At 72.2% G+C, this 56,798-nt stretch carries 55 protein-coding genes and 3 tRNA genes (2 of these 58 only partly in view); 37 read left to right on the top strand and 21 right to left on the bottom strand.

Annotated elements, in window-relative coordinates:
- The 3 genes from ABZT18_RS15155 to arfB form a co-directional block, all read left to right on the top strand.
- Positions 1-607 carry the 3' portion of a trypsin-like peptidase domain-containing protein gene (locus ABZT18_RS15155; protein WP_354997450.1) on the top strand. 248 nt of this gene lie to the left of the window's left edge, so 607 of the gene's 855 nt are visible here — the last part of the coding sequence; the start codon falls outside the window, past its left edge; it ends in the stop codon at positions 605-607.
- Positions 608-708: 101 nt separating this feature from the next.
- Positions 709-1,014 (top strand): hypothetical protein, encoded by a 306-nt coding sequence (locus tag ABZT18_RS15160; RefSeq protein ID WP_354997504.1) that lies wholly within the window; start codon positions 709-711, stop codon positions 1,012-1,014.
- Between the two features lie 34 nt (positions 1,015-1,048).
- The gene (gene arfB / locus ABZT18_RS15165) at positions 1,049-1,474 is read left to right on the top strand and encodes an alternative ribosome rescue aminoacyl-tRNA hydrolase ArfB (RefSeq protein ID WP_354997451.1); all 426 of its coding nucleotides are present in this window, start codon (positions 1,049-1,051) and stop codon (positions 1,472-1,474) included.
- A 6-nt stretch (positions 1,475-1,480) separates the two neighbouring features.
- On the opposite strand, the gene ABZT18_RS15170 is transcribed toward arfB, so the two are convergent.
- Both ABZT18_RS15170 and ABZT18_RS15175 read right to left on the bottom strand, forming a co-directional pair.
- Positions 1,481-2,347, bottom strand: a complete 867-nt coding sequence (locus ABZT18_RS15170) for a 3-methyladenine DNA glycosylase (protein ID WP_354997452.1) — start codon at positions 2,345-2,347, stop codon at positions 1,481-1,483.
- A gap of 35 nt (positions 2,348-2,382) precedes the next feature.
- Positions 2,383-3,816, bottom strand: a complete 1,434-nt coding sequence (locus tag ABZT18_RS15175) for a hypothetical protein (protein ID WP_354997453.1) — start codon at positions 3,814-3,816, stop codon at positions 2,383-2,385.
- A gap of 174 nt (positions 3,817-3,990) precedes the next feature.
- On the opposite strand from ABZT18_RS15175, the gene ABZT18_RS15180 reads away from it, so the two are divergent.
- The 4 genes from ABZT18_RS15180 (at position 3,991) to ABZT18_RS15195 (ending at position 5,405) form a co-directional block, all read left to right on the top strand.
- Entirely contained in the window at positions 3,991-4,794 is an 804-nt protein-coding gene (locus ABZT18_RS15180; protein WP_110562480.1) for a fumarylacetoacetate hydrolase family protein, read from the top strand.
- A 108-nt stretch (positions 4,795-4,902) separates the two neighbouring features.
- Positions 4,903-4,974: transfer RNA gene (locus tag ABZT18_RS15185), tRNA-Gln, on the top strand.
- Positions 4,975-5,109: 135 nt separating this feature from the next.
- Positions 5,110-5,182, top strand: a tRNA-Glu gene (locus tag ABZT18_RS15190).
- Between the two features lie 150 nt (positions 5,183-5,332).
- Positions 5,333-5,405, top strand: a tRNA-Glu gene (locus tag ABZT18_RS15195).
- Between the two features lie 233 nt (positions 5,406-5,638).
- On the opposite strand, the gene ABZT18_RS15200 is transcribed toward ABZT18_RS15195, so the two are convergent.
- Positions 5,639-6,325: an IclR family transcriptional regulator gene (locus ABZT18_RS15200; RefSeq protein WP_091393133.1), complete on the bottom strand. Its 687-nt coding sequence runs from the start codon at positions 6,323-6,325 to the stop codon at positions 5,639-5,641.
- Between the two features lie 49 nt (positions 6,326-6,374).
- Between ABZT18_RS15200 and leuC the strand changes: the two genes are divergently transcribed.
- The 4 genes from leuC (at position 6,375) to ABZT18_RS15220 (ending at position 11,382) form a co-directional block, all read left to right on the top strand.
- Positions 6,375-7,820, top strand: coding sequence for a 3-isopropylmalate dehydratase large subunit (gene leuC / locus ABZT18_RS15205; protein WP_354997454.1), 1,446 nt, complete (start codon positions 6,375-6,377; stop codon positions 7,818-7,820).
- Between the two features lie 14 nt (positions 7,821-7,834).
- On the top strand, positions 7,835-8,422 hold the full coding sequence (leuD, locus tag ABZT18_RS15210; protein WP_354997455.1) for a 3-isopropylmalate dehydratase small subunit: 588 nt from the start codon (positions 7,835-7,837) through the stop codon (positions 8,420-8,422).
- A gap of 172 nt (positions 8,423-8,594) precedes the next feature.
- Positions 8,595-9,287, top strand: coding sequence for an HU family DNA-binding protein (locus ABZT18_RS15215; protein WP_354997456.1), 693 nt, complete (start codon positions 8,595-8,597; stop codon positions 9,285-9,287).
- A gap of 139 nt (positions 9,288-9,426) precedes the next feature.
- Positions 9,427-11,382: an endonuclease/exonuclease/phosphatase family protein gene (locus tag ABZT18_RS15220; protein WP_354997457.1), complete on the top strand. Its 1,956-nt coding sequence runs from the start codon at positions 9,427-9,429 to the stop codon at positions 11,380-11,382.
- A 6-nt stretch (positions 11,383-11,388) separates the two neighbouring features.
- On the opposite strand, the gene ABZT18_RS15225 is transcribed toward ABZT18_RS15220, so the two are convergent.
- Genes ABZT18_RS15225 through cofC form a run of 5 tightly spaced genes read right to left on the bottom strand, consistent with a single transcriptional unit; the run spans position 11,389 to position 17,083 of the window.
- Positions 11,389-12,267: an NUDIX hydrolase gene (locus ABZT18_RS15225; protein WP_354997458.1), complete on the bottom strand. Its 879-nt coding sequence runs from the start codon at positions 12,265-12,267 to the stop codon at positions 11,389-11,391.
- Entirely contained in the window at positions 12,255-13,775 is a 1,521-nt protein-coding gene (locus ABZT18_RS15230) for a CYTH and CHAD domain-containing protein (protein ID WP_354997459.1), read from the bottom strand. Before ABZT18_RS15230 ends, ABZT18_RS15225 begins: the two co-directional genes overlap by 13 nt.
- A 24-nt stretch (positions 13,776-13,799) precedes the next feature.
- Positions 13,800-16,160, bottom strand: coding sequence for an RNA degradosome polyphosphate kinase (locus ABZT18_RS15235; protein WP_354997460.1), 2,361 nt, complete (start codon positions 16,158-16,160; stop codon positions 13,800-13,802).
- A 54-nt stretch (positions 16,161-16,214) separates the two neighbouring features.
- Positions 16,215-16,412: a cold-shock protein gene (locus ABZT18_RS15240; protein ID WP_354997461.1), complete on the bottom strand. Its 198-nt coding sequence runs from the start codon at positions 16,410-16,412 to the stop codon at positions 16,215-16,217.
- A 23-nt stretch (positions 16,413-16,435) separates the two neighbouring features.
- A complete protein-coding gene (cofC, locus tag ABZT18_RS15245; protein ID WP_354997462.1) occupies positions 16,436-17,083 on the bottom strand; it encodes a 2-phospho-L-lactate guanylyltransferase in 648 nt (215 codons plus the stop codon).
- A 127-nt stretch (positions 17,084-17,210) separates the two neighbouring features.
- Between cofC and ABZT18_RS15250 the strand changes: the two genes are divergently transcribed.
- The 5 genes from ABZT18_RS15250 (at position 17,211) to ABZT18_RS15270 (ending at position 22,144) form a co-directional block, all read left to right on the top strand.
- Positions 17,211-17,948: a lysophospholipid acyltransferase family protein gene (locus ABZT18_RS15250; RefSeq protein ID WP_354997463.1), complete on the top strand. Its 738-nt coding sequence runs from the start codon at positions 17,211-17,213 to the stop codon at positions 17,946-17,948.
- Positions 17,945-18,952 carry an NAD(P)H-dependent glycerol-3-phosphate dehydrogenase gene (locus ABZT18_RS15255; protein WP_354997464.1) on the top strand — a complete coding sequence of 336 codons (1,008 nt, stop codon included), beginning with the start codon at positions 17,945-17,947 and terminating at the stop codon, positions 18,950-18,952. Before ABZT18_RS15250 ends, ABZT18_RS15255 begins: the two co-directional genes overlap by 4 nt.
- 7 nt (positions 18,953-18,959) lie before the next feature.
- Entirely contained in the window at positions 18,960-20,078 is a 1,119-nt protein-coding gene (locus ABZT18_RS15260) for a cystathionine gamma-lyase (RefSeq protein ID WP_354997465.1), read from the top strand.
- 142 nt (positions 20,079-20,220) lie between these two features.
- On the top strand, positions 20,221-21,009 hold the full coding sequence (locus tag ABZT18_RS15265; RefSeq protein ID WP_354997466.1) for a putative protein N(5)-glutamine methyltransferase: 789 nt from the start codon (positions 20,221-20,223) through the stop codon (positions 21,007-21,009).
- A gap of 85 nt (positions 21,010-21,094) precedes the next feature.
- Positions 21,095-22,144, top strand: coding sequence for an ROK family protein (locus tag ABZT18_RS15270; protein WP_354997467.1), 1,050 nt, complete (start codon positions 21,095-21,097; stop codon positions 22,142-22,144).
- Positions 22,145-22,229: 85 nt separating this feature from the next.
- Here the strand turns inward: ABZT18_RS15270 and ABZT18_RS15275 are convergent, their stop codons facing one another.
- The gene (locus tag ABZT18_RS15275; RefSeq protein WP_354997468.1) at positions 22,230-22,454 is read right to left on the bottom strand and encodes a DUF397 domain-containing protein; all 225 of its coding nucleotides are present in this window, start codon (positions 22,452-22,454) and stop codon (positions 22,230-22,232) included.
- A gap of 5 nt (positions 22,455-22,459) precedes the next feature.
- Entirely contained in the window at positions 22,460-23,305 is an 846-nt protein-coding gene (locus ABZT18_RS15280) for a helix-turn-helix transcriptional regulator (RefSeq protein WP_354997469.1), read from the bottom strand.
- A gap of 276 nt (positions 23,306-23,581) precedes the next feature.
- On the opposite strand from ABZT18_RS15280, the gene ABZT18_RS15285 reads away from it, so the two are divergent.
- Both ABZT18_RS15285 and ABZT18_RS15290 read left to right on the top strand, forming a co-directional pair.
- Positions 23,582-23,800: a hypothetical protein gene (locus tag ABZT18_RS15285; protein ID WP_354997470.1), complete on the top strand. Its 219-nt coding sequence runs from the start codon at positions 23,582-23,584 to the stop codon at positions 23,798-23,800.
- 197 nt (positions 23,801-23,997) lie between these two features.
- Positions 23,998-25,098: a D-alanine--D-alanine ligase family protein gene (locus tag ABZT18_RS15290; protein ID WP_354997471.1), complete on the top strand. Its 1,101-nt coding sequence runs from the start codon at positions 23,998-24,000 to the stop codon at positions 25,096-25,098.
- 44 nt (positions 25,099-25,142) lie between these two features.
- Here the strand turns inward: ABZT18_RS15290 and ABZT18_RS15295 are convergent, their stop codons facing one another.
- Positions 25,143-25,826 (bottom strand): DUF3515 family protein, encoded by a 684-nt coding sequence (locus tag ABZT18_RS15295; protein ID WP_354997472.1) that lies wholly within the window; start codon positions 25,824-25,826, stop codon positions 25,143-25,145.
- 9 nt (positions 25,827-25,835) lie between these two features.
- Positions 25,836-26,069 carry an Lrp/AsnC ligand binding domain-containing protein gene (locus tag ABZT18_RS15300; protein ID WP_007456453.1) on the bottom strand — a complete coding sequence of 78 codons (234 nt, stop codon included), beginning with the start codon at positions 26,067-26,069 and terminating at the stop codon, positions 25,836-25,838.
- 96 nt (positions 26,070-26,165) lie between these two features.
- Here ABZT18_RS15300 and ABZT18_RS15305 point away from each other — a divergent pair, with 96 nt between their 5' ends.
- A complete protein-coding gene (locus tag ABZT18_RS15305; protein WP_354997473.1) occupies positions 26,166-27,155 on the top strand; it encodes a thiamine-phosphate kinase in 990 nt (329 codons plus the stop codon).
- Between the two features lie 29 nt (positions 27,156-27,184).
- Positions 27,185-27,646, top strand: a complete 462-nt coding sequence (locus ABZT18_RS15310; protein WP_354997474.1) for a GNAT family N-acetyltransferase — start codon at positions 27,185-27,187, stop codon at positions 27,644-27,646.
- A gap of 112 nt (positions 27,647-27,758) precedes the next feature.
- On the opposite strand, the gene rpmB is transcribed toward ABZT18_RS15310, so the two are convergent.
- Positions 27,759-27,950 (bottom strand): 50S ribosomal protein L28, encoded by a 192-nt coding sequence (rpmB, locus tag ABZT18_RS15315; protein ID WP_354997475.1) that lies wholly within the window; start codon positions 27,948-27,950, stop codon positions 27,759-27,761.
- Positions 27,951-28,239: 289 nt separating this feature from the next.
- On the opposite strand from rpmB, the gene ABZT18_RS15320 reads away from it, so the two are divergent.
- Positions 28,240-29,853 (top strand): DAK2 domain-containing protein, encoded by a 1,614-nt coding sequence (locus tag ABZT18_RS15320; RefSeq protein ID WP_354997476.1) that lies wholly within the window; start codon positions 28,240-28,242, stop codon positions 29,851-29,853.
- A complete protein-coding gene (gene recG / locus ABZT18_RS15325) occupies positions 29,850-32,048 on the top strand; it encodes an ATP-dependent DNA helicase RecG (protein ID WP_354997477.1) in 2,199 nt (732 codons plus the stop codon). The genes ABZT18_RS15320 and recG overlap by 4 nt, the downstream gene beginning before the upstream one ends.
- A 175-nt stretch (positions 32,049-32,223) precedes the next feature.
- Here recG and ABZT18_RS15330 read toward each other — a convergent pair whose 3' ends face one another.
- Positions 32,224-33,423, bottom strand: a complete 1,200-nt coding sequence (locus ABZT18_RS15330) for an LPXTG cell wall anchor domain-containing protein (protein WP_354997478.1) — start codon at positions 33,421-33,423, stop codon at positions 32,224-32,226.
- Between the two features lie 465 nt (positions 33,424-33,888).
- Here ABZT18_RS15330 and rsmD point away from each other — a divergent pair, with 465 nt between their 5' ends.
- The 9 genes from rsmD to ABZT18_RS15375 all read left to right on the top strand — a co-directional run bounded on the left by rsmD (position 33,889) and on the right by ABZT18_RS15375 (position 41,806).
- Positions 33,889-34,452, top strand: coding sequence for a 16S rRNA (guanine(966)-N(2))-methyltransferase RsmD (rsmD, locus tag ABZT18_RS15335; RefSeq protein WP_354997479.1), 564 nt, complete (start codon positions 33,889-33,891; stop codon positions 34,450-34,452).
- Entirely contained in the window at positions 34,449-34,925 is a 477-nt protein-coding gene (gene coaD / locus ABZT18_RS15340) for a pantetheine-phosphate adenylyltransferase (protein WP_354997480.1), read from the top strand. Before rsmD ends, coaD begins: the two co-directional genes overlap by 4 nt.
- A 227-nt stretch (positions 34,926-35,152) precedes the next feature.
- Entirely contained in the window at positions 35,153-35,650 is a 498-nt protein-coding gene (locus tag ABZT18_RS15345; protein ID WP_354997481.1) for a hypothetical protein, read from the top strand.
- A gap of 110 nt (positions 35,651-35,760) precedes the next feature.
- Entirely contained in the window at positions 35,761-36,324 is a 564-nt protein-coding gene (locus tag ABZT18_RS15350) for a YceD family protein (protein WP_354997482.1), read from the top strand.
- 5 nt (positions 36,325-36,329) lie between these two features.
- Positions 36,330-36,503 (top strand): 50S ribosomal protein L32, encoded by a 174-nt coding sequence (gene rpmF / locus ABZT18_RS15355; protein WP_030335284.1) that lies wholly within the window; start codon positions 36,330-36,332, stop codon positions 36,501-36,503.
- A 114-nt stretch (positions 36,504-36,617) separates the two neighbouring features.
- Positions 36,618-37,604, top strand: a complete 987-nt coding sequence (locus tag ABZT18_RS15360; protein ID WP_354997505.1) for a phosphate acyltransferase PlsX — start codon at positions 36,618-36,620, stop codon at positions 37,602-37,604.
- Positions 37,601-38,515, top strand: coding sequence for a ribonuclease III (gene rnc, locus ABZT18_RS15365; protein ID WP_354997483.1), 915 nt, complete (start codon positions 37,601-37,603; stop codon positions 38,513-38,515). Before ABZT18_RS15360 ends, rnc begins: the two co-directional genes overlap by 4 nt.
- Positions 38,508-39,365 carry a bifunctional DNA-formamidopyrimidine glycosylase/DNA-(apurinic or apyrimidinic site) lyase gene (mutM, locus tag ABZT18_RS15370; protein ID WP_354997484.1) on the top strand — a complete coding sequence of 286 codons (858 nt, stop codon included), beginning with the start codon at positions 38,508-38,510 and terminating at the stop codon, positions 39,363-39,365. Before rnc ends, mutM begins: the two co-directional genes overlap by 8 nt.
- A 221-nt stretch (positions 39,366-39,586) precedes the next feature.
- Positions 39,587-41,806, top strand: coding sequence for an MMPL family transporter (locus ABZT18_RS15375; protein WP_354997485.1), 2,220 nt, complete (start codon positions 39,587-39,589; stop codon positions 41,804-41,806).
- A gap of 217 nt (positions 41,807-42,023) precedes the next feature.
- On the opposite strand, the gene ABZT18_RS15380 is transcribed toward ABZT18_RS15375, so the two are convergent.
- Both ABZT18_RS15380 and ABZT18_RS15385 read right to left on the bottom strand, forming a co-directional pair.
- Positions 42,024-42,866, bottom strand: a complete 843-nt coding sequence (locus tag ABZT18_RS15380; RefSeq protein WP_354997486.1) for an endo alpha-1,4 polygalactosaminidase — start codon at positions 42,864-42,866, stop codon at positions 42,024-42,026.
- Positions 42,867-42,986: 120 nt separating this feature from the next.
- On the bottom strand, positions 42,987-44,153 hold the full coding sequence (locus ABZT18_RS15385) for a CAP domain-containing protein (RefSeq protein ID WP_354997487.1): 1,167 nt from the start codon (positions 44,151-44,153) through the stop codon (positions 42,987-42,989).
- A 374-nt stretch (positions 44,154-44,527) separates the two neighbouring features.
- Here ABZT18_RS15385 and ABZT18_RS15390 point away from each other — a divergent pair, with 374 nt between their 5' ends.
- The 3 genes from ABZT18_RS15390 (at position 44,528) to ABZT18_RS15400 (ending at position 49,315) form a co-directional block, all read left to right on the top strand.
- Positions 44,528-44,722 carry a hypothetical protein gene (locus tag ABZT18_RS15390; RefSeq protein ID WP_007456482.1) on the top strand — a complete coding sequence of 65 codons (195 nt, stop codon included), beginning with the start codon at positions 44,528-44,530 and terminating at the stop codon, positions 44,720-44,722.
- Between the two features lie 358 nt (positions 44,723-45,080).
- Positions 45,081-48,695, top strand: a complete 3,615-nt coding sequence (gene smc, locus ABZT18_RS15395; RefSeq protein ID WP_354997488.1) for a chromosome segregation protein SMC — start codon at positions 45,081-45,083, stop codon at positions 48,693-48,695.
- Positions 48,695-49,315, top strand: a complete 621-nt coding sequence (locus tag ABZT18_RS15400; RefSeq protein ID WP_354997489.1) for an HAD-IA family hydrolase — start codon at positions 48,695-48,697, stop codon at positions 49,313-49,315. Before smc ends, ABZT18_RS15400 begins: the two co-directional genes overlap by 1 nt.
- An 8-nt stretch (positions 49,316-49,323) precedes the next feature.
- Here ABZT18_RS15400 and ABZT18_RS15405 read toward each other — a convergent pair whose 3' ends face one another.
- The 5 genes from ABZT18_RS15405 to ABZT18_RS15425 all read right to left on the bottom strand — a co-directional run bounded on the left by ABZT18_RS15405 (position 49,324) and on the right by ABZT18_RS15425 (position 54,288).
- Positions 49,324-49,854: a DinB family protein gene (locus tag ABZT18_RS15405; RefSeq protein ID WP_354997490.1), complete on the bottom strand. Its 531-nt coding sequence runs from the start codon at positions 49,852-49,854 to the stop codon at positions 49,324-49,326.
- Positions 49,855-49,896: 42 nt separating this feature from the next.
- Positions 49,897-50,391, bottom strand: a complete 495-nt coding sequence (locus tag ABZT18_RS15410; RefSeq protein WP_354997491.1) for a universal stress protein — start codon at positions 50,389-50,391, stop codon at positions 49,897-49,899.
- Positions 50,392-50,400: 9 nt separating this feature from the next.
- The gene (locus ABZT18_RS15415; RefSeq protein WP_354997492.1) at positions 50,401-52,020 is read right to left on the bottom strand and encodes an MDR family MFS transporter; all 1,620 of its coding nucleotides are present in this window, start codon (positions 52,018-52,020) and stop codon (positions 50,401-50,403) included.
- Between the two features lie 89 nt (positions 52,021-52,109).
- The gene (locus ABZT18_RS15420) at positions 52,110-52,550 is read right to left on the bottom strand and encodes a MarR family transcriptional regulator (protein WP_354997493.1); all 441 of its coding nucleotides are present in this window, start codon (positions 52,548-52,550) and stop codon (positions 52,110-52,112) included.
- 25 nt (positions 52,551-52,575) lie between these two features.
- Positions 52,576-54,288: an alkaline phosphatase D family protein gene (locus tag ABZT18_RS15425; protein ID WP_354997494.1), complete on the bottom strand. Its 1,713-nt coding sequence runs from the start codon at positions 54,286-54,288 to the stop codon at positions 52,576-52,578.
- Between the two features lie 83 nt (positions 54,289-54,371).
- On the opposite strand from ABZT18_RS15425, the gene ftsY reads away from it, so the two are divergent.
- The 3 genes from ftsY to ABZT18_RS15440 form a co-directional block, all read left to right on the top strand.
- Complete coding sequence (gene ftsY, locus ABZT18_RS15430) at positions 54,372-55,553, top strand: signal recognition particle-docking protein FtsY (RefSeq protein WP_355251532.1); 1,182 nt, start codon at positions 54,372-54,374, stop codon at positions 55,551-55,553.
- Between the two features lie 6 nt (positions 55,554-55,559).
- A complete protein-coding gene (locus ABZT18_RS15435; protein ID WP_354997496.1) occupies positions 55,560-56,423 on the top strand; it encodes an aminoglycoside phosphotransferase family protein in 864 nt (287 codons plus the stop codon).
- A 275-nt stretch (positions 56,424-56,698) separates the two neighbouring features.
- Positions 56,699-56,798 carry the beginning of an ammonium transporter gene (locus ABZT18_RS15440; RefSeq protein WP_354997497.1) on the top strand. It continues 1,313 nt past the right edge of the window, so the window shows 100 of its 1,413 coding nt (coding positions 1-100); the start codon lies at positions 56,699-56,701; its stop codon lies beyond the right edge, outside the window.

Below are 56,798 nucleotides of genomic sequence, written 5' to 3' on the forward strand. Positions count from 1 at the left end.
CGAGCTGGTCACCGCGGCCGAGCGGACCGTACCCGGGGTGGTGTCGGTGCTGGCCGGCGGTGCGAACGGCGGGTCCGCGACCGGCTCGGGTTTCGCCGTGGACGACCAGCAGCACCTGATCACCAACGATCACATTCTGGCCAAGGGGGGTGGCGGGCCGGTGACCGTGGAGCTGCCCGACGGCCGCCGGTTCGCCGCCGAGGTGGTCGGCCGGGAGCCGCGCAGCGACCTGGCGGTGCTGAAGGTGCCGGCATCGGCCGGTCTCACCCCGTTGCCGCTGGCCAAGCCGGGCGCGACCCGGGTCGGTGAGCCGGTGCTCGCGGTGGGCTCGCCGCTCGGCCTGGCCGGGACGGTCACCGCGGGCATCGTCAGCGCGTTGGACCGCCAGGTACGGCTGGGCGACAACCGGCACAGTGCGGTGCAGACGGACGCGTCCATCAATCCCGGCAACTCGGGTGGGCCACTGGTGAACGCCCGCGGGGAGGTGGTCGGGGTGAACACCGCCATCGCCACCATCGACGGAAACGGATCGATTGGTATCGGGTTCGCCATTCCGATCGAACAGGTGCAGCAGACCGCCGACACGATCATCGGCAAGGGTGGCTGAGCTGCCCGGACAGCTTGGCGACGGTCACTGGGAACGCTGCCACTGTCAGATATCCGGCGCGACAGCATCGAGCCATGGAGATATCGCGGTCGGTATGGACAATGGCGGAGGTGGAGCGTCCTCTTCTCACGGTCCTCCTGCTGGTGGGCCTGGTCATCGGATGTGCAGTGGGGTCGGCGTACGCCCGGGCACGACGCGGGTGGACCGATTACCAGACCGTCAAGAAATCGGTGCCGGGCGTCCGTCGAGGCGCCTGGTCGCTGATCCGCGGGGCCGCCGTGAAGGCCGGGGTGATCGCGCTGCTGCTCTTCGGCGCGGTGGCGTACGCCGCGGTCGGCTCCGACGATGAGACCGCCGGGCCGGCGCCCAGCCCGTCTCCGACGCAGAGCGAGCCCCCGCACCGATGATCCCCGACGGGTCGTCGCGGGTTAGCCTCGGGGTGTGGACGACGGACTGCGGGTGACCGACCGGTGGGTCGTTCCCGCCGGGGAGCTGCGGGAGCGCTTCTCCCGCTCGTCGGGGCCGGGTGGGCAGGGCGTGAACACCGCAGACTCCCGGGTCGAGTTGAGCTACGACCTGGCCACCTCGCCGTCGGTGCCCGAGTGGCTGCGGGCGCGGGCGCTGGCCCGGCTGGCCAACCGCCTGGTCGACGGCGTGCTGACGATCGCCGCCAGTGAGCACCGGGCCCAGCTGGCCAATCGGGAGGCGGCCCGCGCTCGGATGACCACGCTGCTGCGTGAGGCCGCCGCACCCCCACCGCCGCCCCGGCGGGCGACCCGCCCGTCCCGTGGGGCCAAGGAGCGCCGGCTGGCCGAGAAGAAGCGCCAGTCCCAGCGCAAGCGGGACCGCCGCACCGACGACGACTGACCCGGCTCAGGCCGGGACGGCAGCGAGCAGCCGGTCCCGCAGCACAGCTGCCCGGTCGGCGAACGCGCGCTGCGCGACCGCGTACTCCGCCCGCCCTTCCGGAGTCTCCACCCGCACCGGCGGATAGCCGAGCGCCGCCAGGTCGTACGGGCTGGCCCGCATGTCCAGCGTGCGGATCTCCCTGGCCAGGTCGAACGTGTCGGCCACCAGCTCCGAGGTGACCAGCGGGGACAGCTTGTACGCCCACTTGTAGAGATCCATGTTGGCGTGCAGGCAGCCCGGCTGCTCGTGTGCGTGCTGCGTCTCCCGGGTCGGGGTGAGCAGGTTCAACGGCCGGGCCGGCGGGGTGAAGAACCGGAACGCGTCGAAGTGGCTGCACCGTACGCCCCGCTCCTCGACGACCGCGGCGGTCCGCTCCGGGGTCAACCGCAGCGGCCAGGCGTTGTGCCGCAGCTCCTCACGGGTCTGCCGGTAGACCATCGCCCACTCGTGCATCCCGAAGCAGCCGAAGTGCGCCGGCCGCCCGGCAGTGGCCGCCAGCAGGGAGCGGATCCAGGCGATCGACTCGCCGCGCCGCGCGCGTACCGCCTCGGTGTCGAGGGTGACCCCGGCGGTCGTGGCGCGGTAGTCCCGGCCGAACTCGGCCGGGTCGGCGTCGCGCAGCTCGACCCCGGCCCCCGGATGCCAGCGACGCAGCTGGGCCGGGCGGTGCGAGTAGTAGGTGAACAGGAAGTCGGCCACCGGATGCCGCTCACCGCGCCGTCGGCGGGCCAGGTGCGGGGTCAACCAGACGTCCACCCGCTCCTCGTGGGCGCGCCGGCGGGCGTGCCACTCCGCCACGTCGAGCACGGCAGGGGCGAGGGCGGCGGTCACGCACCCCAGGGTACGACCGCCGCCCGCCCCGCCGGTCAGGGCATGTGCACCCGGACACCGGCCGAGAACACCCCGCTGCGCAGCTCCAACTGCTGGGGCGGGTCCCGCCCGTCGACGGTGAAGACCAGCGGGAACACCATCCGAGTGCCCGCTGCCATCGGGTCGGCGAAGACGTCCCGACCCAGGTTGGCCGCTCGCGTGGCCGGCTCGTCGGTGCTCACCCAGCGCCCGCCGGGCAGGTACGCCCGTTGCAGCTGGCTGTGCCAGGGTTGGTGGTCGCCGGTGACGTTGCGTACACCCACGGTGGCCTCGCAGCGTCGACCGTTGGCCGGTGGCGCACTGCCGCCGTTGGCCTTGCCGGCGGTGCCGGGCGCGCCGCAGGCCATCCGGTACACGGTGAACTCGAACGCCGACTCACGCAGCGGCACGCCCACCGGCCCGGTGACCCCGGTGCCCATCCACGCGCCGCTGGTGGGCTGCTTCTGCGTGTCGATCTCCGAGACCTGCCGGGTCGCCGTCCATCCCGCGGTGCCGACGATGCCGGCCAGCACCGCCACGGCCGCACCCACCAACAACCAGACCGGCGGGGTACGCCGACGTCTCCCCGGGTTCGGGGCAGCCGGGCGGGGATAGATCGTCCCGCGGCCACTGTCGGGCCCGCCGCTGGTGGCCAGTGCGGCAGCCGTCACTCGACGCCCGCGCCGACGTCGCCACACCCACACCAGAGCGGCGCTGATCAACAGCAGGATCGCCAACCCGCCGAGCAACACCGGGTACCGGCGCCAGGGCGGCGCCTCGGTGATCTCCGCCGCCGGTGCCGCCGCGGCCATCCAGGTGGCCGTGGCGCAGTCGTACGGCCGGCTGCCGTCACTGGTGAACGCGCACGTCGGTGCGGTCAGCGGCTGGCCAGGCGCGGTCGCGGCGAGCGCGGTGCCCAGCGTGGTGGTGCTGTGTGCCGGCAGCCGCAACCGCCAGGTCACCTCGGTGGTGGAACCCCCAGCCCGGGTGGACTGGCCGCCGCCGCTGATCGCGGTCGGCGACGAGCCGGGCGGCAGCTCCTGTCGCACGGTGGTGTCGATCGGGGCGTTGCCCACGTTGCGCACCTGGATCCGGTACCTCGGCGCCGGGCTGCTCTCCGGGGCGACCGCCACCGTGACCTGTTGCGGAGGTGCCGATGCAGGTGCCCGGGAGGGTGGTGCCATCGCTGGTGGCGCCGATGGCGGGGTGGGCTCCGCGGTCACCCGCGCGACCACCGCGACCGGTGACTGAGCCGCCGTGGACGGCATGGCGGTCGGCCCCGCGGCTGTGTGCTGCGGTGTGGCCGTGGGTGGTCGTGGTGTGGTGACCGGTGGCCGTGGCGCGGCCGCCGCCTCCGGGGCCGCCGTCGGCAGGGCCGGCACGGCCGCGAGGATGCCGAGGCAGTGCACAAACACTGCGAGGGCTCTGTGGTGTCGTGTCGATGCAGGCATACGAACGAACCTCCGGAGCCGACGCTAGGGGCGGGCTGCCTCCGTGCGGGTACGAAGTGGGGAAGCGCGCCCCGGTCACCCCCAGCCCCGGTAAGGTGCCGCGCGCTGACGCTTTGAGCACACCCGACGGCCAGTCCTGGCCGGTGAGGGTCTCGGCGGGGCTAGATTGGCCGGGTGCGTATCGCTCGTTTTGCCCATGCCAAGGGAATGTCGTTCGGTGCCGTCGAAGGCGAACCGGAGGCCGGGCCGCAGGGCCTGACCATCGCCGAGATCGAGGGCCACCCGTTCGGCAAACTGTCCTTCAGTGGGGCCCGTTGGGCCCTCTCCGACGTTCGGCTGCTCTCGCCGATCCTGCCCAGCAAGGTCGTCTGCGTCGGCCGCAACTACGCCGACCACGCCGCCGAACTCGGCAACGACGTGCCCAAGGAGCCGCTGCTCTTCCTCAAGCCGTCCACCTCGGTGATCGGCCCCCGGGACGCCATCCGACTGCCGATCTTCTCCAAGCAGGTCGAGCACGAGGCGGAGCTGGCGGTCGTGATCGGGGCTCCGGGCGCGCGCCGCGCCGACCGGGCCGCCGCCGAACGCGCCATCTTCGGCTACACCTGCGCCAACGACGTCACGGCTCGGGACCTCCAGCGCTCGGACGGGCAGTGGACCCGGGCCAAGGGCTTCGACTCGTTCTGCCCCATCGGCCCGTGGATCACCACCGGTCTGGACGTCTCCGACCTGGAGATCCGGTGTGAGGTGGGTCGCAACCCGGAGGAGATGGAGGTTCGCCAGCTCGGCCGGACGAAGGACATGGTCTTCGACGTGGCCGGCCTGGTGTCGTACATCTCGCACGTGATGACGTTGCTGCCCGGCGACGTCGTGCTCACCGGAACTCCGGCGGGGGTTAGCCCGCTCGTCGAGGGGGATACGGTCACCGTGCGGATCGAGGGCATCGGCGAGCTCACCAACCCGGTGGTTCCCGTCGCCTGATCTGTCGGATGCCCCTGTTTCCGCAGCTCACGGGTGGTTCGGGGGGATCGGATTTGGCCTGCCGGCACCGGGAGGGTAATGTTCACTCCCGGCGCCGCAAGGGGCCAATGGGGTATGGGGTAATTGGCAGCCCGACTGATTCTGGTTCAGTTAGTCTAGGTTCGAGTCCTGGTACCCCAGCGCTACTGGAGTTCGCGAGAGCTTCCAGACGCTGGATTCTGACGGAGTTCGACTCCGCCCCTTCGGGGGCGGAGGGTGGTCTCTGGTAGAGTGCAGCTCCTCCGCCCGCAAGGGTCGAGGAGCAGAATTAGTTCTGGCCCCGTCGTCTAGTGGCCCAGGACGCCGCCCTCTCAAGGCGGTAGCGCCGGTTCGAATCCGGTCGGGGCTACATTGTGCACAGTCCGTCTCACCTGGTGAGGCGGGCTGTTTCGCTTTTACCAGGGCCCTGCCGCGTCCCGTACCCCGCGCTCACCACAGCCGACGGTGCCGCTAGACTACAGCCGCACCGCCCGCGAGGGCGGTGAAGCACGAAAGTTCTGGCCCCGTCGTCTAGTGGCCCAGGACGCCGCCCTCTCAAGGCGGTAGCGCCGGTTCGAATCCGGTCGGGGCTACACACTGAAGGCTCGTCTCGCTTAGCGAGACGAGCCTTCCTCCGTCCCACCCCCTACCCACCCCCCGTCCCTCCCGTCCCACGCCGGGTGCGCGCGTGCAAATGCCGCGTCGATCTAGGGCAGATTGCAGCGATCGGAGATCATCCAACGACCATCTGCCCTAGATCGACGCGGCGGAGGGGGCGGAGGGGGCGGCGGCGGGCAGAGGGGCGGCGGGGGAGGGGCAGAGGGGGTTAGAGGCCGGAGAGGCGTTGGCCCGCTCTTACTACCGCCATGGCGTGGCGTTCGCCGGGGCGGCGGCCCAGGCGCTCGATCGGGCCGGAGATGCTGACCGAGGCGATCACGCGGCCGGTGCGGTCTCGGATCGGGGCGGAGACGCTCGCCACGCCGGCCTCCCGCTCGGCGACGCTCTGCGCCCAGCCACGGCGGCGGACCTCGGCCAGGGTGCGGCCGGTGAACTTGCTGCGCGGCAGCAGCGGCATCACCGCCTCCGGCGGCTCCCAGGCGAGCAGGATCTGGGCCGAGGAGCCGGCGGTCATCGGCAGCACCGAGCCGACCGGAACGGTGTCCCGCAGGCCGCTGGCGCGCTCTGCCGCCGCCACGCAGATCCGCTCGTCGGCGCGGCGCAGGTAGAGCTGTGCGCTCTCACCGGTGGCGTCGCGCAGCGCGGCCAGCAGTGGCTCGGCGGCGGTCAGCAGAACGTCCGGTGCGGCGTTGGCCAGCTCGCCCAGACGGGGGCCGGGGCGCCATCTGCCCTGGGTGTCCCGCACCAGCATCCGGTGAATCTCCAGTGCCTGTGCCAGCCGGTGTGCGGTGGCTCGGGGCAGCTTGGTGCGTTCAACGAGTTCGGCCAGGCTGGCGCCGTCGACGCAGGCGGCCAGGATGACCACCGCCTTGTCGAGAACGCCGACACCGCTCATACTGTGTCCCACAAGCCGAAACTTACCTCCCAGAATTTAGGATGTCCAGATGGTGGGAGTCACTCCTGAGCCGAGGACCCTGGCCGAGAAGGTCTGGGACGCGCACGTCGTACGGTCCGCCGCTGGTGAGCCGGACCTGCTCTTCATCGACCTGCACCTGCTGCACGAGGTGACCAGCCCGCAGGCGTTCGACGGGCTGCGGCTCGCCGGGCGCCCGGTGCGTCGTACCGACCTGACCCTCGCGACCGAGGACCACAACACCCCGACCGGGTACGACGACCCGGCGTTCCGCCTCCGACGTGGTGACCTGCTCACCATCGCGGACCCCACGTCGCGTACGCAGATCGAGACGCTGCGCCGCAACTGCGCCGAGTTCGGGGTGCGGCTGCACCCGCTCGGCGACGAGAACCAGGGCATCGTGCACGTGATCGGCCCGCAGCTCGGCCTCACCCAGCCGGGCCTGACGATCGTCTGCGGCGACTCGCACACCGCCACCCACGGCGCGTTCGGCGCGCTCGCCTTCGGCATCGGCACCAGCGAGGTGGAGCACGTGCTGGCGACCCAGACGCTGCCGCAGAGCCGGCCGAAGACGATGGCCGTGAACGTCACCGGCCGCCTCGCCCCCGGCGTCACCGCCAAGGATCTGGTGCTCGCGCTGATCACCCAGGTCGGCACCGGCGGGGGTCGTGGTCACATCGTCGAGTACCGCGGCGAGGCGATCCAGGCCCTCTCCATGGAGGGGCGGATGACCATCGCCAACATGTCCATCGAGTGGGGCGCCAAGGCCGGCATGATCGCGCCGGACGAGACCACCTTCGCGTACCTCAAGGGCCGACCGAACGCGCCGCAGGGCGCGGACTGGGACGCGGCATTGGCGTGGTGGCGGACGCTGCCCACCGACGAGGGCGCGCGCTTCGACGCCGAGGTGACCCTGGACGCCAGCCGGGTCACCCCGTTCGTCACCTGGGGCACCAACCCCGGGCAGGGTGCGCCGCTGAGCGCGCCAGTGCCGGACCCGGAGGAGTTCGCCACCGACTCGGAGCGCACCGCGGCCCGCCGCGCTCTGGAGTACATGGATCTGCGCCCCGGCACCCCGCTGCGGGAGCTGCCCATCGACGTGGTCTTCGTGGGCTCCTGCACGAACGGTCGACTGGAGGACCTGCGGGCCGCCGCTGACGTGCTGCGCGGCCACAGGGTCGCCGACGGCGTCCGGATGCTCGTGGTGCCCGGTTCGGCCTCCGTGCGGGAGGCCGCCGAGGCTGAGGGGCTGGACAAGGTCTTCGCCGACGCGGGGGCCGAGTGGCGGTTCGCCGGCTGCTCCATGTGTCTGGGGATGAACCCCGACACGCTCAAGCCGGGCGAGCGCTCCGCCTCCACCTCGAACCGCAACTTCGAGGGCCGTCAGGGCCGGGGTGGGCGTACCCACCTGGTTTCCCCGCCGGTCGCCGCCGCCACCGCCGTGGTTGGCCGGCTGGCTGCCCCCGCCGACCTGTAGAAGGGACCGAGGAGATGGACAAGTTCACCACCCACACCGGCACCGCCGTGCCGCTTCGGCGGTCCAACGTGGACACCGACCAGATCATCCCGGCCGTGTACCTCAAGCGGGTGACCCGGACGGGCTTCGCCGACGGGCTGTTCAGCGCGTGGCGGGAAGATCCGACATTCGTGCTCAACGATGAAACCTATTCTGGGGCGTCGATCCTGATCGCCGGCCCGGAGTTCGGCACCGGCTCCTCCCGGGAGCACGCCGTCTGGGCACTGCGGGACTGGGGCTTCCGTGCGGTGGTGGCCCCCCGATTCGGCGACATCTTCCGCGGCAACGCCCTCAAGGAAGGTCTGTTGCCGGTCGAGTTGGAATTGAAAGCCGTCGAAGAGTTGTGGGCCCTGGTCGAGGCGGATCCGACCATCCAGGTGACCGTCGACCTGACCGCCCGCCAGCTCCGGGCCGGGGACGCCAGCTGGTCGTTCCCGCTGGACGATTTCAGCCGCTGGCGGCTGCTGGAGGGCCTCGACGACATTGGACTCACCCTCCGGCACGCCGCCGACATCGACTCCTACGAGGCGCGTCGACTGCCGTTCCTGCCCTCCGTGGCATAGCCGTACGCCCGGTCGCACAGCGGATTCCACCCCCATCGGTCCAACCGGTGGGGGTGAATCCGTTACGACACAAGGGATTTTTTCTACCGAATGTTTGTGTCCCGGCAGCACAGGGCATACCGTGCGCGCAGAATGGCTCGCGACGAGTCAGTTGCACAATCGGGAGGAAGTCGTGAACAAGGCCGAGCTCATTGAGGCGCTCGCTGTTCGCCTGGGGGACCGGAAGACGGCGACGAACGCCCTCGAGGCGGTCCTCACCGAGGTCCAGGCGGCGGTCACCAAGGGCGAGAAGGTGGCGATCACCGGATTCGGAGCATTCGAAAAGCGTGTGCGTGGCGCGCGAACAGCGCGCAACCCGCGTACCGGCGAGGCGGTGAAGGTCAAGAAGACATCTGTCCCGACCTTCCGCCCCGGCGCCGGGTTCAAGGAGATGGTGGCCAGCGGCAAGGTGCCGAAGGCCACGGCGGCGACGAAGAAGACCGCCACCGCCACCGCCAAGGCGGCGGGCACCAAGGCAACCACCGCCAAGGCGGCCGGCACCAAGGCAACCACCGCCAAGGCAGCGGGCACCAAGGCAACCGCAGCCAAGGCTGCCAGCAAGAAGACCGCCCCGGCCAAGGCGGGCAAGAGCACCACGGCGACCAAGACGGCCGCCAGCAAGAAGACCGCCCCGGCCAAGGCGGGCAAGAGCACCACGGCGACCAAGACGGCCGCCAGCAAGAAGACCGCCCCGGCGAAGAAGACCACCGCGGCGACCCGGTCGACCGCGGCGAAGAAGACCACCGCGGCGGCGAGCAAGAGCACGGCGGCCAAGAAGTCGCCGGCGAAGAAGGCTCCAGCGAAGAAGGCGGCCAGCAAGCGCTGACCGACCTCTGCGAAAGGGCGTTCACCCGTGGGTGAGCGCCCTTTCGCCGTACGGGGACCGTTGACCCGGTCGGCTCGGTCGCGCAGAATCGCCGTGCCGGCGTCCCTCCGCCGGCCCGCCGACGGGAAATGGGGCGCCGGTGCGCTACCGCCAGATCGCCACCGGGACGCTCGCGCTGGGCGTCATCCTCCTCATCGACGTTCTGCGGGTCTGGCTGCCCGGCATCATCACCATCTTCGGCCAGGCGGCATCCACCCCGGCCGAGCTGATGGGCGCGTTCGCCCTGGGCTGGTTCGTGCTCGCGTTGGGCGCCCCCGCGCTGGTCCGCCGGGTCGGAGCCCGCCCGGTCACGGTCGTCGCCGCCGTTCTGCTCGCCGTCGCCCGGCTCACGCTCACCGCCGCTCCCGGCGGGCGTACGCAGCTCTGGTTGGCCACCGCGGGTCTGCTCGCCGGGTTGGTCTGGCTGGTTGGCGTCGCCGCCGACACCGACCGACCGGTCCCGGGGCTGGCGTTGGGGTTCGCGCTCAACGCGGCCCTGCACGCAGTGCTGGACACCTTCGACCTGGTCTGGCGGGGCGACTGGGTGGCCTGGCTGCTCAGCTCCGTCGCGGTGGCGCTGTTCCTGCTCGGCACGGCGCAGCCCGGCACCCGGGCCGGCACGGCGCAGCCAAGCGCCGGTGGTGCCCGAGCCTGGCTACTGGCCGGGCCGGCGCTGCTGCTGGCCGGAATGGTGGCGCTCTCCCCGGCGCTGGCCCGGAGCGGGATGTCGTACCTGGCCGCCGGGGACGGTGTGGCTCGTTCGCCGTTGTTCGGCCTGGCACCGGTGCCGGTGGCGGTTGCCGGGTTCCTGCTCACCGCGTTGACCCGGCCTCCCCGGCGGTGGGGCAGAGCGTACGGGCCGGTGGCGCTGCTGGCCGGCGCGGTGCTGTTCGCCCTGGACCGGGGCGACCTGCTCCTCCCGGCCATCCTGCTCACCGCCGTCGGTCTCGGCACCTGCCTCGCCCTGAGCGATCAAGCCCGCCACCCAGGCGACGAAGGCCACCGAGGCGACGAAGCCAGCCCTCCGGACACTGACGACGACAGCGACACCTCGGCCAGCAGGCGGTCGGCGGCCCGCCGGGGGTACGCGGTCGCCGCCGGCATGCTCGTCTTCGCGCTGGGGGCGGTCGGGTACTACTCCGCCTACGACCTCGGCTATCCCAACGCGGCGGTGCCCGTCGTGGTCGCCGGGCTGGTGGCGGCCGTGGCCGTTGCCGCCCGTCCCGCCGTACACCGGGTGCCTGGGCCGTTTCCGCCGCTACGGGCCGCCGCCGCGGTCACCGCGCTGGCCCTGCTGGCACCGGTGCTCGCCGACGAGGTGCCGGTGGCCAGCAACCGGGACGGCCCGCCGGAGCGGCTGACCGTGGTGGCGTACAACATCCGGATGGGTTTCGGGCTGGACGGCCGGTTCGACCTGACCGGGCTCACCGAGACCGTCGAGCGGCAACGGCCCGACGTGGTGCTGCTCAGCGAGGTGGACCGGGCCTGGCTGCTCAACGGCGGGCACGACACCCTGGATCTGCTGGCCGACCGGCTCGGCATGCCGTACGTCTTCGGGCCGGCGGCCGACCCCGTCTGGGGTGACGCGGTGCTCAGCCGTTGGCCGGTGAGCGATCCGCGGACCCTTCCGCTGCCGGCCGTCGGGGCGCCCACCGGCGCGCAGGCGCTCGCCGTCACGCTGGACCTCGGCGCCGGCGTCCGTACCGCCGTGGTCAGCACCCACCTGCAACCTCCGCCCGGCCAGGGCCCGGTGGTCCAGGCCCGCGCGGTCGCCGACTTCGCCACCGGGTACGCGGCCGGCCGGCCCCTGGTGGTGGCCGGCGACCTGAACACGGAGCCGGGCGACGAGGCGTTCGGGCAGTTCACCAACGCGGGCCTGGTCGACGCGTTGGCGGCGGCCCGGCCGCTGGCGACCAGCCCGGCTGACGACCCACGTCAGCAGATCGACCACATCTTCGTCTCGCCCGGCCTGACCCCCAGCGACCCGGTGGCGCCGGGCAGCACGGCCAGCGACCATCTTCCGGTCGCGGTGACCCTGACCCTTCCGCCCCGCTGACGGGCGCTACAGGCGGTCGGCGGACAGCAGCCGGTCGGCGGTGAAGGCGAGCAACCAACCGCCGCCCTTGGGGGTAGTGAAGTCCTCGTCGGTGCGGCCGGTCAGCTGCTCCAACGCGCCCGGCAGCACCTTGCCCTGACTGCACACCGCCACCTGCCCACCGGCGCTGGCCAGCTCCAGCAGCCGGGCGGCGGTGGCAAGGATCTGTTCGTCGCTCTGCTGGCCGGGCTGTGGCTCGTCCAGGTCGCCGCAGATCTCGATCGGCAGGTCGAGCAGCGCGGCGGCCGGGTCCAGGGTCTGCACGCAGCGTCGCGGTGACGCCGACACCAACCGGGCCGGTCGGATCAGGGCGATCAGGCCGCCCAGCGCCGTCGCCTGGGCCCACCCCTCGGCATCCAGGGGCCGCCCGACGTCCGGGCCGGACCAGGTGGCCCGCTTACCCGCGTGCGCGTGCCGAACCAGCGCGACCGTCGCGGTCACCGGCGGCAGCGCGGCGAACGCCGACAGCACCTCGGCGTCGTGTGGGTAGCTGACCAACCGGATCGCGTCGTCCACCGCGAGCCAGCGGATGTCGTCCACCTCGGTGCCCGGTTGGAAACCGCCGCTGGCCACGGCGAGCATCGACCAGTAGTCGACCAGCTTGGCCTGCCCCTCGCTGCGGTACCGCACCGACGGCAGCCGGACCTGCGGCACGCCCCGCACGTCGGCCTCCTCGGCCACCTCGCGGACCGCCGCGGCCAGCGGCTGCTCGCCCGGCTCCAGCTTGCCCTTCGGCAGCGTCCAGTCGCCGTAGCGGGGGCGGTGCACCACGCAGACGTGTACGCCGTCAGCGGACGGCCGCCAGGCCACCCCGCCCGCCGCCCGGATGCCGATCACGGCAGCCAACTGGTCCGCCGCCGTCGGGTGGCCCGATGCCAGGCGGCTGGGAAGAGCCCCCGCATTCGGCGTACCGACTCGCGTTCCCGCTCGGCCAGCCGCCCGGCGGTGACCGCCAGCGCGTGGTCGTCCGGCCGCTCGGCGGCGATCTCCAGCCAGGTGTCCGCTGCCACTGCCGCATCCTGGTGCTCGCCGAGCACGTCCTGCACGCCGGCAAGGGCGCGGGACAGCCGGCGAGCGCCCATGCTGACCGTTGGCGCCACCGCGTTGACCGCGTACCGGGTCTGCTTGGCCTCCTTGCGGACGGCGTGCCAGCGTTCATCCGGCGTCTGCGCGCCGAGCCCCTCGACGCCCTCCGGCCCGGTCAGCCGCGCCCACGGTCGGGCCACCAGCGCGGGCAGCGCCTCCGCAGCCGGGGCCGCGGCCCCGCGGGTGAGCCGGGGCGCGCGGGAGGCCAGCACCAGGGTGTCCACCAGGGCCAGGTAGCGCGCCGAGCGCAGCACCTCGTCGATCGCGGCGAGCGCCTGCCGCTGCCGTTGGGTGAGCACCTCGTCCAGCCGGTCCACCGCGGCCTGATCGAGAGGGCTGAGCGGGTCGGCGCTCGCCGTGCGGCGTAGCCGCTCGCGCAGCACCTCGGCGTCGCGGGCGGCACCGAGGACACCGGCCAGCCAGCGCAGCTCGGTGCGCAGCGGACGGGACCAGGTCCTGCGGACCAGCGGTTTGAAGGTGCGCAGATCGCTGCGGAGGCGTCGGCAGGCCACCCGCATCTGGTGCACGGCGGTGTCGCCACCGGCGGCCGGGGCGCGCAGCCGGACCAGCGGGTCGTGCGCGAGCAGCCGGCGGATCTCCTTGCGGACCGCCTCGGTCACCACGTCGCCAGCGCTCGGTTCGGCGGTCAGCCCGACCGGCGCGACCAGATCCGGTTCGGCCTGCGCCGTCGCGCCCAGCGCCCGTACGTGCTTGGGGGTGAACGAGCCGCCCTGGGCGCCAGCCTCGCGCAGCACCGTGCCGATCCGGTCGAGCAGCTTCCGGTCGCCGGCCTTGAGCTCCACCTCCAGCTCGCGGAACGCACCAGTGGTGACGCCGGCGTCGTCGAGCACGGTCACCCGGTCGTCCACCACCTCGGCGAGCACCGTGCCGGCCCTGTCACACACCTCGTACGCGTGGCGGACCGTCCGGACCACCGTCACCGGGGCCAGGGGCGCCCCCCGGTGCAGGACGGTGACCAGCTCCACCAGCTCGACCGGCGGTTGTCCCTTGGGCCCGGGGCGGGAGATCTCGTGCCGAACCCCCGGCGTCCCGGTCGGCAGCTTCACCGTCCAGGGCAGCTCGTCGCCCCGGCGGTGGCGCAGTGAGGCGCCTGCGCGAGCCAGCCGCAGGTCGACCGTGTCGAGGTAGCGGGCGACCAGTGTCACCGGTGGCAGCGCCCGGATCCGACCCCCGGCCGGGGCCGTGGCGGCCAGGTCCGGCAGCACGTAGGCGTCGTCCACCTCGTACTTCTGCTCCTCCTCGACCATCAGTTCAGCCTATGCGCTGATCGGTCAGCTGGCCGTGCCACCGACGCGGCGCAGCAGCAGTTCCTGCAGATGCGCCCGGGGCGCGTCGTCACCGTCGGTACGCCGGGTCCAGCTGCCGTCACCGGCCAGCTCGAACGCGTCCACGTCGGGGCTCATCGCGGCGGTCAGCACATGGTCCAGTTCGGCGCGGGCGATCGGGTCGCTCACCTGCACCAGCGCCTCCACCCGGCGGTCGAGGTTGCGGTGCATCAGGTCGGCCGAGCCCATCCAGAACTCGGCCTCGCCGTTGTTGCCGAACCGGAAGACCCGGGAGTGCTCCAGGAAACGGCCGAGGATCGAACGGACCCGGATGTTCTCCGACAACCCCGGCACCCCCGGCCGCAGCGTGCACATGCCCCGGATGAGCAGGTCGACGTGTACGCCGGCCTGGGAGGCCCGGTACAGCGCGTCGGTCACCCCCTCGTCGACCAGCGAGTTGACCTTGAACTGGACCAGGCCGGGCATGCCCAGCCGGACGTGGGAGATCTCCCGCTCGATCCGCTCGATCAGGCCGCTGCGGATGCCCTGCGGGGCGACCAGCAACCGCCGGTACGCGGTCTGCCGGCTGTACCCGGTGAGCACGTTGAACAGGTCGGTGAGGTCGGCGCCGATCTCCGGGTCGGCGGTGAGCATGCCGAAGTCCTCGTACAGCCGGGCCGTCTTCGGGTGGTAGTTGCCGGTGCCGATGTGGCAGTACCGGCGGATCTGGTTGCCCTCCTGGCGGACCACCAGCGCGGTCTTGCAGTGCGTCTTCAGACCCACCAGCCCGTACACCACGTGGCAGCCGGCGCGTTCCAGCGTGCGGGCCCAGCCGATGTTGGCCACCTCGTCGAAACGGGCCTTCACCTCCACCAGCACCACCACCTGCTTGCCGGCGGCGGCGGCGTCGACCAGCGCGTCGACGATCGGCGAGTCACCGCTGGTGCGGTAGAGGGTCTGCTTGATGGCCAGCACGTTCTCATCGGCGGCGGCCTGCTCGATGAAGCGCTGCACGCTGGTGGCGAACGAGTGGTACGGGTGGTGCACCAGGATGTCCCCGTCGCGCAGGGTGGAGAAGACGCTGCGCGGCACCTCACCCTCGGCGAGCCGCGGATGGGTGGCCGGCACGAACGGCGGGTCCTTGAGGTCCGGCCGGTCGGCTTCGCCGTAGACCTGCCACAGCGCGGACAGGTCCAGCAGCCCGGGCACCCGCAGCACGTCCTGGTCGTCCATGTCCAGCTCGCGGACGAGCAGCTCCAGCATGTGGTCGGAGATGGACGCGGCCACCTCCAGCCGGACCGGCGGGCCGAACCGGCGCCGGGCCAGCTCCCGCTCCAGGGCCTGGAGCAGGTCCTCGTCGCGGTCCTCGTCGACCTCCACCTCGGCGTTGCGGGTGACCCGGAACAGGTGGCACTCGACCACCTGCATGCCGCTGAACAGTTGCCCGAGGTGGACCGAGATCAGGTCCTCCACCGGCAGCATCCGTACGCCCGGCTGGTCCCGGTCCACCCGGACGAAGCGGGGGACGTTGTTGGGCACCTTCACCCGGGCGAACAGCTCAGAGCCGCCATCGGGGTCACGGACCGCCACCGCGAGGTTCAGCGACCGCCCCGAGATGTACGGGAACGGGTGCGCCGGGTCCACCGCGAGCGGGGTCAGCACCGGGAAGATGTGCTCCCGGAAGTAGGTGCGCAGCCGCTCCCGCTCGTGGTCGCCCAGCTCGGCCCAGCGCAGTATCCGGATGCCCTCGTCGGCAAGTTTGGGCAGCACGTCGTCGACGAAGCAGGCGGCGTGCCGGGCGACCAGCGTGGCGGTCCGCTCGGCGATCAGCTCCAACTGGGTACGCAGGGGCAGCCGGTCCCCGCCCCGCACCGGCAGGCCGGCGGAGAGCCGCCGTTTCAGCCCGGCGATCCGCACCATGTAGAACTCGTCGAGGTTGCTCGCGAAGATCGCCAGGAACTTGGCCCGTTCCAGCAGTGGGGTGCGCTGATCCTCGGCCAGGGTGAGCACCCGGGCGTTGAAGTCGAGCCAGGAGAGCTCCCGGTTGAGGAACCGGTCCTCCGGCAGCGGTGGGGCCGCCGCCGGTTCGTCGTCCTCGTCCTCGCCGCCGGTCGGCAGGCCGCTCGTCAGCACCTGGTGGACGCCACCGGCGGCCGGGCCGTCCGCCTCGATGGGCGGCGCGGGGTCGAGGACCTCGTCCAGACCGGAGGAGGCGGCACCCGGGTCGTCGGCCAGGGTGTCGGCGCGGGCGGCGCCGGCACGCTCGGCCCGGGAGGGGCGGAAGCGGCCGTCGGTGCCGCGGGCGCGGGAGCCGTTGCGGAGGTCGGTGGCGGGCGGGCGGTCCGGGTGCTCGCGAGGGGTGCTCACCCGCTCATAATCACCCGATTGCGGTTAACGCAAAATGAACTTGGCCTCGCCGGCTCAGATCATCGTCGGCAATGTCACCCGGACGACCTCGCCGTCGGGATCGGTGTCGATGTGAACCCGCTGGCCGAGCCGGAGCAGCCGCAGCCCGGAGGCGTCGAAGGCCCGGGCGGGGAAGCACATCTCGGTGCCGTCGTCGAGCAGCAGGACACCGCTGCGCGTCGCCGCGTCGTAGCTGGCCACCGTGCCCTGCATGCTGGCACCGTACACCCGGGGGGTCAGCCCGTGGAGCGGGCCGGGCGGCCGGCGGCGACGAGGGCGGCGGTGCGCGGCCCCAGCCCGAGCCGGGCGGCGGCGGCCAGGTCCGCGGCGGTGTCCACGTCCCGGCGCAGGCTGGGCCAGTCGCCGGTCAGCGGCAGCGCTCCGCTCGCCGTATGCGCGACCGCCGAGCCCATCCCGAAGCGGGGATCCAGGGGTACGCCCGGCGGGGCGGTGAGCAGCACCGTGCCGCCGCCGGGTGCGTCCGGCACGAACCGGCGTACCCCCGGCCGGCCGTTCTGCGCCGCGAGCAGTGCGCCGGTCAGTTCGGCCGGGCGCAGCGCCGGCAGGTCGGCGGTGAGCCCGGCCACCCACCCGGCGATGGTGCCCGCCGCGCCGTGCCGAAACGCGGCGTTCAGGCCGGCGTCCGGCTCGTCGCGGAGCACCCGCGCGCCGGCGGCCCGCGCCGCCGCCGCCACCCGGGCGTCGTCGGTGACCACCAGGGCCTCGGCGACCGCCGGGCAGGCCAGCACCGCGCGGAGCGTGTCGACCGCCAGGGCCAGCGCCAGCTCCTCGTGCGGTACGCCGGGCAGCGCGCCCCGCAGCCGGCTCTTGGCGGCGGCCAGACGCTTCACCGGCACCACCACGGCCCACCTCGGCTGACTCACGCCCGCAATCCTGCCAGCCGGCCACTGGGACCCTCTCTGGCCGTACCGGGGGCGAGCAGGCATGATTTCCGCTGCGGGTGTCGTGGACGGTGTTCGCGGCGGGCTTGGGGCGCGACGAGGAGGCACAGTGGCATGGCGGAGGCTGGGGTTCTGGCGACGGTTCGCCGTGGTGCTGGTCAAGCCGGTGATGATCGTCTGGACCCGGCGTACCTGGCGCGGCCAGGAGCACCTCGGCCACGACGGCGGCGTGATCCTCGTGGCGAACCACATCTCGCACGCTGACCCGCTGGTCTCCGCGCACTTCATCTACGACTCCGGGCGTTGGCCGCAGTACCTGGGCAAGGTCAGCGTCTTCCAGGTGCCGGTGGTCGGCTGGATCCTGCGCCAGTGCCGGCAGATCCCGGTCGAGCGAGGCAGCGTCGACGCCGTCCGCTCCCTGGACGCTCTGGTCGCCGCGCTCGACGAGGGCGGCGCCGTGGTGATCTACCCGGAGGGCACCACCACCCGACAGCCGGATCTGTGGCCGATGAAGGCCAAGACCGGTGCCGCCCGGCTGGCCCTCGCCACCGGGGCCCCCGTCGTACCGGTGGTGATGTGGGGGCCGGAACGGATCTTCGACCCACGGACCACCCGCATCAACCTGCGCCCCCGGATCCCGGTGACCGTTGTCGCCGGGGAACCGATCGACCTGAGTCGGTGGGCGGACGGCCAGCCGACGCGGGACACCCTCGAGGAGATGACGGACACCATCATGTTGCGGCTGCGGGACATGCTCGCCGAGATCCGTGGCGGCACCCCGCCGCCGCTGTGGGAGCGACCCGCCCGGTCCTCCGTCGGGCACGAGCAGCAGGGCGACGTGGCGTGAACGGCCACGTCGCGGTGCTCGGTGCCGGCTCCTGGGGCACGGCGTTCGCCAAGATCCTCGCCGACGCGGGGCGGGACGTGACGGTGTGGGCCCGTCGGGCGCCGGTCGCCGAGAGCATCCGGACCGAGCGCCGCAACCCGGAGTACCTGCCCGACCTGCTGCTGCCGGCCCGGGTCACCGCCACCGCCGACGCCGCCGAGGCGATCACCGGTGCCGAGATGGTGGTGCTGGCCGTGCCGTCGCAGACCCTGCGCGGCAACCTCGCCGAATGGGCCGGGCACCTGCACCCGGACTCCACCCTGGTGTCGCTGATGAAGGGCATCGAGCTCGGCACCACCAAGCGGATGAGCGAGGTCATCGTGGAGACCGCCGGTGTCGCCGCGGACCGGGTGGTCGTCGTGTCCGGCCCCAACCTGGCTCCGGAGATCGCCGCCGAGCAGCCCGCCGCGACCGTGGTCGCCGGGACGAACAGCCACCGCACCGCGCTCGTGCAGGCGTCGATCCGGACGCCGTACCTACGCCCGTACACCAACGACGACGTGATCGGCTGTGAGCTGGGCGGGGCGGTCAAGAACGTGATCGCCCTGTCGTACGGCATCGCGACCGCGATGGGTTTCGGCGACAACACCCGGGCCATGTTGATGACCCGTGGGCTGGCCGAGACGGCCCGACTGGGCGTGGCGCTCGGCGCGGACCCGATCACCTTCGCCGGCCTGGCGGGGATGGGTGACCTGGTCGCCTCCTGCTCCTCTCCGCTGGCCCGCAACCGCACCTTCGGGGAGCACCTGGGCCGCGGCGAGACGCTGGAGCAGGCCCAGGCCGCCACCCGGCAGACCGCCGAGGGCGTGAAGAGCTGCCTGGCGATCCGTGATCTGGCCCGGGCACACGGGGTCGAAATGCCGATTACCGAGCACGTCGAGCGGATCTGCCACGAGGGGATGGACCCGCGCCTCGCCGTGGAAGCTCTAATGAGCCGGACAGCCAAGCCTGAGTCGTACGAGTGAGGATTCGATGAGCGATCTGGGAGACGGCACCCGCTGCGTACGCGCCGGGCTGCCCGAGCCGGCACCGGGGGACCCGTTCCTGCCGGGGCCGGTCTTCGCCGCGCCGTACCACCTCGACCCGTGGGAGGGCCCGGCCGGATCGCCGAACGGCTACGGCCGCCCCGACAACCCGACCCGGCGGCTGCTGGAGGCGGCCGTGGGTGAGCTGGAGGGCGGTGACTGCCGCGTTTTCGCGACCGGCCAGGCCGCCATCACCGGGATGCTGCTGACCCTGCTGCGCCCCGGGGACACCGTGGTGCTGCCCAGCGACGGATACTTCCCGGTCCGGGCGTTCGCCACCGACGTGCTGGAGGCGCTCGGCGTTCAGGTGCTCTTCGTGCCGACCGTCGGACCGTACCCGTCGCTTGAGGGCGTCCGGCTGGTGCTGGTGGAGACGCCGGCCAACCCGGGCCTGGACGTGGTCGACGTGGCGGCCCTCGCCGAGAGGGCGCACGCCGCCGGTGCGCTGCTCGCGGTCGACAACACCACGGCCACTCCGCTCGGTCAGCGCCCGCTGGACCTCGGCGCCGACCTGGTGGTCGCCTCCGGCACGAAGGCGCTCACCGGCCACTCCGACCTGCTGCTGGGCTACCTGGCCAGCCGGTCCACCGAGCTGATCGCGGCGGTGACGACCTGGCGTACCACCACCGGGGCGGTCCCGGGCGCGTTCGACGCCTGGCTGGCGCACCGGTCGCTGGCCACCCTCGACCTGCGGCTGGCCCGGCAGAGCGCGAACGCCGCCGCCGTCGTCGAGCTGCTCGCCGGTCGACGGGACGTGACCGGTCTGCGCTGGCCGGGGCGGCCGGACGACCCCGCGTACCCGGTCGCGTCGGCGCAGATGCGCCGGATGCCCGGCGTGCTCTCGTTCGACCTCGGCGATGCCGACCGGGTGGCTCGCTTCATCGACGCCGCCCGGCTGGTGGCGGCGGCCACCTCCTTCGGTGGCCTCCACACGACCGCCGACAGGCGGGCGCAGTGGGGCGACGACACGGCCCCGGGCTTCGTCCGGCTCTCCTGCGGAGCGGAGGACACGGACGACCTGGTGGCCGACATCGCCGTCGCGTTGGACGCCGCCGGGCCGGTCTGAGTTAGGGTGTCGGCGGCCGCACCGGCGGCCCGACCGGAGGAGGTGAGTCCGATCCGCCAACAGACAGGACCGGCGCTTCCTCCCGTGTCCCTGCCGCGATAGCGGCCGCGGGAGCGCCGGCGAGCGTTCCCGGAGGATCCCCATGGCACCACCGTTCCCCACCGACCGTCCTGCCCTCGTGCACCGGCTGCGCATCGCCGGCTGCGTGTACGCCGAGGACGAGGCCGACCTGCTGCTGGCCGCAGCGGACACCCCGGCGGCGTTGGCCGACCTGGCCGACCGTCGGGTGGCCGGCGAACCGCTGGAGCACCTGCTCGGCTGGGCGGAGTTCTGCGGCCTGCGGATCGCCGTCGACGCGGGTGTCTTCGTCCCGCGTGCCCGGACCGCCCTGCTGGTCGAGGCCGCGGTCGTGGTGACCGGCCCGGCGCCGGCCGTGGTCGACCTCTGCTGCGGTTCCGGGGCCACCACGGTCGCGCTGGCACACCGGCTCGCGCCGCGCTGGCTGGCCGCCGCCGACATCGACCCGGCGGCCGTGGCGTGTGCGCGCCGCAACCTCGCCGGGCTGGACGCCGAGGTGTACGAGGGCGACCTCTTCGCGCCGCTGCCCCGGCAGTGGCGGGGTCGGCTGGACCTGGTGGTCGCGAACGCCCCGTACGTGCCGACCGACGCGGTGGCGCTGATGCCCGCCGAGGCGCGGCTGCACGAGGCACCGGTGGCGCTCGACGGCGGGCCGGACGGGCTCACCGTGCTGCGCCGGGTGGGTGTCGACGCGGCCCGCTGGCTGGCCCCCGGTGGACACCTGGTCGTCGAGGCCGGCGTCACTCAGGTGGACGCGCTCTGTGCCGCGTTCAGCGCGGCCGGGCTGGTGCCGACCGTGCGGCACGACGAGGACCTGGACGCCACCGCGGTGACCGCGTACCACCCCGGTTGACGCTGTCCGGGTGGCCGGGCATGGCGGGGGAGCGGGCTTGGCACTAGCCTCGGCTCACATCCACGACGGCGGGAGGCGGTTCTTGGTGGGCAGCGCAGGGGTGCCGGTGGTCGTCGGGCTGGACAACGGCGGCACCAGCAACAACGCCACCGTGCTGACGGTGGACGGCCGGTTCCTGGTGGACGGGCTGTTGGAGATCCCCAGCGAGGTGCGGTCCGGGCCGGAGGCGGCGATCGAGGCACTGGCCCAGGCGCTGGACGGTGCCCTGGCGCAGACCGGCGTGCCGCGCGAGCTGGTCCGGGCGGTCGGGCTGGACACGCCCGGCCCGGCCAGCGCCGACGGCGTCATCTCGTCGCGGGGCTCGACCAACTTCTCCCAGCCGGCCTGGCGGGGCTTCGACGTGCGGGGCGCACTGGAGCGGCGGCTCGGCCTGCCGGTGGTCTACCACAACGACGGCAACGCGGCCGCGCTCTACGCCCACCACGTCTACTTCGGCGCCGACGCGATGAACCGATCGTCGGTCTCCGCGATCGTCGGCACCGGCCTCGGCGGCGGTGTGGTCGAGAGCGGTCGGGTGATCGCCGGTGCCGCCGGAATGGCCGGGGAGCTTGGTCACGTGCACATCCCGCTGAGCGGGCTGCTCGGCCCGGGTCAGCCGGAGCCCACCTGCGCCTGCGGCTTCACCGGGGACGTCGAGAGCGTCGCCTCGCTGACCGGCATCGAGCGCAACCTGCTGCCGTACTGGCTGACCCGGCACCCCGACCACCCGCTCGCCGCCGAGCCGGTGGCCCGAGCGGCCAAGCTGGTTCGCGGGTACGGCGAGCGGGGCGACGCCCTCGCGCGGGACCTCTTCGCCCAGCAGGCGATGGCGTTGGGGCGGCTGTTCACCGTGGCGGCGAACTTCACCGACCCGCACGCCTACTTCGTCGGCGGTGGGGTGGTGGAGGCCGCACCGGAGTTCCGTGACTGGTTCCTGGCGACGGTCCGCGAGCACACCGTGCTCCGCGAGGAGCAGGCGGCGGTGGCGACCTTCGCGCTGGTGCCGGATCGGGACATGGCCGGTGCCCGGGGTGTGGCGATCGCCGCGCTGGAGGCGCTACGCGCCGTCCCGGAGCCCGGCCCACTGGTCGCCTGAGCCTGGTTCTGCCCCGCCCGGCCCCGGCCCGCCGCGCGTCCTGGTCGGTGGCGCGGCGGGCGGGTCAGTGGGGCGGTGTGTCCGGTCAGGTCAGCGGTACGAGGCCTGTTCCGGGGCGGGGTGGTGCCTGGGCGAAGGCGTTCCAGGCGGCCGGTGGGAACAGCAGGGCCGGGCCTGCCGGGTCCTTGGAGTCGCGGACGGCCACCAGCCGCGGGATCGCGGCCACCTCCACGCAGGCGCCCTGGTCGCCGCTGCGGCTGCTCTTGCGCCAGGCCGCCGCGGCCAAGGTCGCTGTGATCGTCGGTGTCATCGGTCCTACCGTCCCTTCAGGAGTGACAGGAGCTGCTTGCGGCTGTCGGCCGGGCTGAGCGCCACGCTGCGCAGATGCTCCATGATTTTGGTGCAGGTACGCGTCTCGCCGGCCCGGTCGAGGATCATCTGACCTGCGACGGTCTCCACCGAGGCGATGATCGGATCCTCCGGGTCGGCGAACTCGAGGATGTGCAGCGAACCCCGTGTGCCCCGGTGGTAGCCGGCGGAGAGCGGGATCACCTGGACGCTGATGTTCGGCAACTCGGCCATCTTCACCAGGTGGCGCAGTTGCCCGTCCATCGCCGACTGGTCGCCGACCGGGCGCAGCAGCGCGCCCTCGTCGATGATCGCGTCGAGGATGGGTGGGTTGTCGCCGGTGAGCCGCTGTTGCCGGTCGAGCCGGACCTTGACCCGCTGCTCCACCAGGTCGTCGCTGAGGGTGTGCGGCCCGCCGCGCATCACGCCACGGATGTAGTCGGCGGTCTGCAGCAGGCCGGGCACCACCGAGGGCTCGAAGTTGGCGATGGCTGTCGCCTCAGCCTCCAGCGCGATGAAGTCGATGGTGCGCGGGTCCAGCAGGTAGGAGTACGAGACCCACCAGCCCGGCTTGCGGGCGTCCTTGGCGAGTTGCACCGCTGCGGTCACCTCCTCGGCACCCACCCCGTACGACGTGAGCAGTGCGCGCACGGTGGCCGGGGTGATCAGGGTCTGGGCGTTCTCGTACCGGGAGAGGGTGCTGCGGGTGCTGTTGATCTCGTCTGCCGCGGTTTCCAGCGTCAGCCCGGCGGCTTCCCGGTGGTGGCGCAGGGCGATTCCGAGCCGGCGGGCACGGGCTGTCTTCGGGGCCATACATCGATGATCGCACACATCTGTGGGAACGTCTGCATGAGAGAACGTCGATGAGAGTTGCATTCACGGCTGTCCACGTGTCAATCTGTCATCGCGTCCTCACTGCCGGTTGTCGTGGCGACGGTGGCGGTGAGCGACCGGAGGGGATGGGGCACGCGGCGATCGGGTTTCTCCCCCGTACCCGATCGTCGCGTGCCGCCGCCATCTCGGCCCGCCGGAAGGAGACGACGTGCGAACCGGTCCGGAGCCCCCCGCCGTGCACCCGGACGGCCTTCGATGACCCGCTTCCTCGTGGTGCTCACCGACGTGCGACCCGTCGAGGGCATCGACCGCAACGAGCGGACCGTGCCGGAGCGGCGCAGGCAGGTGGTCGGCGCCAGCAGTCGAGAGGCCGCCGACCGGATCGCCGGAGCGTTCATGGCACTGGGCATGGTGCGGGCCGGCCGACAGCGGGTGAAGGTGATCGCGGTCGGCCGCCGGCACGCCCGGAGCTGAGCAGGCCCAGGTCACCGGTCTGCGGCGCGCGCAACAGTCCGATCACACACCGTATATCCCTGGTTGACCGATTGCCGTGTCGTGCCGTGGCTCGCCGGGTATCGCCTCGCCCTATCGCCACGCACAGTAAGGTCAACCGGGTGAGCGCCACCGGCGAGCACGACCAGCCGCAGTCGCGTACGAAGAGGTGACCCGGAGTGACCACCCCAGGCAAGACCCGCGTGGCGATCGTCTTCGGCGGACGCAGCCCGGAGCACGGCATCTCCTGCGTCAGCGCCGGCAGCGTGTTCGGAGCGCTCGACCCCGACGAGTTCGAGGTGGTGCCCGTCGGCATCACCCGGGCCGGCCAGTGGGTGCTGACCAGCGGAGATCCTGCCCAGCTCGCGATCAACGCCCGGCAGTTGCCGGAGATCACCGCCGACTCCGGCGACGACATCGTCCTGCGCGCCGACCCCACCGGCAACGGGCTGATGGTGCTCGACCCGACCGAGGGCCCCCGGGTGCTGGCCGACGTGGACGTGGTCTTCCCGGTGCTGCACGGCACGTACGGTGAGGACGGCACCATCCAGGGAATGCTGGAGATGGCCGGCATCCCCTACGTCGGGGCGAACGTGTTCGCCTCCGCCGCCGCCATGGACAAGGAGTTCACCAAGAAGCTCTGTGCCGTCGAGGGCATCCCGGTCGGTTCGTACGCGGTGCTGCGCAACGGGATGACGCTCAGCGAGCAGGACAAGGAGCGGCTCGGCCTGCCGGTCTTCGTCAAGCCGTCCCGGGCCGGGTCGTCGTTCGGCATCACCCGGGTCACCGACTGGGCGCAGCTGGACGCGGCGGTCGCCGCCGCCCGGCAGTTCGACCCGAAGGTCATCATCGAGGCCGCGATCGTCGGCCGCGAGATCGAGTGCGGCGTGCTGGAGGGCGAGGCCGGTGGCGCGCCCGAGGCGTCCGTGCTGGCCGAGGTGCGGGTCGTCGCCGACCATGACTTCTACGACTTCGAGGCGAAGTACCTCGACGACTCCTGCGAGTACGACATCCCGGCCAACCTTCCGGAGAAGGTGACCCGCCAGGTGCAGGAGTACGCGGTCCGCGCGTTCACGGCGCTCGACTGCGCCGGCCTGGCCCGGGCCGACTTCTTCGTCACCCCCGAGCTGGACGTCTACCTCAACGAGATCAACACGATGCCCGGGTTCACCCCGACGTCGATGTTCCCCCGGATGTGGGCGGCCTCCGGCCTGGAGTATCCGAAGCTGGTCAACCGGCTGATCCGTACCGCCCAGCGGCGCGGCGTCGGCCTGCACTGAGCCACCCGGTCCCGCCCGCGTACGTCAGCTGGCGCGGGGCCGACTCAGCGCTGGCAGCCGGACGGGATGTCGCCGCCGGAGGGCACGGTCGCCACGATCGTGCTGGAGATCGTCGGCACCCACTGCAACGGCTGCTCGTACGAGCGCGGGACGCGCACCGTGATCAGCGTCTCCCGGTCGACCGTGGTGAGCACGGCCGTGTCGGCCTCCTCGGTCAGATGCCAGCAGACCCGGTTGACCGTCCAGACCTCGTCGGTGGTGGGGAACGCCTGCTCGGTGCCGCCGCAGGCCACGGTGAGCGCGGGGTCGCCAAACGCGGCGTTCTGCTCCGGGCCGGTGGTGACCGGCCGCTGGGCCAGGTCGCGGATGCTCGCCGGCAGCTGCGAGAGCAGGGCTCGGCAGACCGTGGCCGGGCGGGCGGCCAGCGCAGGGGCGGCCATCTCCACCGGGGCGGTGGACTGCACCCGGGCGGTGGTCGCGGAAGGAGTCGGCGCGGCGGCCGGCGCGTCCGGGGTGAGCTTGGTGAAGGCCAGCACGGCCACCAGCAGCGTGATCGGTAGCGCGATCAACGTGGCCAGCAGGGCGGCGCCGCGAATGGTCCGGTCCCGGCCGGCCGGCGCGTCGGCGACCGGGTCGGCCGGCTCGCGGATACCGTCAGCCGGCTCGCGCGTCCCGTCGGCCGGGTCGCCCGCCCCGTCGTCGTCCAGAGCCGCGGAGGAGGTCGTCATCTCGTCCACTTACAGCCGCACCACCGAACACGTGAGGGTGCGGGTGATGCCGGGCACCATCTGCACCTTGCTGACGATGAGTTTGCCGAGCTCGTCGACGGTGTTCGCCTCGGTGAGGACCACCACGTCGTACGGCCCGGTAACGGCGTCGACACGTACCACGCCGGCGATGTCCGCGATGAGACCCGCCACGTCACGCGCGCGGCCCACCTCGGTCTGGATGAGGATGTACGCCTGTACCACGACTCGACCTCCGTCCGTCGCCGCCCGCGAGCGGCCCGAAGGGTGAAAGTACCTTACGGACCAGGTCTGATCTCTATCGGTCGTCAAGGAGCAGCGGTGAGCGAGCACGGCAGAGCCGGGCAACACGGGCGGAATGCCGGCGCCGGCGCCAGTGTGTCCGGGATCGGGGAGTTCGGGCTGATCGGGAAGATCACCGCCCGACTGTCGTACGGACCGACGACCCTGCTCGGCCCGGGAGACGACGCCGCGGTGGTGGCCGCGCCGGACGGCCGGGTGGCGGCCTCCACCGACGTGCTGGTCGACGGGCGGCACTTTCGGCGGGACTGGTCCTCGGCCCGCGACGTCGGGCACCGGGCGGCGGCGGCCAACCTGGCGGACATCGCGGCGATGGGTGCCACGCCGACCGCCCTGCTGGTCGCCCTCTGCATGCCCGCCGACCTGGATACCAGCTGGGCGGAGGAGTTGGCCGACGGGCTGGCCGCCGAGGCGGCGACGGTCGGCGCGAGTGTCGTCGGCGGGGACATGTCGGCCAGCCCCACCCTGACCGTCGCGGTCACCGCGCTGGGCGACCTGGAGGGCCGCCCGCCCGTGCTGCGTTCGGGTGCCCGTCCCGGGGACGTGCTCGCGCTCGCCGGGCGCACCGGGCACGCGGGAGCCGGGCTGACGGTGCTCACCAGGGGCTTCCGCACCCCTCGGCTGCTGGTCGAGGCGTACCGGCGGCCGCAGGTGCCGTACCAGGCCGGTCCGCAGGCCGCCCGGCTCGGCGCCACCTCGATGATCGACATATCGGACGGGCTGCTCGCCGATCTGGGGCACGTGTCGACGGCAAGCGGGGTGGCGATCGACGTACGCCGGAACGCGTTCGAGGTGCCTCGGCAGATGGCCGACGCCGCGCAGGCACTCGGCGTCGACCCGTACACCTGGATCCTCGCCGGTGGCGACGACCACGCGCTGGCCGCGACCTTCCCCCCGGCGGTGGCGTTGCCGCCGGAATGGCGGCCGATCGGCCTGGTCACGGACGGTGCCGGGGTGACGGTCAACGGCGCCCCCTACGACGGCCCGGCCGGCTGGGACCATTTCCGGTGAGGCCCGGCGCCCGCCGTACCCTGGATACTGTGAGTGAGATCGAGATCCGAGTGGTGCGGTTCGACGCACCGGTGGCGCAGCAGTTGATCCGCGCCGCACTGGCCGACCTCGGTGTCCGCTACGGCGGCTCCGGCGACGACACCCCGGTGGACGCGACCGAGTTCGAGCCGCCCGATGGCGAGTTCCTCGTCGCCTATCTGGCCGGCGAGGCGGTCGGCTGCGGTGGCTGGCGCAGCCACGGCGCGGACACCGCGGAGCTGAAGCGGATGTTCACGGCTCCGGCGGCGCGTGGGCGGGGTGTGGCCCGCACGGTGCTGGCGGCCGTCGAGCGCTCGGCCCGCGAACATGGCCGCAAGCGGGTGGTCCTGGAGTGCGGCGACAAGCAGCCCGAGGCGATCGCGATGTACAGCTCCGCCGGCTACGAGCGGATTCCGAATTTCGGCTTCTACAAGGACGAGGAGGGCTGCGTCTCCTTCGGCCGCACCCTCTGACCTGCGGTTTCGGCCGCCTTCAGCCGGGCACGGCGTGCCGCGCGGACACGACAGAGCCGGCGGACCTCAGGGTCCGCCGGCTGAGCCGTACGAGAAGGTGGGTGCTACCGCGTCAGGCGCGGGTGACCTTGCCGGCCTTGATGCACGAGGTGCAGACCTGCAACTTCTTGGTGTTGCCGCCACCGGCCGGGGTACGCACCGTCTGGATGTTCGGGTTCCAGCGGCGGTTGGTCCGCCGGTGCGAGTGGGACACGTTGTGGCCGAAGCCCGGTCCCTTGCCACAGACGTCGCACACGCTAGCCACGGGATACTCCTGGGATTGATACGTTCATGGGGTCGCCGGCAGGTGCTGGCCGGGCAACCTGGTCAGGTTACCCGATGACTCGCCGACCCGGCCAACTGGCCCGGTCCGGCGGTTGCCCGTGCTCCGGCTCGCGCCTGGTCGTGGGCCCGTCCGCCCGACGGTGGGCCGGCCCGGCGGCAAGGGTACCGGAGGCACCCGTGCGCGCCGCGCTCACCGCCGGACCGGGGGGCGAGGAGGACACGCCGGACGAGTCCGACGGGTGTCGGTGCGCGCCAGTAGGCTTCTGGCCGTGCTGGACACCCTCGACGCCGCCGCAGTGCGCCGCTGGTGCGCGAGCGGCTTGGTCGCGCTGAAGCGCCACCAGGGCGAGATCGACCAGCTCAACGTCTATCCGGTGCCCGACGGTGACACCGGCACCAACCTGGTGCTCACCCTCACATCGGCCCAGCAGGCCCTCGCGATGGATCTGGACACCCTCCCCGACAGTGGGCCCACCGCGCACGGGCACGCGCTTCGGCTGATGGCCCAGGGCGCGCTGCTCGGCGCGCGGGGCAACTCGGGGGTGATCCTCTCGCAGATCCTGCGGGGTTTCGCCGACGAGGTCGCCGTGGTGCCGGCGGTGCACGGCCGGGAGTTGGCCGCCGCGCTGCGGTCCGGCGCCGCCGCCGCGTACACGGCGGTCGCCCGGCCGGTGGAGGGCACCCTGCTGACCGTGGTCGCGGCGGCCGCCGCCGCAGCCGAACGGGCGGACAGCGACGACCTGCCGGCGGTGGCCCGCGTCGCGGCCCGGGCGGCGGCCGAGGCGCTCGCCCGGACCCCGGAGCAGCTGCCGGCGCTGGCCCGCGCGGGCGTGGTCGACGCGGGCGGCCGGGGGTTCTGCGTGCTGCTCGACGCTCTGGTCGAGGTGCTCACCGGGGAGAGCACCGCCGGGCCCGCGCCAGCCCCGCGCTCCGCCCGTCCGGCGGCCACCGTCGCACGGGAGACCGGTTCCAACGAGTACGCGTACGAGGTGCAGTTCCTGCTCGACGCCCGGGCCGAGGCGGTCACCGGGATGCGGCGGGCACTGGACGCCCTGGGGGATTCGCTGGTCGTCGTCGGCGACGGGCGTGAGCCGGAGGGCACCTGGAACGTCCACGTCCACGTCAACGATGTGGGCGCGGCGGTCGAGGCGGGCGTCGCCGCCGGCCGCCCGTACCGGATCTCGGTGACCCGCTTCGCCGATCAGCCGGAGCCGCCCCCCAGCCCGGTGGTGGACGGCCGGGCGGCGGTGGTGGTGGCCACCGGCGGTGGCATCGCCGAGTTGTTCGCCGCGGAGGGGGCCACCGTGGTGCCGGGCAACCCGTCCACGGGTGAGTTGCTGGATGCCATCCGCAGCACGGGCGCGGCCTGGGTGGTGGTGCTGCCCAACGACGCCAACACGGAGGCGGTGGCGAGCACGGCGGCCCGCGAGGCCCATCGGTACGGCATCAAGGTGAGCGTGGTGCCGACCCGCTCGCCCGTGCAGGCGCTGGCCGCCCTCGCGGTCCGAGACGGCGACCGCCGCTTCGAGGACGACGTGATCGCGATGGCCGAGGCGGCCGGTGCCTGCCGTTACGCAGAGGTCTGCCATGCCAGCCGGGAGGCGCTGACCGTCGCCGGCCCGTGCCGTCCGGGCGACGTGCTGGCGCTGGTCGAGGGGGAGGTGCACCTGATCGGCATCGACCTCACCGACACCTGCGCCGCTGTGGTCGACCGGATGCTCGGCGGCGGTGGCGAGATGGTCACCCTGCTGGCCGGCGCGGACGCTCCGGCCGGGCTCACCGAGGCCGTCCGCGCGCACGTCGCGAGGCGCTGGCCGTTCGTCGAGGTGCACGCGTACCCGGGCGGTCAGCCGTTTTATCCGCTCCTGGTAGGGATCGAATGAGCGAACCAGCCACGGTGGACACTCCGCTGAAGAAACTGGTCGGGGACAAGACGGCCAAGGCGCTCGCCTCGCACCTCGATCTGCACACCGCGGGTGACCTGGTCTACCACTTCCCGCGTCGCTACGACGAGCGCGGCGAGCACACCGACATCCGTTCGCTGGACGTCGGCGAGCAGGTCACCGTGCTGGCCCAGGTGCAGCGCACCGCGGTGCGCCCGATGCGTCAGCGGCGGGGCAACCTGCTGGAGGTGACCGTCGGCGACGGCTCCGGCGGGGTGTTGACGTTGACCTTCTTCGGCAACCAGGCGTGGCGTGAGCGGGAGCTGCGCCCCGGCCGGTGGGGGCTGTTCGCCGGGAAGGTCACCGAGTTCCGGGGAAAACGTCAGCTCAACGGCCCGGAGTACGTCCTGCTCGGCGAGGGTGGCGAGGGCGAGGCGGCGGTCAGCGACGAGATCGAGGAGTTCGCCGGCGCGCTGATCCCGGTCTACCCGGCCGCTGCGGCCGTGCCGACCTGGGTGATCGCGCGCTGCGTGCGGGTCGTGCTGGACACCTTCACCCCGCCGGAGGATCCGGTGCCGGCCAGCGTGCGGGCCAGTCGCAAGCTCGTGGAGCTGGGCACCGCCCTGAAGGAGATCCACCGGCCGTCCAGCAAGGAGGACCTCTACCGGGCGCGGCACCGGCTCAAGTGGGACGAGGCTTTCGCCGTCCAGTTGACTCTGGTGCAGCGCAAGCATCGGGCGGCCGACTGGCCGGCCCAGCCCCGCCCGGCGCGCCCAGGCGGGCTGCTGGATGCCTTCGACGCCCGACTTCCGTACGAGCTGACGGCCGGCCAGCGCGACGTCGGCGTGGAGATCGCCGCGGATCTGGCCGCCCCGCACCCCATGCACCGGTTGTTGCAGGGTGAGGTGGGCTCGGGCAAGACGGTGGTGGCGTTGCGGGCGATGCTCCAGGTGGTCGACGCGGGCGGGCAGGCGGCGCTGCTGGCGCCCACCGAAGTGCTGGCCGCCCAGCACTACCGCGGCATGCTCGACCTGCTCGGGCCGCTCGGGCGGGCCGGCGAGCTTGGTTCCGCCGAGCACGCCACCCGGGTCGAGTTGGTCACCGGCTCGCTGGGCGCGGCGGCCCGTCGGCGGGCGCTCGGCGAGGTGGCCAGCGGCGCCGCCGGCATCGTGCTCGGCACCCACGCCCTGCTCTACGAAGGGGTCGACTTCGCCGATCTCGGCCTGGTGGTGGTCGACGAGCAGCATCGCTTCGGCGTGGAGCAGCGCGACGCTCTGCGGGCCAAGGCCGACCAGCCGCCGCACGTGCTGGTGATGACGGCCACCCCGATCCCGCGCACGGTGGCGATGACCGTCTACGGCGACCTGGAGGTCTCCACCCTCTCCCAGCTGCCCCGAGGTCGATCGCCGATCGCCTCGCACGTGGTGCCGGCCGCCGAGAAGCCGGCCTATCTGGACCGGGCCTGGCGTCGGCTGCGCGAGGAGGTCACCGCCGGCCACCAGGCGTACGTGGTCTGTCCACGAATCGGTGATGGTCCGGCGTCGGAGGAGGAACCGCCGCCGGTGGACGACAACGGTCGTCGTCCGCCGCTGGCGGTGACCGAGGTGGCCCCGCTGCTGGCCGAGGGGCCGCTGCACGGCCTGCGGATCGGGGTGCTGCACGGTCGCCTGCCGGCCGACGAGAAGGACGCGGTGATGCGCTCGTTCGCCGCCGGTGACCTGGATGTGCTGGTGGCGACCACGGTGATCGAGGTCGGCGTGGACGTGCCGAACGCGACCGTGATGATCGTGCTGGACGCCGACCGGTTCGGCGTCTCCCAACTGCACCAGCTCCGTGGCCGGGTCGGCCGGGGCTCCGCCGCCGGGCTCTGCCTGCTGGTCAGCGAAGCGGCCGAGGGGTCCTCGGCGCGGGAGCGGCTGGACGCGGTGGCGTCCACGAGCGACGGCTTCAAGCTCGCCGAACTGGATCTGGAGCAGCGCCGCGAGGGTGATGTGCTGGGTGCCACCCAGTCCGGGCACCGCTCGCACCTGCGGCTGCTGTCCCTGAGACGCGACGCCGACCTGATCCGCGACGCCCGCGCCGAGGCGATCACCCTGGTCGAGGACGACCCGGAGCTGACCCGTAATCCAGCGCTGGCCGCCTCGGTAGCCGCGCTGGTGGACGAGGACCGCGCGGAGTACCTGGAAAAGGGCTGAGCCCGGGTTCGTCCTTGATCAGTTGATGAAAAGTAGGTGCCAGAACCAGTTCTGACCTACTTTTCATCAACTGATCATTTCAGGACCACGAGTCCCGTTCTCGGTTTTCGGTGCAATGGCTGAGGGCGCGCCGACCGGATGGTCGACGCGCCCTCAGTTGTCAGAGCGGGTTGTCTCAGGCGGTGAAGCGCACCCGACGACGACGGGCCACCACGAACAGGGCAGCACCGGCCGCGAGCAGCAGAGCGGCACCGGCGATGATGCCGCCGGTGGCAGCACCGGTCAGCGGCAGGGCCGGCTCGTCCTTACCGCCACCCTGGCCCGGGTTGCAGGTGGCCGGCTTCTCCCAGGCGATCGGGCTGGTGTCGTCGAGGCCGTCGGCGGCCGGCGTCACGGTCAGACCCTCGAACGCCTCGAACTCGACGATCTCGGTCTTGCCCGGCTCAACGGTCCGCTTCTGTGCCTCGCCCTTGTTCGGGGTCAGGGTCACCTCGAAGGCCTTGCCGTCCTCCGGGTTGGCGAAGCCGAAGACCAGCTTGTCGCAGGTGGACTCGTAGCCCGCCTGGGGCTCACCGGGCTCGACGCAGTCCTCGGGGGTCGCCCAGGTGTAGGGCTTGCCGACCGCCTCGTCGCCCTCGCTGACGGTGATCTCGCCGGCCTTGGCCGGCACAACGATGTCGCTCTTGCTGCCGCCCGGCTTGACGGTGTAGGTCTCCGAGAAGCCCTTGGCCTTCACGGTGAGCTTGGCGTCGGTCGTGGCGTCAGCACCGTTGGCGAGCGTCACCGTGACGGCACCCTCGCAGTCCGAGGCGAAGCTGGCGGTGGGGATGGTGACCGCCGGCGGAGTGGTCGGCGGGGTGGTCGGCGGGGTGGTCGGGGTGGGGGTCGGGCTGGCCGGCGGCTGCGACGGCTCAGGCGACGGGCTGGTCGGCGGCTCGTCCTTGGCGCAGGTGCCCTCGAACGTCACCTTCGCCTTGCGGGCGTCCTTCTCGAAGTAGCGGTCGTTCCACTTGGCCTTCACCGCGAGGGTGGCCTGGGTCGCCGAGCCGGGCACCCGCTGCACACCGGTGAGCGGCTTGTTCACGTCGTGCGGGTAGTTGTCGCCTTCGGTCACCTGGATGCCGGTCACCGTGGTGTCGGCGGGCGTGAGCTCGACGCTGTGCAGCTTGTAGCTGGTGGAGGAGTAGTGGTAGACGCTCTGGACCGTCCAGCTCACGACCCATTCGCCGGTGGTCGTGTCGCAGACAGCCTGGCCGGCGGTGTCGGTGTAGTGGGCGCTCGCGGGGGTGGCGACGGCACCGACGCCGGCGATGCCGATCAGCGCGCCCGCGGCGATGGCCGCGAGGCGCCGGAACGGAGACTTGGGAGGGTTCACGCCTGCTCCTGGTGAGGGGGGTACGGATCGCGTGGCGGGAGGCCGGGAGACATCGCGACCGGGGGGCCGCCTGCTCACCGGGGCGTCGCGCGACGCGGTGGTGTTCCCGCGGCGAAGCGGGGACAGGGGGTGACTGTACTGATGGGTGGTAAATGAGGGGCGTTCAGATCATTGCCAATCGGCAATGTAATAGATTCGTGATCTTTGATTTACGGAAGGTGTCAGTCTGATCACGGGGGATGGTTCGTCTTCGCATGCTCCACGGTGGATTTCATGCCATCGGGGCTGCTCACGCACTCGTCGGACCTGGTGGCGGCATGCACCCGACGGGATTGCCCGGCGCCCCGCCCGAGGGTGAGCAGAGCCACCGCGCCACCGCCGGCCGGCAGGCTCCGCGGATACCCGCCGTGGTGACCGGGCCCGCTCCCCATCGCGTAGCGTCGCGGGCATGAGCAGGAGGAGACGGTGACCCGGATCGTGGCCGGGACGCTCGGCGGCCGGCGGATCGCCGCGCCTCCCGGCGCCGGTACGCGACCTACCTCCGACCGGGTGCGCGAGGCGCTGTTCAGCGCCGTCCAGGCCGAGGTCGACCTTGACGGCGCCCGCTTCGCCGACCTGTACGCCGGTTCCGGCGCGGTCGGCCTGGAGGCGCTCTCCCGGGGTGCCCGGCACGTGTTGCTTGTCGAGTCCGACCCGCGGGCGGCCCGGGTGATCCGGGAGAACGTGGCGACCCTGCGGGCCGGGCCCGCCGTCCGCCTGGTCACCGGCAAGGTGGCGACCGTGCTGGCTGCCGGCCCGGACGGTGGGCCGTACGACGTGGTCTTCGCCGACCCGCCCTACGCCGTGCCGGACGCGGAGATCACCTCGCTGCTGACGACGCTGGTCGACGGTGGCTGGCTGGCCCCCGACGCGCTGGTGGTGGTGGAGCGGTCCAGCCGCACCAGGCAGTTCGACTGGGTGGACGGGATCACCCCGGAGCGCAGTCGTCGTTACGGCGAGACCACCCTTTGGTACGGTCGCCGATCATGAGACGTGCGGTGTGCCCCGGTTCGTTCGACCCGGTCACCAACGGACACCTCGACATCATCGGACGGGCCAGTCGGCTCTTCGACGAGGTGATCGTCGGCGTGCTGGTCAACCAGTCGAAGAGTGGCCTGTTCACCGTCGAGGAGCGGATCGACATGCTCCGCGAGGTGACCTCCTCGTACGGGAACGTGCGGGTCGAGTCGTTCCGAGGGCTGTTGGTGGACTTCTGCCGGGCACAGCAGGCGAGTGTGCTGATCAAGGGCCTGCGGGCGGTCAGCGACTTCGACTACGAGCTTCAGATGGCGCAGATGAACATCGGGCTGGCCGGCGTCGAGACGCTCTTCATGCCGACCAACCCGCTCTATTCGTTCCTTTCTTCGAGCCTGGTCAAGGACGTGGCCAAGTGGGGCGGCGACATCTCCGCCCACGTGCCCGACCCGGTCCGCGAAGCCCTCCAGGCTCGCCTCCGCCCCTGACGCGCCTCTCTCCCGCGATCGTGCACCTCCGGGCGCCTGGTCGCCCCTTTTGCGGTCGTTCGCCCCAGCAGCAGGTACAAGGTCGGCGCGGGGTGACGATGTCGCGACGCGCCGGGTTGGGGCGGATGGGGCGGGTGTGGGGCGGGCACGACATGATTGGTGGCGCGGGGAACGGCCGTAGCCCGCATCATGGAGGTCGGCCGACGAACGACAGGAGTGAGGTACCGGTGGACCCGCTCGATCGCATCGACGAACTGATCGCCATGGTGGAGCAGGCCCGCTCCGTCCCGATGTCGCGCAACAACTGCATGGTCGACCGGGGTGAGATGATCGCGGTCCTCGACGAGATGCGCGCCGATCTCCCCGCCGACCTGCGTCGCGCCGCCGCGCTCCTGGAGGAGCGCGACAAGATCATGGAAGCCGGCAAGCGCGAGGCGGACCGGATCATCAGCGAGGGTGAGGCGGAACACGCCCGCCTGGTCTCGGTGAACGAGATCACCGTGTCGGCCGAGCACGAGGGTGCCCGGATCATCGGTGAGGCGCGGGCTGAGGCGCAGCGCCTGCGTGAGGAGGTCGACGACTACGTCGACACCGCGCTGGCCAACTTCGAGCAGTTCCTCACCAGGGCGCTGGCCTCGATAGAGCGTGGCCGGGACAAGATGCACGCACTGCGGGAGATAGGTACCTTCGCTGGGGATGAGGCGGAACGCCCGCTACCCTTCTGAGCGGCACCTCACCAGCCGACATTCTCGGGCGGGCGTCGCCCCCGGTTCGACGATCCGGCAGTCGCCCAGGTAACCTTTTTTGTCGGCCTCTCACCGGCCGGAGTCTAACTATGCCCAAACACTCGCCATCGACACTCAACCCCAGGTCGCCGCTGGTCCTCGACACGAGGGACCTCCCGCGCCGACCTGGCGCGTTGCGTGAGGTCCAGCGGGTCGTGCCGGCACCGGTGGACCTCGGTGTGGAGTTGATCAGCGTGCCGGAGGGCGCGGACCTCAACCTCGATCTGAGGTTGCAGTCGGTGTCCGAGGGCGTGCTCGTCTCCGGGACCATCACCGGTCCCGTCCGGGGCGAGTGCGGCCGTTGCCTGCGCGAGATCGACGACTCGATGGGCGTGACGATCCAGGAGCTGTACGCGTACGAGGACAGCACCACGGACGTCACGACCGACGAGGACGAGGTGGGCCGGATGCAGGGCGATCTGATCGACCTGGAGCCGGCACTGCGGGACGCGTTGGTGCTCACGCTGCCGACCAACCCGCTCTGCCGGGAGGACTGCCCAGGGTTGTGCCCCGAATGCGGGACGCACTGGGACGATCTGCCGGCCGACCACAGTCACCAGCAGATCGACCCGCGTTGGGTTGGCCTGTCGCAACTGACCGTTACAGAGGAGTAAGAACCGTGGCCGTCCCGAAGCGCAAGATGTCGCGCAGCAACACCCGGTCCCGCCGGGCGAACTGGAAGGCGACCGTGGTCGCGACCGTCGCGTGCCCGCAGTGCAAGTCCCCGAAGCTGCCGCACGCCGCCTGCTCCGTCTGCGGCACCTACAACGGCCGCCAGGTTCTCGAGGTCTGACCTGGACGCCGAGTGACGCCCCCGACCCCGGGTCGGGCGGCACGCGCACCCTGGCATTCGCCCGGTGCCCCGGCTTCCTCCGACGCCGACCGGCCCACTCCGGCTGGCGTTCCGGTGGAGCCGGGCACCGCGCGGATCGCCGTTGACCTCCTCGGCGGGGACGACGCTCCCGCCGTCGTGGTTGACGGCGCTCTGCGGGCCATGCGCGCCGACCCTGACCTGCATCTGCTTCTCGTCGGCCCGACCGAGGTCGCCGACGAGCTGATCGCTGCCCTCGATCCGGCGCAACGCGCCCGGATCACGGTGCGGCCCGTCCGCGATGTCGTCGGCATGGCCGACCACCCCAGCGCCGCCCGCGCGGAGAGCACCGTCCGGGCAGCGGTCACCGCCGTCCGCGACGGGACCGCCGACGCCCTGGTCTCCGCCGGCGCCACCGGTGCCACCGTCACCGCGGCCGTACTCGGCCTCGGCCGCTGGCCGGAGATCCGCCAACCCGCCCTGGTCGCCACCCTGCCCGCCGTAGCCGGACCGGTCGTCCTGCTCGACGTCGGCGGCTCCCTGGAGCCTCGCCCGGCCACCCTCGCCCGCCACGCCGTGCTCGGCGCCGCGTACGCCGCGGTGGCGCACTCGATCGCCGCGCCGCGGGTCGGGTTGCTCTCGGTCGGCACCGAGGCGGGCAAGGGCGACCGGGTCCGCCGGGCCACCGACTCATTGCTCGCTGTCGAGCCGCTGCCCGGCGGGGCGCGCTACGTCGGCCTGGTCGAGGGGTACGACGTGACCCTCGGCGCACGCGCCGATGTGGTCGTCACCGACGGCTTCACCGGTAACGTACTGCTCAAGGTCATCGAGGGCGCGTACGCGATGGCCGGCGGCCCACCTGCCGAAGGCGGCGCGCCCCGCGCGGCCGCCCTGCTGGGCGTCGCGGGGACGGTGGTCGTCTGCCACGGTTCCGCTCGCGCCGCCGACGTCGCCTCCGGCCTAGCCCTCGCCGCCCACCTGTGGCGGCGGCGCGCCACCGATCTGGTCTCCGCGTTGCTCGACGGCGACGCCGCGACGGACCGCACCGACCGCTCCACCGACACCGAGGTACGCACATCATGAGCAACGACAAGCGGCGGCGGGCGTCCGTCGGTCACCTGGAAGCCGCGTTCGGCGTGAGCCTGGAACCCGAGCTGCTGCAGCGGGCGCTGACCCACCGCTCGTACGCGTACGAAAACGGCGGGTTGCCGACCAACGAGAGGCTGGAGTTCCTCGGCGACTCGGTGCTCGGTGTGGTGATCACCACTGCGCTCTTCCACAACCATCCGGACCTGCCCGAGGGGCAGTTGGCCAAGCTGCGCGCCAGCGTGGTCAACATGCGGGCGCTCGCCGACGTGGCCCGTGGCCTGGGCCCGGACGGCCTCGGTGCGTACCTGCTGCTCGGCAAGGGCGAGGAGACCACCGGTGGCCGGGACAAGGCGAGCATCCTGGCCGACACGCTGGAGGCGCTGCTCGGCGCGATCTACCTCCAGTACGGGTTGGACACCACGGGGATCGTCATCCACCGGCTCTTCGACCCGCTGATGGCCGAGTCGGCTGGTCGGGGCGCCGCACTGGACTGGAAGACCAGCCTGCAGGAGCTGACGGCGGCGCTCGGGCTCGGCGTTCCGGAGTACCGGATCGAGGGCACCGGCCCGGACCATCTCAAGACGTTCACCGCCTGGGTGGTGGTGTCCGGCAACCGGTACGGCGGCGCCGAGGGTCGCAGCAAGAAGGAGGCCGAGCAGCGGGCCGCCGAGGCCGCCTGGCGGGCGCTCGCCGAGCACAACGGCCAGAACGGCGACGACGGGCGGACCAGCGACGATCGCCAGGACCAGCCGACTGACCGGCACGACTCGGCCGACCAGGATGAGCCGTTCGGGCCGCTGGAGCGCGCCGAGCGGGCGGCCCAGGCGGAGCAGGCCGACCACCTGGCGCAGGCCATGCCGGCCGGGGGTGCCGAGGGCCACGAGACGGGGTTGCGGCGTGCCTGAGCTGCCCGAGGTGGAGACCGTCCGGCAGGGGTTGGCCCAGTGGGTCATCGGCCGCCGGATCGCCTCGGTTGAGGTCCGCCACCCGCGCGCGGTCCGCCGGCACGTCCCGGGCGGCGTGCACTTCGCCGACGTACTCGCCGGCCGGACCGTGCTCGACGTCCGCCGTCGCGGCAAGTACCTGTGGCTGCCGCTGGACAGCGGCGACGCGATCATCGGACACCTCGGGATGTCCGGTCAGTTGCTGCTCCAGCCACCCGGCACCACGGACGAGACCCATCTGCGGGTCCGGTTCCGGTTCGCCGACGACGGACCGGAGCTGCGCTTCGTCGACCAGCGCACGTTCGGCGGGCTCTCGGTGAGCGAGGGCGGCGCGGAGCTGCCCGATGAGATCGCGCACATCGCCCGCGACCCGATGGACCCGGATTTCTCCGATGCGGCGTTCGTCGCCGCGCTGCGCCGCCGGCACACCGAGGTGAAGCGGGCCCTGCTCGACCAGACCCTCATCTCCGGCGTGGGCAACATCTACGCCGACGAGGCGCTCTGGCGCGCCGGGCTGCACGGCGGTCGACCCACCGACGCCCTGACCGGCCCGGCCGCGCTGCGCCTGCTCGGCCACGTCCGCGACGTGCTCGCCGAGGCGATCACAGTGGGCGGCACCAGCTTCGACGCCCTCTACGTCAACGTCAACGGCGAGAGCGGCTACTTCGACCGCGCGCTCAACGTCTACGGCCGGGAGAGCGAGCCGTGTCGGCGGTGTGGGGCGCCGATCCGCCGCGAGGCGTTCATGAATCGGTCCTCGTACAGCTGCCCGCACTGCCAGCCACGGCCCCGGGGTTCCCTTCGGGGATGACCCGGAGCCGGCTCGGGGGCGGTGCCGGCGGGTCGCGGCCGGCCGCTCCGGGCTGGACCCCGGCGTACGCCCGGATCGCGGGGTTGATGCCCGTCGAACGACCTCCGTCCACCGTGTAGCGATTCCGGGGTGGGCCCGGGTCGATCCCCGATGTGACCGCACCGTCACGCACCTAGCGTCAGCACCGTTGACAGGGGGTTGACGTGGCAGGGGGACGCGAGATGGGGACAAGACCGGTGACGGTGCGGCTGGCGCGTTGGAGCGCCGAGCACCCGTGGCGGGCGATCGCGCTGTGGGCCGTGTTCGTGGCGGTGTGCTTTGTCGGCGGCAACGCCGCGGGCCTCAACGAGGCCACCAGCGGCGATCAGGCGATCGGCGAGGCGGGGCGGGCCAGCCTGATCGTGGATGCCGGAGACTTCGACGACCCGGCCGTGGACAACGTGCTGATCAGCTCTCGGGGCGGTGCGCTGGACCAGGCGGCGGCGAAGGCGGCGGCCGACGACGCGGCGGCCCGGCTGCGTACGGTCACCGGAGTCGCCGAGGTGGGCCAGCCGGTCACCTCCCGGGACGGCTCGGCGCTGCTGCTGCCGATCACCATGTCCGGCGACCCGGAAACCGCCTCGGACCGGGTGCAGCCGTTGCGCGACGCCACCGCCACAGTGCAGGCCGCGCACCCGCAGTTGCGCGTCGAGCAGGTCGGCGGACCGTCGATCGGCCAGGCCCTCGACGACACCCTGGGCAAGGACTTCAAGCGCGCCGAGCTGCTCAGCCTGCCGGTCACCCTGGCCATCCTGATCATCGCTTTCGGCGCGCTGATCGCGGCCAGCGTGCCGGTGCTGCTGGCGCTCTCCTCGGTCGCTGCCGCGATGGGTCTGTCCACCCTCGCCTCGCACCTGGTGCCGGCCACCGACACCACGGCCCCGGTGATCCTGCTGATCGGCATGGCGGTCGGGGTCGACTACTCGCTGTTCTACATCCGTCGGGAGCGAGAGGAACGGGCCAAGGGCCGATCTGGCCTCGATGCGGTGGAGATCGCCGCGGAGACCTCCGGACACGCCGTGGTGGTCTCCGGCTTCGCGGTGATCATTTCGATGGCCGGGCTGCTGCTCGCTGGCGACGCGGTCTTCTCGTCCCTCGCGGTCGGCTCGATCCTCGTGGTCGCCGTCGCGGTGACCGGATCGCTGACCGTGCTGCCCGCCCTGCTGGCCAAGCTCGGCCGCTGGGTCGACCGCCCCCGGGTGCCGCTGCTCTGGCGGCTGACCGCGCCGCGCACCGGCCGACACGACGGCCCGCGCCCGCCCCGGCTCTGGCCAGCGGTGCTCCGGCCCGCGCTGCGCGCCCCGGTGGTGACGCTCGTCATCTCGGTCGGGCTGCTGCTCGCGCTGGCCGCGCCGGCGCTCGGCATGAAGCTGAAGTTCCCCGGCATGGAGGACCTGCCGCGCACCACGCCGGCCATGCAGGCGTACGACCGGCTCACCGCCGCCTTCCCGAGCACCGGCACGAACCACGTGGTGGCCGTCGAGGCGCCCGCCGAGCAGGCCGACCGGGTCCGCGCCGCCCTCACCGACCTGTCCACCCGGGCCGCTGGCGATCCGCTGTTCGCCCCGGTCGAGGCGGACGGCCCGAAGATCGAGGTGTCGGCCGACCGGCGGGTGTCGGTGCTGGACGTCGCCACCCCGTACGCCAGTCGGGACGACCGGTCGGTGCAGTCGCTGGAGAAGCTGCGCGGAGACCTGGTCCCGGCCGAGCTGCGGGGCATCCCCGGCATCGAGTACGCGGTCGGCGGCAGCGTGGCCGACAGTGAGGACTACGCGTCTCACATCCGGGACAAGTTGCCGCTGGTGATGGGCTTCGTGCTGGTGCTGACCTTCCTGGTCATGGTGTTCACCTTCCGCTCGGTGGTGATCGCGGCAAGCTCGATCGTGCTGAACCTGCTCTCCGCCGGTGCCGCGTACGGGCTGCTGGTGCTGGTCTTCCAGGGTGACTGGGCGGCCGGGCCGCTCGGCTTCACCTCGATGGGTGCGATCGTGTCCTGGCTGCCGCTGTTCCTCTTCGTGGTGCTCTTCGGCCTGTCGATGGACTACCACGTCTTCGTGGTCAGTCGGATCCGTGAGGGGATCCGGGCCGGCATGCCCAACCGCGACGCCGTGTCGTACGGGATCACCTCGTCGGCCGGGGTGGTGACCAGTGCGGCGATCGTGATGGTCGGGGTCTTCTCGATCTTCGCGACGCTGAGCACGATCGACATGAAGCAGCTCGGCATCGGTCTGGCAGCGGCGATCCTGTTGGATGCCACGATCATCCGGGGAGTGGTGCTGCCGGCGCTGATGACCCTGCTCGGCGACGCCAACTGGTGGGCCCCGCGCTTCCTGCGGCAGCGCCCGGCGCCCGCGCCCACCGAACCGCCGGCCCCCGCCCCGGAACTGGTGTCGGTGCCCTAACCCAAGCGCCCCGCAGCCCCGCCCGCCCCGCCCCGCCCCGCCCGCCCCGCCGCGCCCGCCGCGCCCCGCGTCGATCTAGGGAGAATCGTTGCTAGTGGATCTCCGTCCACGGTGATTTTCCCTAGATCGACGCGCGGGGGAGGGCGCGCGGGAGGGTGCGCGGGGGAGGGTGCGCGGGGGAGGGTGCGCGGGAGGGCGCGGGGGAGGGGAGGGGCGGTCAGGGTAGTGGGCAGGCTTCCCGCCAGGCGTCGAGCGTGCGGTCCTTGCGGATGGACGCGAAGCCGTAGCCGACGGTGGTCACACAGAAGTCGTCGGTCGAGCCTACGTACTCGACATGGAAGACCGGCTTGCCCGCGTCGGCGAACGGCAGCAGCTTGGCGCACTGCCTTAGCCGGACACACTCCTCGTTGACCGCGAAGTCGAAGTCCGGGGCCAGCGCGGCGAGCTGCGGCACGTCGTTGACCAGCCCGGGGGAGAGGCTCAGCGAACGGGCCAACTCGGCCAGGCGGCGGTTGAACAGCAGTTGGTCGTCGAAGTCGAGCGGAAAACCGGTGCGAGACGCGTACCCGTCGGCGTCGGCGAGTGCCACCGCGCCGAAGCCCTTGCCCCGGCAGAGCCGGAACCGGTCGGCCAGCACCGGCTCGAGCGCGTGCCAGCCCCGGACGTCCAACCACCGGCTGTCGGGCCGACGCCCGGCTGAGCCCCGTACGACGTTCGGGAACCGGCTCACGTCCGGGTCGGCGGAACGGACCGACCCGACGTGCACCTGGCAGATCAGTCGGCGGTCCCGGGAGCGGAGCTCGGCGGTCTGCGCGGCGGTGGTTGCCACCGGGTCGAGCAGGAAGACATCCGCGTCCACCGCCGGATCGAGCGGGCCGCTGAGCTGCCACTGCCACTGCCAGTGGCGAGCCTGCGTGGCCGGCCACGGTGTGGGCGCGCCGGGCGGGGTCAGCTCGACGCGACACCCGTACGCCGGCACCACCAGGACGAGTGCGACGCCGGCTGTCAGGATGCGGCGTAGTGGGCGTACGGCGGCGCGTCGCCGCGGCCGGATCCGCATCGGCAGCTCCCGGGTCGCGGGCGGCCCGTCGCCGCCCTCACCGGTACGCCGTCGCCCCCACGCTCCGGCCCGACGTACCTCACCGGGTCAAACGAGCGCGGGGGCGTGAACGACGCGCGGTCAGCGCGGCGCTGCGAAGACCTGCGTCCAGTACGGTCCGTTGCTGCTGGCGATGCCGACGCCGATCTCGGTGAACGCGCAGTTCAGGATGTTGGCCCGGTGGCCGGAGCTGTTCATCCAGGCGTCCATCACCGCAGCCGGGGTCTTCTGGTTCCAGGCCACGTTCTCGCCGTACGTGCGCCAGGCGTAGCCGACACGGTCCAGCCGGACGCCGCTGTCACTGCCGTCGCTGCCGGTGTGCGACATCTTCTGGTGGTCGGCCTGATCCTGGCTGTGCCGCTGTGCCGCGGTCATCAGCTTGCTGTCGATGCTCAACGCCTTGCAGCCGGCCTTGGTCCGCTCGGCGTTGACCAGGTTCACCACCTCGCGGGCCTGGGCGCTGACGGTGCCGCTGGAGCCCGAGCCGGTGGTGGTGGTACTCGGCGCGCTGGTGCGCGGGACGCTGCGTCGCGACGCGGCGGTGGTCCGCGACGCCGCCGGGGTGGGCTTGACGACCCTGCTCGGCGACGGGCTCGGCTGCGCCGAACTGGGTGTGGCTGACGGGGAGGGTGCGGCGAGGGTGTCGAGGGCGGGCTCCTCGGTCGGCACCGCCGGCGCGGCGTAGGTGTCGTCGACGGCCGTCGGCTGACTGGCCCGGTCGTCACCGCCGGGCAGCGCGAGCGCGCCGACGCCGAAGCTCACCACGAGGGTTGCCGCCGCGGCGGCGCCGCCGATCATGAGTGGCCGGCGCCAGCGGCGCGGGGAGCGGTGCCGCCCGTCGCCCGGCTGACCGGTCGCGGCGGCATCGGTGCGCCAGCCGTCGGTCGTCTCCGCGTCAACGTCGGTACGCCAGCCGCCGGTGGTCGCCGGGTCGACGGGACGCCAGCTGCCGGTGGTGTCCTCGACCGGGCGGTTGTTGCCCCAGTTGCCGGTCTCGCCATCCGGCCGGTGGGCCGGCCACGCGGCGGTCTGGGCGTCGGGTGACCCGGCGGGGGGCGCCAGCTCCGGCTGCCAACCGGAGGTGGGCTGCTCCCGGTGCCCCTCGTCGACGGGCTGGTCGGTGTCGTCGCCGAACAGGTAGGACGAGCGGGGCTCCGGGCGGTCCCTCAGCCAGTCCGGCTCGTCGGTCGGCCGGCCAGCGCGCCGGGGTGCGCCGTTCGGGTCCATCGGGTCGGTCCAGCCGTACACGCCTGTGCCTCCAAGGGGTCGATTGTTGGCCGGGCTGACGCTACGGTCCGGCCGTCGACTCCGGCAACGTGGCTAAGGAAGAGTTAAGGGGAGGTCTGACGTCTGAGGGAGTACTTTCGAGATTCTGGGCGTACAGTAAAGGTGTCCGGACAGAGCGTGTCCGTGCCCTTGCGGCAACCCCCCGACAAGTGGACAGGTCGACGTAGAGATGATCTACGGCCTGCGAGAACTTGACGAAGGAGGGGTTTGCGGCTCAATATATAGGTGTCGCCAGTCGCGCCCGGTCATGCCCAGATACAGCCTGGAATGACAGCCGCGTACAAATTGGGCGCGCGTTGGCCGGCCTTTCCGGCAGCGCATATCAAGGAGTCAGCATGGCGAAGGCCCTCTACGGCCACGTAGGTGCAGCGCCCGACCGGCGTCTGCTCGACGAGGTCACCCGACTGCGTGCCAGGGTTCAGGCACTGGAGTTCGAGATCACGCGTCTGCGTGCCGACAATGATCGGCTCGCGGCGGCTGCGGCGGAGGCGGACGATCTGCTCCGTCTGGCCGAGCCGGCGCTGACCTGATCTCCCCGTCGAAAAACTGAATCGCACCATTGCAAAAATGCGCGCCGACACCTCTGTGCCGGCGCGCAACGCTGTCCGGCTCCTTTCGTCGCCGACGATTTACGATCTTGCGGTCGGTCGCGCTGGAACCGTGCCTGAGGTTTCCGGAAAGCGGGTCGGCGGATAAGCCGATCATGAACGGCCCTTGTCTTTATCGCGACCGCCGGAACAACAGCGCGGTCGCGTGCCGCGCCTTCGACGCACGCGGCCCGGGGCGGGTCGCGTGCCGGCCCGCTCCCTCCACCGGGTTAGTCTGCGAGTTCACCCAGGTCCCCACAGCCGGCGACGGTACGGCGGCCACCGGACGAGGATCGAGAAGGTGTATCTCAAGAGCCTGACGGTGAAGGGGTTCAAATCCTTCGCCTCCGCCACGACGTTGAAGCTGGAGCCCGGGATCACCTGCGTGGTGGGCCCGAACGGCTCCGGCAAGTCCAACGTCGTCGACGCCATCGCCTGGGTCCTCGGCGAGCAGGGCGCCAAGGCTCTCCGCGGCGGCAAGATGGAGGACGTCATCTTCGCCGGCACCGCCGGCCGGGCGCCGCTGGGTCGCGCCGAGGTCACCCTCACCATCGACAACACCGACGGCGCGCTGCCCATCGAGTACACCGAGGTCTCCATCACCCGCCGGATGTTTCGCTCCGGCGAGAGCGAGTACGAGATCAACGGCAACTCCTGCCGGCTGCTCGACATCCAGGAGCTGCTGTCCGACTCCGGCATCGGCCGGGAGATGCACATCATCGTCGGGCAGGGCCGACTCGACGGCATGCTGCACGCCAAGCCGGAGGACCGCCGGGCGTTCATCGAGGAGGCCGCCGGCGTCCTCAAGCACCGCAAGCGCAAGGAAAAGGCCCTGCGCAAGCTCGACGCGATGCAGATCAACCTCAACCGCCTCACCGACCTGACCGCCGAGCTGCGCCGCCAGCTCAAGCCGCTGGGCCGGCAGGCGGAGGTGGCCCGACGCGCCGCCGCCATCCAGGCCAACCTGCGCGACGCCCGGCTGCGCCTGCTCGCCGACGACCTGGCCACGCTGCGGACCACCCTCGACCGGGAGATCGCCGACGAGACGGCGCTGCGGGATCGGCGCGAGCAGTTTGAGAGCGAGCACGCCGAGGTGCAGGGCCGTCTCGGCGAGCTGGAGGCCGCGCTGGCCGAGGACGCTCCACTGCTCGCCGCCGCCCAGGACACCTGGTACAAGCTGTCCGCACTGCAGGAACGCTTCCGCTCGATCGAGCAGTTGGCCCGGGAGCGGCTGCGTCACCTCAGCGCCAGCGGCGACGACGAGCGGCCCGGCCGCGACCCGGACCAGCTGGAAGCCGAGGCGGAACGCGTCCGCGAGCAGGAGGAGGAGCTGCGCGCGGCGCTCACCGACGATCAGGTCCGGCTGGCCGAGGCGGTCGAGCACCGCCAGGAACTGGAGCGGCAGCTCGCCGGCGCCGAGCGGGAGCTGGTCGCCGCAGCCAAGGCCATCGCTGACCGCCGGGAGGGGATGGCCCGGCTCACCGGTCAGGTCAACTCGGCCCGGGCCCGGACCACCAGCGCCGGCGAGGAGATCGAACGGCTCGCCGTCGCGCACGCCGACGCGCTGGGCCGCGCCGAGCAGGCGCAGGCCGACCTTGACGCGGTCGCCGCCCAGTCCACCGAGGCCGACCGGGACAACGCGGACCTGGACGCCCGGCATGCCGAGGCGGTCGCCGTACAGGAGCGGGCGCAGGCCACCGTTCGATCGCTGGCCGACACCGAGCGGGCAGCGGAGAAGGATGCCGCCAGCTGGAAGGCCCGGGAGGAGGCGCTGGCACTGGGTCTGCGGCGCAAGGACGGCGCGGGGGCGCTGCTCGCCCGCGCCGGCGACGTGCCGGGCCTGCTGGGCAGCCTCGCCGGGCTGCTCACCGTCGCACCGGGCCACGAGGCCGCGCTGGCCGCTGCGCTCGGCGGCCTCGCCGACGCGGTCGCCGTGAGCGGGGTGGACGAGGCCGTCGAGGCGATGCGGCTGCTGAAGATCTCCGACGCCGGCCGGGCCGGCCTGCTGGTCGGCAGCCCGGCGGGGCCCGGCATGACCGGCTCCGCCGACGCGCTGCGCCCGAAGCTGCCCGACGACGCCCGGTGGGCCCCCGACCTGGTGGAGTGCAGCGCCGAGCTGCGTCCAGCGGTGCACCGGGCGCTGCGGGACGTGGCGCTCGTCGACGATCTCGCCGCCGCCGCCGAGGTGGTCGCCAGCAACCCCGAGCTGCGGGCGGTCACCCCGGACGGCGACGTGGTCGGGGCGTACGCGGCGGCTGGCGGGTCGGCCAAGGCCCCCAGCTACATCGAGGTGCAGGCGGCCGTCGAGGAGGCCCGCACCAACCGGCTCACCGCCGAGCGTGCTGGCGCGGAACTGCGTGACCAGCTCGTCGAGGCGCGCGCCGAGGTGGCCGCCGCCAAGGAAGCCGTGCAGCACGCCGCCGCGGAGAAGCGTGAGGCGGAGAGCCACCGTAACGCCGCTGCCCGCCGGCTGGCCGAGTTGGGCGCGGCGGCCCGCTCCGCGAAGGCGGAGACCGACCGCCTCGGCGAATCCCGGGCCCGCGCTGAGGCGGCCCGGCAGCGGGACCTCACCACGCTCGACGAGTTGGAGGAGCGGCTGCGGCTGGCCGAGGAGACCCCGGTCGACGCCGAGCCCTCCGCCGAGGAGCGGGACCAGCTCGCCGCCATGGTGCCGCAGGCCCGGCAGAACGAGATGGAGGTCCGGCTCGCAGTGCGTACCGCCGAGGAGCGTGTCTCCTCGATCGCAGGCCGGGCCGACTCACTGACCCGGCAGGCCACCGCGGAGCGGGCCGCCCGGGAACGCGCCGCGGCCCGGCGGGCCGCGCGCACCCGGGGCGCGGCCATCGCCCGGGCCGTCGCCGGCGGCGCTCGGGAGGCGCTCACCCGGCTCACCACCTCGATCGCGACGGCCGAGGAGCACCGCGACGCGGTCGCGCTGGAACGCGCCGCCCGCGAGGCCGAGCTCCAGGAGGTACGCGGGGCAGCCAAGCGACTCGGCGCGGAGTTGGAGCGGCTGACCAGCCAGGTGCACCGCGACGAGGTCGCCCGAGCGGAGCAACGGTTGCGCATCGAGCAACTGGAGGCGAAGGCTGCCGAGGACTTCGGTCTGGACGTGGAGACCCTGGTCGCCGAGTACGGCCCCACTCAGCCCGTCCCACCGACCCAGGTCGACGTCGCGACGGCGGAACGCGACGGCCTGCCGGTGCCCGAACCGGTCCGCTACGAACGGCCGGTGCAGGAGAAACGGGCCGCAAAGGCGGAACGGGAACTGACCCTGCTCGGCAAGGTCAACCCGCTCGCGCTGGAAGAGTTCGCCGCGCTGGAGGAGCGCTACAAGTTCCTCTCCGAGCAGTTGGAGGACCTCAAGGCCACCCGTCGTGACCTGCTCACCGTGGTCAAGGACGTGGACGAGCGGATCCTGGAGGTCTTCGCCAGCGCATTCGAGGACACCGCGCGTGAGTTCGAGCAGGTGTTCACCGTGCTCTTCCCCGGCGGCGAGGGTCGGCTGATCCTCACCGACCCCGACGACCTGCTCACCACCGGCGTCGAGGTGGAAGCCCGCCCGCCGGGCAAGAAGATCAAGCGGCTGTCCCTGCTCTCCGGTGGCGAGCGATCGTTGACCTCGGTGGCCATGCTGGTCGCGATCTTCCGCGCCCGGCCCAGCCCGTTCTACATCATGGACGAGGTGGAGGCGGCCCTCGACGACGTGAACCTGGGCCGGCTGATCATGCTGCTGGCACAGTTGCGGGAGAAGAGTCAGCTGATCGTCATCACGCACCAGAAGCGGACGATGGAGATCGCCGACGCGCTCTACGGAGTGACCATGCGCAGTGGGGTCACCCAGGTGATCAGCCAACGGCTCAACCGGGCCGACGAGGACGACCAGCGGCACGGCCGCGGCGAGGAGAACGGGTAGTGGCTCGGGAACGCGCGACGGCGCTCCTGCTGGACTTCGACGGCGTACTGCGCCGGTGGGATCCGGCGGTGCCCGCCGGTGTCGAGCGGGAGTACGGCCTGTCCGAGGGGGTGCTCGGCGAGATCGCCATGCAGTGGGGCCGACTCCAGCCGGTGCTCACCGGGCAGGTCAGCCACGCCGACTGGATGTCCAGCGTGGCGGACGCGTTGACCGAGCCGGCCGGCGGCCCGGACCGGGCCCGGGCGGCGGTGGAGCAGTGGCAGCGCTACCGGGGTGAGGTGGACACCGAGGTGCTCGACTTCGTCCGGGAGGTACGCGCCGCCGGGATCAGGGTTGGGCTGGGCACCAACGCCACCGACGTGCTCGACGCCGACCTGGCCGCGCTCGGGCTGGCCGACGAGCTGGACGTGGTGGTCAACTCCTCGGCGGTCGGCGTACACAAGCCCGCCCCGGAGTACTTCCAGGCTGCCTGCGTGGCGCTGAGAACCCTGCCGGCCAAGGTGCTCTTCGTCGACGATGAGGACTGGGCGGTGCGGGGCGCCCGGTCCGCAGGGCTGTCGGCGCACCGCTGGGGCGGCCACGGCGACCTCCGCTACCTGCGGGCGGCCCTGGACTACTGAGCCCGCCGTCAGTCGCCCGTGACGCCGTCGATCCGCTCGCGGATCAGATCGGCGTGCCCGTTGTGCCGGGCGTACTCCTCGATCATGTGCACGTACGCCCAGCGCAGGCTGAAGGTGCGGTTTCCGTCGCTGCGGGTCAGCTGGAACGTCTCGTCCAGGGATCGTCCCGCGGTCGCGGCCCGTGCCGCTTCGACCTCGCCCCGGAAGGTGGCGAAGGCGGCCTCCGGGTCGGCGTCGGCGGCGGCGTGGAAGTCGGCGTCGTTGTCGGTGTCGTAGTCGAACAGGTCGGGCAGGACCTCGCCCGCGAAGCGCTGGCGGAACCAGGACCGCTCCACGTCGGTCATGTGCAGGACCAGCCCGAGCAGGCTCAGGCTGGACGGCTCGACGCTCGCCGTGCGCAACTGCTCGGCGGTCAGGCCGGCGCACTTCTGCAGCAGGGTCTCGCGGTGATAGTCGAGCCAGCCCTCGAGCATGGTGCGCTCGTCACCGACGAGGGGCTCGGGTGTCCGGTCGATCTCCGGTGCTCTCCATGTCGTCATCGGGTCATCCTGTGGCCCGGGTACGACAGTCGCGACCGGATTTCAGGGCACCACGACGACGGGCCAGCGGCCGGTGCGGACCAGGCGGGTGGCGACCGAGCCGACCAGCCGGTGACCGGCCTGCTCGGAAGCGCCCACGACCACCATGTCGGCCTGGAACTCGTCGGCCGCCGCACACAGTTCGCCGTATGCGTCGCCGCGCCGGTTGAGGAAGGTCACCCGCAGGCCCAGCTCCTCAGCCCCGCGCCGGCACTCCCGACGCAGCTCGTCGGCCAACTCGTCGTGGGTGCGCTGGACCGCGCCGGCGTCCATTCCGGGAACCAGGGCGGTCAGCCCGCTCGCCGAGCTGACGAAGACCACCACCAGGGCGGCGCCCTGCCGGCGGGCCAGGCCCGCGGCGTAGGAGCCGGCCCGCTCGGAGGTTCGGGTGCCGTCGACGCCGACCATGATCACCCGAGGGCCGTCCGTGCCGCGCTCGAAGGGTAACGGTCGGGTCCGGGGGCCGTACTCCTCGCGGTCCGGTGCTCCCACACTCATGGCTCTACCTCACCTCTGCTCGCCGGTACGGACCACCGCTGCGCCAGCGCCGGCAGCGACGGTCGATTCCCGCTCGACCTCGTCGGAAACCGGATTGCTGTTGTGCTGCCGCAGCGGCACCTCCTTGATGAAGCTCACCGCGATCAGCGCGATCAACGCGAAGGGGGCGGCGGCCAGGAAGATGTCGCCGGCGCCGTGACCGTACGCGCTCTCCACCACTGTCCGGATCGGGCCGGGCAGGGTGTGCACGTCGGGCAGGACGCCACCGCTGCCCGAGCCGGACGCGGGGATGCCGAGCCGGGCCAGGCCCTCTGACGTGTAGCCGGTGACCTTGTGGGCGAGCACAGCGCCGAGCGCGGAGACGCCGATCGCGCCGCCCAGGCTGCGGAAGAACGCCACCACCGAGCTGGCCGCGCCGAGCTCGTGCGTGCTGACGGTGTTCTGCACGGCGAGGACCAGGTTCTGCATGGTCATGCCCAGGCCGATGCCGACCAGCGCCATGTAGACGCTGAGCAGGGTGAAGCTGGTGTCGGCCCGGAGCGTGCCCATCAGCGCGAAGCCGATGGTGAGCAATGCCGTACCGACCACCAGGAACCGCTTCCAGCGGCCGGTCTTGGTGATGATTCGACCGCTCAGCGTGGAGGAGACCAGCAGACCGAGGATCATCGGCAGGGTCATGAGGCCGGACATGGTCGGGCTCTGCCCGCGGCTGATCTGGAAGTACTGGCCGAGGAAGACCGAGGCGCCGAACATTCCGACGCCGACCGCGATGCTGGCGACGACGGCCAGGGTGATGGTGCGGTTGCGGAACAGGCGCGGCGGGATCATCGGCTCGGAGGCCCGGGTCTCCACCCGGATCGCCAGCGCGCCGAGCGCCAGGGCGCCGATCACCATGACCACGGACTGCCAGGAACCCCAGTCGAACTGGTTACCCGCGAGCGAGACCCAGATCAGCAGCAACGAGACGGCCGCGGTGATCAGGGTGGCGCCCCACCAGTCGATCTGCGCCTTCCGCTTGACCACGGGCAGGTGCAGGGTCTTCTGGAGCACGACCAGCGCGGCGATGGCGAAGGGCACGCCGACGTAGAAGCACCAGCGCCAGCCGAGCCACGAGGTGTCGACGATCACACCGCCGATCAGCGGGCCGCCGATGGTGCCGACGGCCATCACGGCGCCGAGATAGCCGCTGTAGCGGCCCCGCTCGCGCGGCGCGATCATCGTCGCCATGATCACCTGGGCCAGTGCGGTGAGGCCGCCGGCGCCGATGCCCTGGAGCACCCGGCAGGCGATCAGTTCAGTGGTGCCCTGCGCGGCACCGGCCAGCACCGAGCCCAGTACGTAGATTCCCAGGGAGAGTTGGACCAGCATCTTCTTGCTGGTCAGGTCGGCGAGCTTGCCCCAGATGGGGGTGGTCGCGGTGGTCGCGAGCAGGGCCGAGGTGACCACCCAGGTGTACGCGGACTGGCCGCCGTGCAGTTCCGTGATGATCCTCGGCAGCGCGTTCGAGACGACCGTGGAGGAGAGGATCGCGACGAACATGCCCAGCAGCAGGCCGGAGAGTGCCTCCAGGATCTGCCGGTGGGTCATGTCGACGCCGGTCGCCCGGGTGGGCGCTGTCGCCTGGCTCATCGTTGCTGCCTCCGAGGGGAGTCGAGGATGGTTTGGTTGCCTCAAGCAACAACTTGTCGAAGGGGAGGATCATTCCGTCTCGGCGGGGGTCATTTCCGGGTGTCGTTGAACCGGCCGAGAAGCCGGGCGAACTCCTCGACGTCCCGGGTCGGCCAGTCGTTCAGAGTGCGCAGGAACTCGCCCACCCGGGCGGACCGGGCGGCATCGAACCGGCGCTGGCCCTCCTCGGTGAACCTGATCTGCGCGGCCCGCCGATCGCTCGGATCGGGGTCGCGGCGGACCAGGCCGAGCGCCTCCAACCCGTTGATCTGCCGGCTCAGCGTCCCCTTGCCCACCCCGAGTCGCGCCGCCAACTCCGTCAACCGGATCGACCCACTCCGGCGCAGCCAGAGCAGCAGCCCGTAGGTGTTCGGTTCGAGGTTCGGGTGCACCTCCCGGCCGATCTCCCAGGAAACCGCCCGACCACGTCGCAGCAGGGCGGTCAGTTCGTGCTCGACCGCCCGGATCGGCTCCGGCAGGTGCTCGTCCACGGGCTCAGACTACGGCCGGGTCGGTTCAGCCGTCGCGGGAGAGCCGGCGGCTCATCACCGGGCGTAGGTGGCCGTCCTTCGTGGTGCCCTCGATGGTCACGTCGGCCCCGCGCCCCTGGTGGGTCAGGGTGGCGACCGCGTTGCCGAAGTAGGGGCCGGCCAGCTTGCGCCAGCGCACCCCCGGTCGCCGCACACCCGCCGAGCGGGCCAGCGCCCGGGTGGCACCCGCCGGGCCGGGCGACCAGCCCAGCCGCATCAGCGGACGGATGCCGGCCGGCACCTGGTTGTGAATCGGCGAACAGGTGAGCTGATGCACAGGGGTGACCACTGCCGGGTCGGCGAACCGGGCCCGGGCCACGTACGAGTGGTGCACGTCCCCGGAGAGCACGCTGATGGACGCCGGTGGGGCGTACGCCGGACCGGCGCCGACCCGCGCACCGGACTGCCCCGGGGTGCCGGTGCCGATCCGGGCGAAGGTCTCCGCGAGCGCCTCGAAGGAACGCCGGAACGCCGCCCAGTGCTCCAGGTCCAGTGCGCGGCGCAGCTTCTCCGCCCCGCGTGCGACCCAGGGTCGGCGCGAGTCGGCCAGCTTCTCGTTCCACGCCTCGATGTGATGGATGCCCTGCGGCAGCAGCCAGGGCAGCGAGGCACCGACCACCAGGTGGTCGTAGACCCCGTGCGCCTGGTCGAGGAACCAGGACCACTCGCCGGGCGGCAGCATGGCCCGACTGCCCCCATCGAGCACCCGGCTGCACCGGTTGTCCAGCATGACCAGCCGGGTCCGGCCCAGGTCCAGTGCGTAGCTCCACTGGTACTGCACCGCACGCCAGCGTTCGGTGTCGTGCGCCAGGTCCGACTCCTGGTCGACCCGGTGCCCGAACTCGCGCAGCACGCTGGTGGCGTCCTCGGCGGCGGCGACCTTGCTGAAGACCGGGTCGGCGGCGATCTCGTCGGGGGAGAGGTTGCCCAGGTGCTGGTAGACCCAGTACGAGGCGAGCCCGCTGCCGATCCGCTCCTGCCACCACGGCTGTTCGCGCACCTCCGCGCGCCACGCCGCGGAGGTGTTCCAGTCGTCGATGATCTCGTGGTCGTCGAAGATCATCACGCTGGGCACGGTGGAGAGCAGCCAGCGGATCTCCGGATCACGCCAGGACTCCAGGTAGAGCTTGGTGTACTCGTCGAAACTGACCACCTGGTCGGCCGGGGCACCCTTTGGCCGCCGCCTGCGTCGACGCAGCAGCCGGCGCACCGTGGGCGAGGTCACATCGGCGTAGACCTGGTCACCGAGCAACACCAGCAGGTCAGGCAGTGCGTTCGACTCCGGGTCGGCCATCAACCGCCGGGCGTACGCGTCCAGCGCGTCCGGCGGCAGCTTTCGGGTGGTGGCGTGCTGGGTGGTCTCCCGGCACGAGCCGAAGATCAGGGTGACCGGCTGGTCCCGGTCGTCGGCGGCCCGGGTGCGGATCACGCTGGGCGGGAAGCCGCTGCTCGGCACCGGCCAGACCATCTCGTCGTCGACCAGCACCTCGTAGGTGGTCTCGCTGTCCGGAGTGAGCCCCTCCACCACCACGAGGGCGTAGTGGTGGTCGTACGCCGAGAAGGTGGGTGCGGTGCCGGTGGCGCCGCTGGCGGTGCGGACGGTGACCACGGCGGGTGCGGCCGTCTCGACCCAGATGGTCGCCCGGGTGTCCACCACTCGCCGCAGGAGTGGGCCGATGAGCAGGTGTGCGGCGGGCATGCGGCCGAGCCTACCGCCGGTTCCTGGCACCGGCCGGGTGCGGTGGCTGGGACGCCGCCGCCCGCATCTGACAGGATTCCGGCATGGCCGAATATCTCGTCCTCGCTCTGGTCCTGCTCGGTGTGCTGATCGCCGGCACAGTCGGGCTGGTCGTGCCGCGATTGCGGCGGCGGCCCGCGCCTCCGCTGCCACGCACCGAGGTCGACACCAGAGCTGAGGAAGATCTCGCCGGCCCGCCGGTCGAGGCACCGGAGTCCGATCTGTCCACCGGCGTCCTGGTCGAGCCGCCGCCGGTGCTTGAGGCACCCGTGGAGGTGCCCGAACCGACCGCCGGGCGGCTCGTCCGGCTCCGCTCGCGGCTGTCCCGCTCACAGAACGTCTTCGGCAAGGGCCTGCTCGGTCTGCTCGCCCGCGACCACCTCGACGAGGACGTCTGGGAGGAGATCGAGGACAGCCTGATCACCGCCGACGTCGGCGTCGACGCCACCCGGGACATCGTCGACCGGCTGCGCGAGCGCACCCTGGTGCTCGGCACCCGCTCGGCCTCCGAGCTGCGCGCACTGCTCGCCGCCGAGTTGGTCAACGCGCTCGACCCGAGCCTGGACAGGTCGTTGCGGACCGCACCGAAGGACGGCGTGCCGGCGGTGGTCCTGGTCGTCGGCGTCAACGGCGCCGGCAAGACCACCACCTGCGGCAAGATCGCCCGGGTGCTGGTGGCTGACGGCCGTAGCGTGCTGCTCGGCGCGGCGGACACCTTCCGGGCCGCCGCCGCCGACCAGCTGGAGACCTGGGGCTCGCGCGTCGGTGCGGAGACCGTCCGTGGGCCCGAGGCCGCCGACCCGGCCAGCGTCGCCTTCGACGCGGTCAAGCGCGGCATCGACACCGGCGTGGACACCGTGCTCATCGACACCGCCGGCCGCCTGCAGAACAAGGTCGGCCTGATGGACGAGCTGGGCAAGGTCAAGCGTGTGGTGGAGAAGCAGGGCCCGATCGACGAGACACTGCTCATCCTGGACGCCACAACAGGGCAGAACGGCCTGGAGCAGGCCCGGGTCTTCACCGAGGTGGTCAACGTGACCGGCGTGGTGCTGACCAAGCTCGACGGCACCGCCAAGGGTGGCATCGTCATCGCCGTGCAGCGCAAGCTCGGCATCCCCGTGAAGCTGGTCGGCCTCGGCGAAGGCAAGGACGATCTGGCCCCGTTCGACCCGGGGCAGTTCGTTGACGCGCTGCTGGGGACCGAGGCCACCGGACGGGACGCGTAGTCTCGGGTGACCAGTGACAACCGCGCGTACGCGGGCTGGCGCGACCCCGGCCACCCTTCGCAGCGCCTCGGGAGACCGTACGTGACTTCGCAGGAGATCCCGCTGTACGGCGGCAACGTGAGCACCGTTGTCCGTGTCGGCGACACGGTCCGTCGCAATGCCGGGCCGTGGACACCGTCCGTGCACGCACTGCTGCGGCACCTGGAGTACGTGGGGTTCACCGGCGCCCCACGAGCGCTCGGCATGGACGAGCGCAACCGTGAGGTGCTGTCGTACCTGGAGGGGGAGTGCGGAGAATATCCGCTCGCCCCGCACTGGGTGACCGACGAGGCGCTGGTCACCGTCGCCACCATGCTGCGGATGTTCCACGACGCGCAGTACGGCTTCACCCCGCCACCGGGGGCGGTCTGGCGCTCGTTCGGGCCCCCACCACCGGACACCGAGGTGATCTGCCACCACGACGCCGCGCCGCACAACGTGATCTGGCGGCCGGACGGCACCCTCGGGCTGATCGACTTCGACCTCGCCTCGCCGGGTGCCCGGATCTACGACGTGGCGTACGCGGCCTGGACCTGGGTGCCGATCTTCGCGGACCGGGACTCGATCACGCTGGGGTGGAACCATCCGGACCGGCCGCGCCGACTACGGCTCTTCGCCGACGCGTACGGGCTGATCCCCCGGGACCGGCACCGGCTCATCCGGACCATCCGCAAGCGGATCGTGGACCACGTCGAGGGGATCCGCCGAATGGCCGCCGCCGGTGAGCCGGCGTTCGTCCGGATCGTGCACAAGGGGCACCTGCGCCGTCCGATGCGCGATCTGCGGCTGCTCGACTACGAGCGACACGCCCTGGAGAACGCCCTCCGCTGAGTGCCTGCCGGTCGATGCGCGGCCAGCCCCGATGGGCGGGTCGGTCGATGCGTATGGCCGGTCGGCCATCGGCGTACGTCGTCTGGCCGATCCACCACCGTCCATGCCGCCCACTGTGCGGACTTCGTGACACGTCCGAAACAACCCGTCACGAAACGGAAACCCGCACGGGACCCTAAGTGAAACAGCCGGCCGCGAAGCTTCCGCGCAACCGGCCTACGGGCGACGCTGCCCCGGAAAGCCGCGAAGGAGGACTTCACCTTTAGGAGGCCAGCGTGCCTGAAGCACCGACGATCGACGGCGCCAATACCGTTTGGCTGCTGGTTTCGACCGCGCTCGTGCTGCTCATGACCCCCGGACTGGCGCTGTTCTACG

The organism is Micromonospora sp. NPDC005291, from assembly GCF_040607415.1.
Lineage (GTDB): Bacteria > Actinomycetota > Actinomycetes > Mycobacteriales > Micromonosporaceae > Micromonospora.

Excerpts from the sequence above, each read along its gene's own strand:
- ABZT18_RS15160 (WP_354997504.1), top strand. The coding sequence starts at position 709 with ATGGCGGAGGTGGAGCGTCCTCTTCTCACGGTCCTCCTGCTGGTGGGC.
- ABZT18_RS15175 (WP_354997453.1), bottom strand. The coding sequence starts at position 3,816 with ATGCCTGCATCGACACGACACCACAGAGCCCTCGCAGTGTTTGTGCAC.
- ABZT18_RS15200 (WP_091393133.1), bottom strand. The coding sequence starts at position 6,325 with ATGAGCGGTGTCGGCGTTCTCGACAAGGCGGTGGTCATCCTGGCCGCC.
- leuC (WP_354997454.1), top strand. The coding sequence starts at position 6,375 with ATGGTGGGAGTCACTCCTGAGCCGAGGACCCTGGCCGAGAAGGTCTGG.
- leuD (WP_354997455.1), top strand. The coding sequence starts at position 7,835 with ATGGACAAGTTCACCACCCACACCGGCACCGCCGTGCCGCTTCGGCGG.
- ABZT18_RS15230 (WP_354997459.1), bottom strand. The coding sequence starts at position 13,775 with ATGGTCGAGGAGGAGCAGAAGTACGAGGTGGACGACGCCTACGTGCTG.
- ABZT18_RS15240 (WP_354997461.1), bottom strand. The coding sequence starts at position 16,412 with ATGCAGGGCACGGTGGCCAGCTACGACGCGGCGACGCGCAGCGGTGTC.
- ABZT18_RS15260 (WP_354997465.1), top strand. The coding sequence starts at position 18,960 with ATGAGCGATCTGGGAGACGGCACCCGCTGCGTACGCGCCGGGCTGCCC.
- ABZT18_RS15265 (WP_354997466.1), top strand. The coding sequence starts at position 20,221 with ATGGCACCACCGTTCCCCACCGACCGTCCTGCCCTCGTGCACCGGCTG.
- ABZT18_RS15275 (WP_354997468.1), bottom strand. The coding sequence starts at position 22,454 with ATGACACCGACGATCACAGCGACCTTGGCCGCGGCGGCCTGGCGCAAG.
- ABZT18_RS15280 (WP_354997469.1), bottom strand. The coding sequence starts at position 23,305 with ATGGCCCCGAAGACAGCCCGTGCCCGCCGGCTCGGAATCGCCCTGCGC.
- ABZT18_RS15285 (WP_354997470.1), top strand. The coding sequence starts at position 23,582 with ATGACCCGCTTCCTCGTGGTGCTCACCGACGTGCGACCCGTCGAGGGC.
- ABZT18_RS15295 (WP_354997472.1), bottom strand. The coding sequence starts at position 25,826 with ATGACGACCTCCTCCGCGGCTCTGGACGACGACGGGGCGGGCGACCCG.
- recG (WP_354997477.1), top strand. The coding sequence starts at position 29,850 with ATGAGCGAACCAGCCACGGTGGACACTCCGCTGAAGAAACTGGTCGGG.
- coaD (WP_354997480.1), top strand. The coding sequence starts at position 34,449 with ATGAGACGTGCGGTGTGCCCCGGTTCGTTCGACCCGGTCACCAACGGA.
- ABZT18_RS15350 (WP_354997482.1), top strand. The coding sequence starts at position 35,761 with ATGCCCAAACACTCGCCATCGACACTCAACCCCAGGTCGCCGCTGGTC.
- rnc (WP_354997483.1), top strand. The coding sequence starts at position 37,601 with ATGAGCAACGACAAGCGGCGGCGGGCGTCCGTCGGTCACCTGGAAGCC.
- ABZT18_RS15375 (WP_354997485.1), top strand. The coding sequence starts at position 39,587 with ATGGGGACAAGACCGGTGACGGTGCGGCTGGCGCGTTGGAGCGCCGAG.
- ABZT18_RS15380 (WP_354997486.1), bottom strand. The coding sequence starts at position 42,866 with ATGCGGATCCGGCCGCGGCGACGCGCCGCCGTACGCCCACTACGCCGC.
- ABZT18_RS15390 (WP_007456482.1), top strand. The coding sequence starts at position 44,528 with ATGGCGAAGGCCCTCTACGGCCACGTAGGTGCAGCGCCCGACCGGCGT.
- ABZT18_RS15405 (WP_354997490.1), bottom strand. The coding sequence starts at position 49,854 with ATGACGACATGGAGAGCACCGGAGATCGACCGGACACCCGAGCCCCTC.
- ABZT18_RS15410 (WP_354997491.1), bottom strand. The coding sequence starts at position 50,391 with ATGAGTGTGGGAGCACCGGACCGCGAGGAGTACGGCCCCCGGACCCGA.
- ABZT18_RS15415 (WP_354997492.1), bottom strand. The coding sequence starts at position 52,020 with ATGAGCCAGGCGACAGCGCCCACCCGGGCGACCGGCGTCGACATGACC.
- ABZT18_RS15425 (WP_354997494.1), bottom strand. The coding sequence starts at position 54,288 with ATGCCCGCCGCACACCTGCTCATCGGCCCACTCCTGCGGCGAGTGGTG.
- ftsY (WP_355251532.1), top strand. The coding sequence starts at position 54,372 with ATGGCCGAATATCTCGTCCTCGCTCTGGTCCTGCTCGGTGTGCTGATC.